At 61.6% G+C, this 57,671-nt stretch carries 57 protein-coding genes and 2 pseudogenes (1 of these 59 running past the window's edge); 51 read left to right on the top strand and 8 right to left on the bottom strand.

All coding sequences use genetic code 11. From position 1 onward, the window contains the following. From INT29_RS13350 to dapF, 11 genes are all read left to right on the top strand, one after another. Positions 1–2,473 carry the 3' portion of a DNA translocase FtsK gene (locus INT29_RS13350; protein ID WP_413463164.1) on the top strand. The gene continues 452 nt to the left of window position 1, outside the view, so the window shows 2,473 of its 2,925 coding nt (coding positions 453–2,925); its start codon lies off the left edge, out of view; its stop codon occupies positions 2,471–2,473. A gap of 99 nt (positions 2,474–2,572) precedes the next feature. Continuing rightward, positions 2,573–3,292, top strand: a complete 720-nt coding sequence (pgsA, locus tag INT29_RS13345; RefSeq protein WP_319020907.1) for a CDP-diacylglycerol--glycerol-3-phosphate 3-phosphatidyltransferase — start codon at positions 2,573–2,575, stop codon at positions 3,290–3,292. A gap of 4 nt (positions 3,293–3,296) precedes the next feature. Next, complete coding sequence (locus INT29_RS13340) at positions 3,297–3,821, top strand: CinA family protein (RefSeq protein WP_319020906.1); 525 nt, start codon at positions 3,297–3,299, stop codon at positions 3,819–3,821. Between the two features lie 196 nt (positions 3,822–4,017). Further along, a complete protein-coding gene (locus tag INT29_RS13335; protein ID WP_101571107.1) occupies positions 4,018–4,347 on the top strand; it encodes a helix-turn-helix domain-containing protein in 330 nt (109 codons plus the stop codon). Then, positions 4,347–4,574, top strand: a complete 228-nt coding sequence (locus INT29_RS13330) for a DUF3046 domain-containing protein (protein WP_193071941.1) — start codon at positions 4,347–4,349, stop codon at positions 4,572–4,574. The genes INT29_RS13335 and INT29_RS13330 overlap by 1 nt, the downstream gene beginning before the upstream one ends. Before the next feature lie 367 nt (positions 4,575–4,941). Further along, positions 4,942–6,054, top strand: a complete 1,113-nt coding sequence (gene recA, locus INT29_RS13325; protein ID WP_101571104.1) for a recombinase RecA — start codon at positions 4,942–4,944, stop codon at positions 6,052–6,054. Next, entirely contained in the window at positions 6,035–6,781 is a 747-nt protein-coding gene (locus INT29_RS13320; protein ID WP_193071940.1) for a regulatory protein RecX, read from the top strand. Before recA ends, INT29_RS13320 begins: the two co-directional genes overlap by 20 nt. Before the next feature lie 39 nt (positions 6,782–6,820). After that, positions 6,821–8,317: a tRNA (N6-isopentenyl adenosine(37)-C2)-methylthiotransferase MiaB gene (miaB, locus tag INT29_RS13315; RefSeq protein ID WP_101571100.1), complete on the top strand. Its 1,497-nt coding sequence runs from the start codon at positions 6,821–6,823 to the stop codon at positions 8,315–8,317. 1 nt (position 8,318) lies between these two features. Then, positions 8,319–8,972 carry a hypothetical protein gene (locus tag INT29_RS13310; protein WP_193071939.1) on the top strand — a complete coding sequence of 218 codons (654 nt, stop codon included), beginning with the start codon at positions 8,319–8,321 and terminating at the stop codon, positions 8,970–8,972. Between the two features lie 12 nt (positions 8,973–8,984). Next, positions 8,985–9,920: a tRNA (adenosine(37)-N6)-dimethylallyltransferase MiaA gene (gene miaA, locus INT29_RS13305; protein ID WP_193071938.1), complete on the top strand. Its 936-nt coding sequence runs from the start codon at positions 8,985–8,987 to the stop codon at positions 9,918–9,920. Between the two features lie 66 nt (positions 9,921–9,986). Next, a complete protein-coding gene (dapF, locus tag INT29_RS13300) occupies positions 9,987–10,979 on the top strand; it encodes a diaminopimelate epimerase (RefSeq protein ID WP_193071937.1) in 993 nt (330 codons plus the stop codon). Positions 10,980–11,068: 89 nt separating this feature from the next. Here the strand turns inward: dapF and INT29_RS13295 are convergent, their stop codons facing one another. After that, the gene (locus tag INT29_RS13295) at positions 11,069–11,683 is read right to left on the bottom strand and encodes a class I SAM-dependent methyltransferase (RefSeq protein ID WP_193071936.1); all 615 of its coding nucleotides are present in this window, start codon (positions 11,681–11,683) and stop codon (positions 11,069–11,071) included. Between the two features lie 110 nt (positions 11,684–11,793). Here INT29_RS13295 and hflX point away from each other — a divergent pair, with 110 nt between their 5' ends. Then, the gene (gene hflX / locus INT29_RS13290) at positions 11,794–13,269 is read left to right on the top strand and encodes a GTPase HflX (RefSeq protein ID WP_193071935.1); all 1,476 of its coding nucleotides are present in this window, start codon (positions 11,794–11,796) and stop codon (positions 13,267–13,269) included. Further along, on the top strand, positions 13,266–15,233 hold the full coding sequence (locus tag INT29_RS13285; protein ID WP_193071934.1) for an ATP-dependent DNA helicase: 1,968 nt from the start codon (positions 13,266–13,268) through the stop codon (positions 15,231–15,233). Before hflX ends, INT29_RS13285 begins: the two co-directional genes overlap by 4 nt. Positions 15,234–15,340: 107 nt before the next feature. Here INT29_RS13285 and lexA read toward each other — a convergent pair whose 3' ends face one another. Next, positions 15,341–16,096, bottom strand: a complete 756-nt coding sequence (gene lexA / locus INT29_RS13280; protein WP_101571087.1) for a transcriptional repressor LexA — start codon at positions 16,094–16,096, stop codon at positions 15,341–15,343. A gap of 234 nt (positions 16,097–16,330) precedes the next feature. On the opposite strand from lexA, the gene INT29_RS13275 reads away from it, so the two are divergent. The 7 genes from INT29_RS13275 to INT29_RS13245 all read left to right on the top strand — a co-directional run bounded on the left by INT29_RS13275 (position 16,331) and on the right by INT29_RS13245 (position 21,336). Next, the gene (locus INT29_RS13275) at positions 16,331–16,669 is read left to right on the top strand and encodes a LysM peptidoglycan-binding domain-containing protein (RefSeq protein ID WP_101571085.1); all 339 of its coding nucleotides are present in this window, start codon (positions 16,331–16,333) and stop codon (positions 16,667–16,669) included. Between the two features lie 9 nt (positions 16,670–16,678). Then, positions 16,679–17,812, top strand: coding sequence for a histidinol-phosphate transaminase (locus INT29_RS13270; RefSeq protein ID WP_193071933.1), 1,134 nt, complete (start codon positions 16,679–16,681; stop codon positions 17,810–17,812). 101 nt (positions 17,813–17,913) lie between these two features. Continuing rightward, the gene (gene hisB, locus INT29_RS13265; RefSeq protein ID WP_193071932.1) at positions 17,914–18,510 is read left to right on the top strand and encodes an imidazoleglycerol-phosphate dehydratase HisB; all 597 of its coding nucleotides are present in this window, start codon (positions 17,914–17,916) and stop codon (positions 18,508–18,510) included. Then, the gene (locus tag INT29_RS13260) at positions 18,507–19,109 is read left to right on the top strand and encodes a hypothetical protein (RefSeq protein WP_193071931.1); all 603 of its coding nucleotides are present in this window, start codon (positions 18,507–18,509) and stop codon (positions 19,107–19,109) included. Before hisB ends, INT29_RS13260 begins: the two co-directional genes overlap by 4 nt. Then, on the top strand, positions 19,106–19,735 hold the full coding sequence (gene hisH, locus INT29_RS13255; RefSeq protein ID WP_193071930.1) for an imidazole glycerol phosphate synthase subunit HisH: 630 nt from the start codon (positions 19,106–19,108) through the stop codon (positions 19,733–19,735). Before INT29_RS13260 ends, hisH begins: the two co-directional genes overlap by 4 nt. Positions 19,736–19,826: 91 nt before the next feature. Then, entirely contained in the window at positions 19,827–20,564 is a 738-nt protein-coding gene (gene priA, locus INT29_RS13250) for a bifunctional 1-(5-phosphoribosyl)-5-((5-phosphoribosylamino)methylideneamino)imidazole-4-carboxamide isomerase/phosphoribosylanthranilate isomerase PriA (protein WP_101571075.1), read from the top strand. 4 nt (positions 20,565–20,568) lie between these two features. Beyond that, positions 20,569–21,336, top strand: coding sequence for an SseB family protein (locus tag INT29_RS13245; protein ID WP_101571073.1), 768 nt, complete (start codon positions 20,569–20,571; stop codon positions 21,334–21,336). A gap of 80 nt (positions 21,337–21,416) precedes the next feature. Here the strand turns inward: INT29_RS13245 and INT29_RS13240 are convergent, their stop codons facing one another. Continuing rightward, positions 21,417–22,454 carry a hypothetical protein gene (locus INT29_RS13240; RefSeq protein WP_193071929.1) on the bottom strand — a complete coding sequence of 346 codons (1,038 nt, stop codon included), beginning with the start codon at positions 22,452–22,454 and terminating at the stop codon, positions 21,417–21,419. 174 nt (positions 22,455–22,628) lie between these two features. On the opposite strand from INT29_RS13240, the gene INT29_RS13235 reads away from it, so the two are divergent. After that, positions 22,629–23,282 carry a TetR/AcrR family transcriptional regulator gene (locus INT29_RS13235; protein WP_193071928.1) on the top strand — a complete coding sequence of 218 codons (654 nt, stop codon included), beginning with the start codon at positions 22,629–22,631 and terminating at the stop codon, positions 23,280–23,282. Between the two features lie 33 nt (positions 23,283–23,315). Here the strand turns inward: INT29_RS13235 and INT29_RS13230 are convergent, their stop codons facing one another. Continuing rightward, positions 23,316–26,714: an SNF2-related protein gene (locus tag INT29_RS13230; RefSeq protein ID WP_193071927.1), complete on the bottom strand. Its 3,399-nt coding sequence runs from the start codon at positions 26,712–26,714 to the stop codon at positions 23,316–23,318. A 148-nt stretch (positions 26,715–26,862) separates the two neighbouring features. After that, positions 26,863–27,234 carry a DUF1844 domain-containing protein gene (locus tag INT29_RS13225; protein WP_009885055.1) on the bottom strand — a complete coding sequence of 124 codons (372 nt, stop codon included), beginning with the start codon at positions 27,232–27,234 and terminating at the stop codon, positions 26,863–26,865. A gap of 271 nt (positions 27,235–27,505) precedes the next feature. Between INT29_RS13225 and infC the strand changes: the two genes are divergently transcribed. The 7 genes from infC to INT29_RS13190 all read left to right on the top strand — a co-directional run bounded on the left by infC (position 27,506) and on the right by INT29_RS13190 (position 31,808). Then, positions 27,506–28,186 carry a translation initiation factor IF-3 gene (gene infC / locus INT29_RS13220; protein ID WP_081448649.1) on the top strand — a complete coding sequence of 227 codons (681 nt, stop codon included), beginning with the start codon at positions 27,506–27,508 and terminating at the stop codon, positions 28,184–28,186. 98 nt (positions 28,187–28,284) lie between these two features. Beyond that, the gene (rpmI, locus tag INT29_RS13215) at positions 28,285–28,491 is read left to right on the top strand and encodes a 50S ribosomal protein L35 (protein WP_009885053.1); all 207 of its coding nucleotides are present in this window, start codon (positions 28,285–28,287) and stop codon (positions 28,489–28,491) included. A gap of 101 nt (positions 28,492–28,592) precedes the next feature. Further along, the gene (rplT, locus tag INT29_RS13210) at positions 28,593–28,982 is read left to right on the top strand and encodes a 50S ribosomal protein L20 (protein ID WP_009885052.1); all 390 of its coding nucleotides are present in this window, start codon (positions 28,593–28,595) and stop codon (positions 28,980–28,982) included. Positions 28,983–29,107: 125 nt separating this feature from the next. Next, positions 29,108–29,998, top strand: a complete 891-nt coding sequence (locus tag INT29_RS13205; RefSeq protein WP_193071926.1) for a TrmH family RNA methyltransferase — start codon at positions 29,108–29,110, stop codon at positions 29,996–29,998. Positions 29,999–30,513: 515 nt separating this feature from the next. Continuing rightward, positions 30,514–30,771: a hypothetical protein gene (locus INT29_RS13200; protein WP_009885049.1), complete on the top strand. Its 258-nt coding sequence runs from the start codon at positions 30,514–30,516 to the stop codon at positions 30,769–30,771. 55 nt (positions 30,772–30,826) lie between these two features. After that, entirely contained in the window at positions 30,827–31,486 is a 660-nt protein-coding gene (locus tag INT29_RS13195; protein ID WP_035279612.1) for a pentapeptide repeat-containing protein, read from the top strand. Between the two features lie 58 nt (positions 31,487–31,544). Next, a complete protein-coding gene (locus tag INT29_RS13190; RefSeq protein ID WP_096145814.1) occupies positions 31,545–31,808 on the top strand; it encodes an SdpI family protein in 264 nt (87 codons plus the stop codon). A gap of 128 nt (positions 31,809–31,936) precedes the next feature. Here INT29_RS13190 and INT29_RS13185 read toward each other — a convergent pair whose 3' ends face one another. Further along, positions 31,937–33,592 (bottom strand): acetolactate synthase large subunit, encoded by a 1,656-nt coding sequence (locus INT29_RS13185; RefSeq protein WP_193071925.1) that lies wholly within the window; start codon positions 33,590–33,592, stop codon positions 31,937–31,939. A 229-nt stretch (positions 33,593–33,821) separates the two neighbouring features. Between INT29_RS13185 and pheS the strand changes: the two genes are divergently transcribed. The 6 genes from pheS to INT29_RS13155 all read left to right on the top strand — a co-directional run bounded on the left by pheS (position 33,822) and on the right by INT29_RS13155 (position 42,758). Next, the gene (gene pheS / locus INT29_RS13180; RefSeq protein ID WP_127363095.1) at positions 33,822–34,865 is read left to right on the top strand and encodes a phenylalanine--tRNA ligase subunit alpha; all 1,044 of its coding nucleotides are present in this window, start codon (positions 33,822–33,824) and stop codon (positions 34,863–34,865) included. A 1-nt stretch (position 34,866) separates the two neighbouring features. Beyond that, positions 34,867–37,452 carry a phenylalanine--tRNA ligase subunit beta gene (pheT, locus tag INT29_RS13175; protein WP_193071924.1) on the top strand — a complete coding sequence of 862 codons (2,586 nt, stop codon included), beginning with the start codon at positions 34,867–34,869 and terminating at the stop codon, positions 37,450–37,452. A gap of 178 nt (positions 37,453–37,630) precedes the next feature. Continuing rightward, complete coding sequence (locus tag INT29_RS13170) at positions 37,631–38,512, top strand: SDR family oxidoreductase (protein WP_009884148.1); 882 nt, start codon at positions 37,631–37,633, stop codon at positions 38,510–38,512. Between the two features lies 1 nt (position 38,513). After that, positions 38,514–41,018 (top strand): aminodeoxychorismate synthase component I, encoded by a 2,505-nt coding sequence (pabB, locus tag INT29_RS13165; protein ID WP_226842021.1) that lies wholly within the window; start codon positions 38,514–38,516, stop codon positions 41,016–41,018. Further along, entirely contained in the window at positions 41,015–41,869 is an 855-nt protein-coding gene (locus tag INT29_RS13160) for an aminotransferase class IV (RefSeq protein ID WP_125178210.1), read from the top strand. The genes pabB and INT29_RS13160 overlap by 4 nt, the downstream gene beginning before the upstream one ends. Positions 41,870–41,930: 61 nt before the next feature. Then, positions 41,931–42,758 carry a hypothetical protein gene (locus tag INT29_RS13155; RefSeq protein WP_193071922.1) on the top strand — a complete coding sequence of 276 codons (828 nt, stop codon included), beginning with the start codon at positions 41,931–41,933 and terminating at the stop codon, positions 42,756–42,758. On the opposite strand, the gene INT29_RS13150 is transcribed toward INT29_RS13155, so the two are convergent. Next, positions 42,755–43,123 (bottom strand): hypothetical protein, encoded by a 369-nt coding sequence (locus tag INT29_RS13150; protein WP_096157216.1) that lies wholly within the window; start codon positions 43,121–43,123, stop codon positions 42,755–42,757. The two genes, INT29_RS13155 and INT29_RS13150, sit on opposite strands and share 4 nt — an antisense overlap. An 82-nt stretch (positions 43,124–43,205) precedes the next feature. Between INT29_RS13150 and INT29_RS13145 the strand changes: the two genes are divergently transcribed. The 12 genes and pseudogenes from INT29_RS13145 (at position 43,206) to INT29_RS13100 (ending at position 50,474) form a co-directional block, all read left to right on the top strand. Then, positions 43,206–43,448: a hypothetical protein gene (locus tag INT29_RS13145; RefSeq protein WP_164743178.1), complete on the top strand. Its 243-nt coding sequence runs from the start codon at positions 43,206–43,208 to the stop codon at positions 43,446–43,448. A 66-nt stretch (positions 43,449–43,514) separates the two neighbouring features. After that, on the top strand, positions 43,515–43,727 hold the full coding sequence (locus tag INT29_RS20180) for a hypothetical protein (RefSeq protein WP_226823944.1): 213 nt from the start codon (positions 43,515–43,517) through the stop codon (positions 43,725–43,727). Positions 43,728–43,833: 106 nt separating this feature from the next. Beyond that, positions 43,834–43,899: pseudogene (locus INT29_RS20660) on the top strand (hypothetical protein); the annotation flags it as partial. A gap of 287 nt (positions 43,900–44,186) precedes the next feature. Then, positions 44,187–44,438, top strand: a complete 252-nt coding sequence (locus tag INT29_RS20655) for a hypothetical protein (RefSeq protein ID WP_240516326.1) — start codon at positions 44,187–44,189, stop codon at positions 44,436–44,438. After that, positions 44,405–44,668, top strand: coding sequence for a hypothetical protein (locus INT29_RS13135; RefSeq protein ID WP_096157215.1), 264 nt, complete (start codon positions 44,405–44,407; stop codon positions 44,666–44,668). The genes INT29_RS20655 and INT29_RS13135 overlap by 34 nt, the downstream gene beginning before the upstream one ends. A gap of 366 nt (positions 44,669–45,034) precedes the next feature. After that, the gene (locus tag INT29_RS20775; protein ID WP_081448609.1) at positions 45,035–45,175 is read left to right on the top strand and encodes a plantazolicin family TOMM peptide; all 141 of its coding nucleotides are present in this window, start codon (positions 45,035–45,037) and stop codon (positions 45,173–45,175) included. 105 nt (positions 45,176–45,280) lie between these two features. Then, a complete protein-coding gene (locus tag INT29_RS13125) occupies positions 45,281–45,847 on the top strand; it encodes a hypothetical protein (RefSeq protein WP_009884138.1) in 567 nt (188 codons plus the stop codon). A gap of 83 nt (positions 45,848–45,930) precedes the next feature. After that, complete coding sequence (locus INT29_RS13120; RefSeq protein WP_096157214.1) at positions 45,931–46,545, top strand: class I SAM-dependent methyltransferase; 615 nt, start codon at positions 45,931–45,933, stop codon at positions 46,543–46,545. Between the two features lie 92 nt (positions 46,546–46,637). Beyond that, the gene (locus INT29_RS13115) at positions 46,638–47,258 is read left to right on the top strand and encodes a hypothetical protein (protein WP_319020905.1); all 621 of its coding nucleotides are present in this window, start codon (positions 46,638–46,640) and stop codon (positions 47,256–47,258) included. Beyond that, the gene (locus tag INT29_RS20650) at positions 47,255–48,232 is read left to right on the top strand and encodes a TOMM precursor leader peptide-binding protein (RefSeq protein ID WP_009884135.1); all 978 of its coding nucleotides are present in this window, start codon (positions 47,255–47,257) and stop codon (positions 48,230–48,232) included. Before INT29_RS13115 ends, INT29_RS20650 begins: the two co-directional genes overlap by 4 nt. Position 48,233: 1 nt before the next feature. Next, positions 48,234–49,628, top strand: a complete 1,395-nt coding sequence (locus tag INT29_RS13105) for a YcaO-like family protein (protein WP_096157212.1) — start codon at positions 48,234–48,236, stop codon at positions 49,626–49,628. Between the two features lie 195 nt (positions 49,629–49,823). After that, positions 49,824–50,474 carry a SagB/ThcOx family dehydrogenase gene (locus INT29_RS13100; protein WP_226830453.1) on the top strand — a complete coding sequence of 217 codons (651 nt, stop codon included), beginning with the start codon at positions 49,824–49,826 and terminating at the stop codon, positions 50,472–50,474. 1,148 nt (positions 50,475–51,622) lie between these two features. On the opposite strand, the gene INT29_RS13095 is transcribed toward INT29_RS13100, so the two are convergent. Further along, positions 51,623–52,315 carry an aspartate/glutamate racemase family protein gene (locus INT29_RS13095; protein ID WP_096162381.1) on the bottom strand — a complete coding sequence of 231 codons (693 nt, stop codon included), beginning with the start codon at positions 52,313–52,315 and terminating at the stop codon, positions 51,623–51,625. Between the two features lie 104 nt (positions 52,316–52,419). Here INT29_RS13095 and INT29_RS13090 point away from each other — a divergent pair, with 104 nt between their 5' ends. The 5 genes and pseudogenes from INT29_RS13090 to INT29_RS13070 form a co-directional block, all read left to right on the top strand. Next, positions 52,420–53,406 carry a LysR family transcriptional regulator gene (locus tag INT29_RS13090; protein WP_101584573.1) on the top strand — a complete coding sequence of 329 codons (987 nt, stop codon included), beginning with the start codon at positions 52,420–52,422 and terminating at the stop codon, positions 53,404–53,406. Then, positions 53,406–53,942 (top strand): TRAP transporter small permease, encoded by a 537-nt coding sequence (locus tag INT29_RS13085; protein WP_096162379.1) that lies wholly within the window; start codon positions 53,406–53,408, stop codon positions 53,940–53,942. The genes INT29_RS13090 and INT29_RS13085 overlap by 1 nt, the downstream gene beginning before the upstream one ends. A gap of 12 nt (positions 53,943–53,954) precedes the next feature. Beyond that, complete coding sequence (locus INT29_RS13080; RefSeq protein WP_101584570.1) at positions 53,955–55,547, top strand: TRAP transporter large permease; 1,593 nt, start codon at positions 53,955–53,957, stop codon at positions 55,545–55,547. A gap of 140 nt (positions 55,548–55,687) precedes the next feature. Then, positions 55,688–56,968 carry a TRAP transporter substrate-binding protein DctP gene (gene dctP / locus INT29_RS13075; RefSeq protein ID WP_127363091.1) on the top strand — a complete coding sequence of 427 codons (1,281 nt, stop codon included), beginning with the start codon at positions 55,688–55,690 and terminating at the stop codon, positions 56,966–56,968. Between the two features lie 421 nt (positions 56,969–57,389). Further along, a pseudogene (locus INT29_RS13070) lies at positions 57,390–57,620 on the top strand (ISL3 family transposase); the annotation flags it as partial. Positions 57,621–57,671 lie beyond the last annotated feature (51 nt).

The following is a 57,671-nucleotide window of genomic DNA, read 5'->3' as shown; positions in this document are numbered from 1 at the left end:
TCTGGCCCATATTGCCGCAGGCAATCCGACGTTCACCAACTCCCCAGAAGCCATGGCCAACGGGGGAGGGGCGCTCGGCTTCGTCATCTCCTCACCACTGGTCACCGCCACCACCAGTTATGTGGCGGTCCCTCTGCTCATCCTGCTCGGGCTCTTCTCCCTGCTGGTCATCACCGCGACACCGGTGCGTTCGATTCCCAAACGCCTCATGGATCTCTACCTGCGTCTGACTGGGGGAGCGCGACCCAATTCCGAGAAGCAGGACGGGCAGGAATCGACCGACCTCGTCGCCGACAACGCGCGCACCTCCACCCTCAAACCCGTCATGGGCAGCAAACGTCGGACCAAGAAAAAGAAGACCGACCTGCCCGAGGGCGGACATCCCGACGATGACACGACGACCAAGGCCTACGACAAGGCCTATATCCACGAAAACGATGTCAGCGAAGAAGAAGCTGACACCACGGTCATCGAACGGCCGCAGTTCAAACCCGGTGAACGTCGACCGACGAAGGCCGAGCGCGAAACTGCCGCACTGAAGAAGACCATCGGCATGGACGACGATGCCGCCTCGGTGACGAAGAAGGCTACCCCAGGTGACACCTCGGCGCCGGTGCCGGTGACCAACAACCCTGCACCGCCAGCCACGGAACAGCTGCCCGAACGAGTCGAGCAGCTCACTCTGGCCGGGGACGTCACCTACACCTTGCCTGCCTCCGACAATCTTCTGCCCGGCCCACCGGCAAAGGAGCGCTCCGAGGCCAACGACCGCGTCGTCGAAGCCCTGCGCGACGTACTCGAACAGTTCAAGATCGACGCACAGGTCACCGGCTTCTCACGTGGCCCCACGGTCACCCGGTACGAGGTGGAGCTGGGATCAGGCACCAAGGTCGAGAAGGTCACAGCGCTGTCCAAGAACATCGCCTACGCGGTGGCCAGCGCCGATGTCCGCATCCTCTCGCCGATCCCCGGCAAGAAGGCGATCGGCATCGAGATCCCCAACTCCGACCGTGAGAACGTGTCCCTCGGCGATGTGCTGCGATCGAAGGCCGCCCGCAAGACCGAGAACTCACTGGTCATGGGCGTGGGCAAGGATGTCGAGGGCGGATTCGTCGTTGCCGACCTCTCGAAGATGCCCCACCTGCTCGTCGCCGGTGCCACTGGTGCCGGTAAGTCGAGCTTCGTGAACTCCATGATCACCTCGATCATGATGCGTGCGACCCCCGACGAGGTGCGCATGATCCTCGTCGATCCGAAGCGCGTAGAGCTCACGATCTATGAGGGTATTCCACACCTCATCACACCGATCATCACGAACCCCAAGAAGGCCGCCGAGGCGCTCGAATGGGTTGTACGCGAAATGGACGCCCGCTACGACGACCTCGCGAACTTCGGGTTCAAACACATCAACGAATTCAACAAGGCCGTCCGGGAGGGCCGCGTCCAGGTTCCGGCCGGAAGCGAAAGGGTCCTGCAGCCCTACCCCTACCTGCTGGTCGTCGTCGACGAGCTCGCCGACCTGATGATGGTCGCGCCGCGCGACGTCGAGGCCTCGATCCAGCGCATCACCCAGCTGGCACGTGCGGCAGGCATCCACCTGGTCCTCGCCACCCAGCGACCCAGCGTCGATGTTGTCACCGGCCTGATCAAGGCCAACGTACCTTCACGGCTGGCCTTCGCCACCTCATCGCTGGCTGACTCCCGAGTAGTGCTCGATCAGCCCGGCGCGGAGAAGCTCATCGGACAGGGTGACGCACTGTTCCTGCCCATGGGTGCTGCCAAGCCGATGCGCGTCCAGGGCGCTTGGGTCAACGAGTCCGAGATCGAAAAGGTCGTCGAACACGTCAAGGGCGAACTCAAGCCGAACTACCGTGAAGACGTCGCGGTGGAGAAGCCGACGAAACAGATCGATGAGGAGATCGGCGACGATCTCGAACTGCTGCTCCAGGCGGCCGAGCAGGTTGTGACCACACAGTTCGGTTCGACCTCGATGCTGCAGCGCAAACTGCGCGTCGGCTTCGCCAAGGCCGGGCGACTCATGGACCTCATGGAATCACGTGGCATCGTCGGACCCTCCGAAGGTTCGAAGGCACGTGACGTGTTGGTCCGTCCCGAGGATCTGCCAGGCACACTGGCGATCATCAAGGGCGAGACCCCACCCGACGAGGACCCGAACCCGGCATCAGGCGGTGGCGGCGGCTCGGACGACGACGGCTCGGGCTACGGCGCGGGTCACAGCACGCAGGGTGCGAGCGGAGCGTCGGCGGCCGCAGACTACGACGAGGAGTTCGACGACTTCGGAGATTCAGGAACGAACACCTCGGGGAGGTCAACAGGTTCTGGTGCCAACGACCGTTACTCGGCGGGAGTCGGGCATGCCGACGATCTGCATATCGGCGACGTCGACCCCGAGACCGGCTTGGAAGTCGTTGAGACCAGCGGAGAGGACGCCTGGTCACTGACCGGTCGCTGACTCGCACCGCAAAGCAGAACTGAGAACGGCGTGGAGCCGACCGCTGAAACGAGCGGTCGGCTCCACGCCATTCACATGTCATTCCGATAGGGTTGCTCTGTGAATGATCGACCAGAGAACAGCGCCCCGGGACCCGCACCGGCAGAGCCCAGCCCGTGGAATGTTCCCAATGCCCTGACCGTGCTGCGGATCCTGCTCGTCCCCGTCTTCCTCGTCCTTCTCTTGGTCGATGGCGGCCAGGACATGACCATGCGGTGGTGGGCGCTGGCCGTCTTCCTGCTGGCGATGGCCACGGATAAGCTCGACGGAGATCTGGCCCGCAAATACAACCTGATCACGAACTTCGGCAAGATCGCCGACCCGATCGCTGACAAGTCCCTTATGGCGGCGGCACTCATCGGCCTCGCTGTGATCACGGAGATCCCTTGGTGGGTTCCCGTCGTCATCCTCATCCGTGAACTGGGCATCACCGTGCTGCGCTTCTTCATGATCCGCATCGCCGTCATGCCCGCGTCCAGAGGCGGCAAGATCAAGACGGTGCTGCAGACCGTCGCCATCGGGCTGTTCCTGCTGCTGCGCCCTGTGGCGCAGATCGTTCCCGAAGGCGTGACCTTCGCACTGTTGATCCTGGCCTGGCTGACCCTGGTCGCGGCCATCATCGTCACTGTTGTGACAGGAATCGACTACTGCGTCCAGGCGGCAAAACTGGCCAAGGAATCACGTGGAGGAGGCGAGACTGCTGCCGGCGGTCCCTCGGCTGACCGTCCGTCCGGGGATGGTCCCTCCTCGGCCAATCCAACCGGTCCGGACCCGAAGTGAGCCTGTGAACGAGACAGAACTCTTCGCCCGAAGCCAGCATCTCATCACCACCTGCAAACAGGTGGGACTTTCGATCGCCGGAGCAGAATCGCTGACCGGTGGTCGCTTCGTGGCCACACTCGTCGACATTCCTGGTGCCTCTGCAGTCGTCCGCGGCGGACTCATCACCTATGCCACCGACCTGAAATCGCGCCTGGCCGGAGTCGATGCCAAGCAGCTTGAGGAGACCGGCCCCGTCGACGAAGTCGTCGCAGCTCAGATGGCGGCCGGCGCAGCCAGGGAATGCGTCGCCGACATCGGGGTGGCCTGCACGGGAGTCGCCGGACCCGAACCACAGGACGACAAGCCGGTCGGTCTTGTCTACACCGCCATCGCCTTCGCCGGAAAGGCGCAGGTCAGCGAGCACCATTTCTTTGGGGACCGGGACACGATCCGCAGTCAGACGGTGGCGGCCATGGTGGCAGACCTCGACGACTTCGCCACACAGATGGCGTTCGGACCCGAAGCCGATGACGCGAACCAATTATGATTCCGGCGCCGTGGAATAAGTACAGCCTCGGCGCAGTTAACGAAGCAATGGCAATTGGACGAACATGCATCGGTACCTTCGAATGGACTGGCAAAACCATCAGGTCACACACCCAGGTTGGCGCTCGGCAACGACCGGGTTGTAAAGTTGAGTACACCATCAAGACTGTTCGCGGAGACAAGAGGAGGGACGCGCAATGCTACTGAGAGTTGAAATCGGTGACGCACTGCGCTCCGTCCGTCGGCGCCAGGGGCGGACCCTGCGCGATGTCTCTACGGGGGCCAGCGTTTCGCTGGGCTACCTCAGCGAGATCGAACGCGGACAGAAGGAAGCCTCCTCTGAGCTCCTCTCCGCGATCTGTGAAGCCCTCGACCTGCCGTTGTCGGCTCTGCTGTCATCGGTCTCCGACCGTTTCGCACTGGAGGAGGGCGTCGAAATCCCGGACACCATTCCACAGGAACTCTCCGACAAGATCCTCGGTCGCCCCGGTGGATATACCGTGCCACGACTGGCAGCCAAGCCGTAATGCGGCACACCCTCTACTGGGTTCTGATGAATGAGGAATTCGGCGAAGCTCGAGCCGCATCACTGCACACAGACCTCGCCCTGAGCAGCCTGGGCTCTCGCACCGCCGAAGAGGCATTCAGAGCAGGCGTCGAACCCCGGGACATCTGGACTGCAGTCTGTGACGCCTCGGGCGTACCTGAATCTCGTCGACTGGGCAAAGAGAAGCCGCGTTCACGTCCGTTCTAGGATCTGACTGTCCAGCGCCGTCCTTCCCACGACTGCTCCTCGCATCTGTTCATCTCAACGCTGCTTCGTGCTGACTGGCAAGGCACTCAGTCTCACCGGTACGGCAGTCAAACCGACGGGCACGGCGAAATCACTCGATCCAACCAGCATCGATCTTCAGGTCGAGTAGCGGCGGACGGTGCAAAATAGCGCGACACGCACCGACATATAGAACACTTGTTCCCATGTCGGTTATGCTGGTAATGATTCACGGGACCTGTGACCACGAGTGGCCGATTATCCACGGGGGAATTCGTTCCTCTGTTGTTATGTCAGTGCCACCTTCTAGCCTTGGTCTCAACGGATAACGAAACTTTTAGGAGAGACCATGGCTCGTACACCGAAGAACCTGCAGATCCCTACCGGCGGCGATAAATCGAAGGCGCTCGACGCCGCGCTGGGACAGATCGACCGCAACTACGGCAAGGGCGCGATCATGCGTCTGGGCGAAGGGGTCCGTGAACCCATCGCCTGCATCCCCACCGGTTCCATCGCACTCGACATCGCTCTGGGCATCGGCGGCCTGCCCCGCGGCCGCGTCGTCGAGATCTACGGCCCGGAATCTTCGGGTAAGACAACAGTGGCCCTGCACGCTGTCGCCAATGCTCAGAAGACGGGCGGAATCGCAGCATTCATCGATGCTGAGCACGCCCTAGATCCGGAATACGCGAAGAAGCTCGGCGTCGACACCGACCAGCTCCTCGTGTCCCAGCCGGACACCGGTGAGCAGGCACTCGAGATCGCCGATATGCTCATCCGCTCCGGAGCGCTCGACGTCATCGTCATCGACTCCGTCGCGGCCCTCGTGCCGAAGGCCGAGATCGAAGGCGAGATGGGCGACAGCCATGTGGGCCTCCAGGCGCGACTGATGTCGCAGGCACTGCGTAAGATCGCAGGCGCCCTGTCTCAGTCGAAGACCACCGCGATCTTCATCAACCAGCTGCGTGAGAAGGTCGGCGTCTTCTTCGGTTCACCGGAGACCACCTCTGGTGGTAAGGCACTGAAGTTCTACGCCTCCGTGCGCATCGACGTGCGACGCATCGAGACTTTGAAGGAAGGCCAGGACGCGGTCGGCAACCGCACCCGCGCCAAGATCGTCAAGAACAAGATCGCACCGCCGTTCAAGCAGGCCGAGTTCGACATCATCTATGGCCAGGGCATCTCCCGTGAGGGCAGCCTCATCGATATGGGCGTCGATAACGGCATCATCCGCAAATCCGGATCATGGTTCACCTACGACGGTGACCAGCTGGGCCAGGGCAAGGAAAACGTGCGCAACTTCCTGCGCGACAACCCAGGACTGGCCGAGGAGATCGAACTCAAGATCAAACACAAGATGGGTCTGATCAAGGTCGACGAGCCTGAAGCTGAGGCAGGAGCAGACAAGGCCGAGGGCAGCGCAGCAGAGAGCTCGAAATCGGATGACGTCGAAGTTTCCTGATCCGATCGATCGCGACAGCGATCTCGCCGAGTCACGTCCCCACGGGGGCGACTCGGCGAGATCAGATGCGCCGAGCGCGAAGCTGACGCAGCTGCGCGAAGCCATCACCGAGATCGACCAACGCCACGCCGAAGGGGAGCCCGAGTACTTCGCTGACACCGCCTCGGCGTCGGAGTCTCCGATGGGTGTGGGTGCTGCACCATCTGAGGATGTTCCCTCATTCGCCGATGCGCTGTCATTCGATGACGACGATGAGCCGCTGGACTTCGACGCCTCCTATGCGAAGGCGAAGAAGACGGCCATGAACATGCTGGCCATGCGCGATCACGCCAGCGGCGAACTGCGGGACAAACTGCTCAAGCGCGATTTCCTGCCCGAAGCAGTCGACGAACTCATTGCCAAACTGCAGAAGTCACGACTCCTCAACGACGAAGAGTTCGCACACCGTTATGTCCGAGCTCACAGGGAACGTCGAAAACTGTCCCGCACCGCGCTCAAACGAGAACTGAACAAAAAGGGCCTGCCCGCAGAGATCGTTTCCGACGCCGTCGAGGATGTGGACGGGGAAGACGACCTCGCCCGCCAGGTCGCCGAGAAGAAGGCCGCATCGACACGCGGACTCGACTACGAGATCCGTGAGCGTCGAATCCTGGGCATGCTCGCACGACGCGGATTCGCATCCTCAATCTGTATCAAGGTGACACGCGAAGTCCTCGCCGAAGACTGAGCTTCGCCGATGACAGACAACAGCTAGAATAGTTTCGCCATGACTGAACTGATTGATGCACCCACCTCCACCGAGAAATCACCGCGCAGCTACGAGGTGAAGACCTACGGCTGCCAGATGAATGTCCACGATTCCGAACGGCTGTCCGGACTTCTCGATGATGCGGGCTATGTTCCCGCAGACACCGATGACCAAGCCGACGTCATCGTCTTTAACACCTGCGCGGTCCGCGAGAACGCGGACAACCGTCTCTACGGAAACCTGGGTCAGTTGGCGCACATCAAGGAACGCAACCCTGATTTCCAGATCGCAGTCGGCGGCTGCATGGCACAGAAGGATCGGGACACGATCGTCAAGAAGGCCCCCTGGGTCGACGTCGTCTTCGGCACCCACAATATGGGATCGCTGCCGGCACTGCTCGAACGAGCACGCCACAACCAGGAAGCCCAAGTCGAGATCCTCGAGAGCCTCGACGTCTTCCCATCCACTCTGCCCAGCCGCCGCGAATCACAGCATTCCGGGTGGGTCTCGATTTCGGTCGGATGCAACAATTCCTGCACTTTCTGCATCGTCCCCAGCCTGCGCGGCAAGGAGAAGGACCGCAGACCCGGCGACATCTTGGCCGAGGTCGAAGCGCTCGTGGCCGACGGCGTCGTCGAAGTCACACTTCTGGGCCAGAACGTGAACTCCTATGGTGCCGAATTCAGGGACAAGGGAGCATTCGCGAAACTGCTGCGCGCCGTGGGCAAGGTCGAGGGCATCGAACGTGTGCGCTTCACCAGCCCGCATCCTGCCTCGTTCTCCGATGACGTCATCGAGGCCATGGCAGAGACGCCGACCGTCATGCCGCAGCTGCACATGCCGCTGCAGTCCGGCTCCGACTCGATTCTGAAATCCATGCGCCGGTCCTACCGCACCAGCAGGTTCATGCGCATCCTCGACTCCGTGCGCGAGAAGATCCCGCATGCAGCGATCACCACCGACATCATCGTCGGATTCCCAGGGGAGACCGAAGAAGACTTCCTCGGCACCATGGACATCGTCCGTCGTGCCCGCTTCTCACAGGCCTTCACCTTCCAGTACTCGATACGACCCGGCACTCCCGCCGCCACGATGGACGATCAGGTACCCAAGCACATCGTGCAGGAACGCTTCGAACGACTGACTGCGCTCCAGGACGAGATCTCCTGGGAAGAGAACAAGGTACAGGTCGGCCGCGAGATCGAAGTGCTCGTCACGACCAGACCACACGATGACTCACCACGACTCACCGGCCGCGCGGCAGATAACCGACTCGTCCACGTGGGGATCCCTGACGGAATCGATATGCCGCGTCCCGGCGACTTCGTCACCGCCACCGTGACCGAAGCCAAACCATTCTTCCTCTTGGCCGACTCCGGCTTCGCGGTACGTCCCTCCCGAGCAGGCGATGCCTATGACCGGGCACAGGCGGACAGCTGTGGAGCCCCAGCGCCGGGACAGACAAGTGCCGGATCCACGAATCTGGGCATGCCGACCATCCGCACCCGCGGCTGAGATGCCCGAATTTGCGATCATCCCGGCCGCACCGATCCTCTTAGACGGTGTGGACCTGGCAGAATCCGCGCAGATCGGACCTTTACGAACTGTCATCGAATCCATTCTGCAGACCAAGACGAAGTGGGCGCTTCCGGTGCGCGAGCTGCCTCCCGTAGCCGGCCTCGGCGGGCTGGGCATCGATCGTGGCATTGATACCCGAACGAATGAGCTGCTCGAAGGCGAGGAATGGGTTGAGACCGTGTCCGCGCTCAATCCTGCCGAGCGTGCCGCCAGTGAATCCGCGCATCCGGCCATAGCAGTGGCGCTCCTCCACGCTCATTCCTGTGGTGTTCGAATCGGCACGCTGGGCAGCACAGATGACCTGATGATTCCCATCGACCTGTCCGTCGCTGCGTCCGGAAACGCTCCACTGGCACCAGTGCCCGGCGCAGCGGAGGCAGACGCCCGTGTCGTACATGCACTCACAGCCGGTGATGTCGACGCAGTAGTCGCAGCGACGTCGGCGGGTGCTGACGTGCACGCCGACCTCGACCTCCTCGACGCTGCAACCGCACACATGCTTCTTCGCGAAGGAACCGACTATTCGTTCAGCACGGTCTTCGACGAGAACGTCCACGAGGTCCGTTCGTTGTGCGGGACCGGAACGTATTGAGATGAGCCACCCTTGAGCACGGCCGAAGAGCCCATCATCACCATCGCCGGGGCCACAGCCACAGGAAAATCGGACCTGGCACTCAACCTGGCTGAACACCTCGGCGGGGAGATCATCAATACGGATTCCATGCAGTTCTACCGAGGCATGGACATCGGCACCGCCAAACTGCCCGTCAATGAGCGCCGAGGAATCACCCACCACCTCATCGACATCCTCGACGTGCGTGAAGAAGCGAACGTACAGACCTTTCAAAGGCAGGCGCGTGAGGCCATCGCAGACATCCGCACCCGGGGGAGACGACCCATCCTCGTCGGCGGATCGGGACTGTACGTGCGAGCCGCGACCGACCGCATGGAATTCCCCGGCACCGACCCCGAGGTGCGGGCACGAATCGAATCTGAAGTCGACGCCGACCGGTGGGGCAGGCACCGGCACCTGCAGGAAGTCGACCCCGCCGCCGCGGAGAAGATCACACCAAACGACTCCCGACGCATCGTGCGTGCCCTCGAAGTCATCGAGCTGACCGGACGCCCCTTCAGCGCTCAGCTGCCCGACTACCAGGCCATCGAACCGACCCTCCACCTAGGACTGAGCGTGGAGCGGGCCACCCTGCACGAACGAATCGCTGCCCGAGTGAAAATCATGTGGGAACAAGGGTGGGTCGACGAAGTCCGCAGTCTCCTCGAGCGTGGCCTGGCCGAAGGCAGAACCGCATCGCGGGCCATCGGGTATGCACAGATCCAGCAGCACCTGAGCGGCGAACTCGACCAAGACACAGCCCAGGAGCAGACGACCATCAGAACCCGGCAATTCGCACGCAGACAGGACACCTGGTTCCGCAGGGATCCGCGCACCGTCTGGATCGACGCGACCGCCGGCGACCATGAGGCCAATGCTGCCCTCGCCCTCGAGACCATTGCAGGCACAACAGACCCCGAGAGCTGAAGTCCATTCTCCAGAACTGAAAGCCGACTGTGCCAAGTGCGGATCGCTCACCGATAGGATAAGTTCATGAGTTCCTCCCAGTCACCATTCGCCGATATCGCAGGCACCGACTTCATCAAGGGCCACGGCACGCAGAACGACTTCGTCCTCTTAGCCGACGACGACAGTTCCCTTGAGATGCATCCTGAAACGATCGCGCTCCTGGCCGATCGTCGCTCGGGTCTGGGCAGCGACGGTGTCATCCGCATCGTCCGCTCGGCAAGCAGCGGGATCCCCGGCGCTCTCGAGCAGGCCGAGGCCGGAGCCGAATGGTTCATGGACTACTACAACCACGACGGCAGCCTCTCCGAAATGTGCGGCAACGGCGTCCGCGTCTTCGCCCACGTGCTGGTGACCACTGGTCGCGTCCCAGCCGATGCCAGAGAGATCCTCGTCGGCACACGAGACGGCATCAAGACCGTCCGCACGGTCCTCAACCCTGCACTGGGCAAGCAGACCGGTGACGAGACAGCGGCCGCGGCAGGACCGAGGCTTCCCGGCTCCGCGAGCGATGCCTGGTACATGATCGACATGGGCGAATGGTCTCTGGATGACAGTGACCACGTTCTCGTAACGACCTCGGGCATCGAAGTTCCCCGCCCCGGCATGCGCGTCGAGACCGGCAACCCTCACACGGTGGTCGCACTCGCCGAGCTGGCTGAACTCGACAGCGCAGAACTGCGCGACGCACCGATCCTCGACCCGGTTCCATCTCAAGGATCGAACGTCGAATACATCGTTATGGAACCAGCACGCAGCGACGTGGCCGGGGGAGAAGGTGCCCTGCGCATGAGGGTATTCGAACGCGGTGTCGGAGAGACCCGGTCCTGCGGTACGGGAGCGTGCGCCGCAGCCATTGCCGCCCACCACTGGGCAGGACCTGCCTCTCCACTGCAGTGGCGTGTGGATGTTCCCGGCGGTCAGCTGCGCATCGGCATCACTGTGAACGAAGACGGCACCCGCGGCAACGTCACCCTCTCCGGACCGGCTGTTCTGGTCGCCAGCGGCACTATCAGCTGACATTCGCCGGCAGCTGACCTGAGCCAGATGTTGACCTCAACCAGATGTTGACCTCAGCCAGCCTGCGGCTTGTTCGGTTTGCGGTTCGATCAGTCGCGGGTGACGGTGAGGACCCGGAAACCCTTCGACGACCCGGTGCGCACGACACTGAAGCCTTGTCCCAGAGCTTCGATGAGCCACTTCTGCAGAGAATCCGCACCGAGGTTCTTCGACACGACGAGATCGGCGCGTCCGCCGGGAGCCAAGCGTGGCAGCCAAGTGGTCAGCAGCTCATGCAGAGCCTCCTTGCCAACCCTGATCGGCGGATTCGAACGGATCGCACTGAACTGCATGTCCGACGGGATCTCATCAGCGGTGACGGGACGAATCGAACTCAGGCCATGACGCTGCGCATTTTTGCGCGTGGCATCAAGGGACCGGGAATTGACGTCGAGCGCCCACACACGAACATCTACCTCGGCGTCCTTGGCACTGAGCGCTGCGTCCAAGGAAATGGGACCCCAACCGCACCCCAGATCGAGGATCTCGCCGGGCTCCGGTGTCGGGAGATGGCGTATCAGAACCGCTGTTCCCAGATCCAAACGCGTGGGGGAGAACGTCCCCGAAACTGTCTCGACCGTGACCTCGCGGCCCGCGAGATCAAGGGTCAGCTCGCGTGTTTTGGCTTCGCTGCTGGGCGATTCGGTGAAATAGTGCTCAGACACCGTTACAGTCTAGACGGCTGTGGGAGAATTGATGGACACCTCTCTGTTCTGAGAGGAAACTCTCCGCACGGCAGCAGTGCCGCGAAGAGTGGAAACGAACAAAGGAATGAATGACGTCCACTGACAAAGAGCGTCGGGACGCGATGCTCGACCGCGTTCTCGCACGAGGTGCCCAAGCCTTGGGTACCAACGAATCAAACGTCGATGACGCCTCGCAGTTCGATCTGGCTGAGAGGGCGGCACTCAAACGGGTCGCCGGCCTGTCCACCGAACTCGAAGACATCACCGAGGTCGAATACCGCCAGGTCCGCCTGGAGAAGGTCGTCCTCGCCGGACTGTGGAACACCACGCAGGCTGACGCCGAGAACTCGATCAGGGAGCTCGCGGCACTCGCAGAGACCGCTGGATCCGAGGTGCTCGACGCCATCATCCAACGCCGCGAGACCCCGGACCCTGGAACCTACCTCGGCAAGGGCAAAGCCGCCGAGCTGGCCGAGATCGTTGCCTCCGAAGGTGCTGACACCGTGATCATCGACTCCGAACTCGCACCCAGCCAACGCCGCGGACTCGAAGACGTAATCAAGGTCAAGGTCATCGACCGCGTTGCCCTCATCCTCGACATCTTCGCCCAGCATGCTAAGTCCCGCGAGGGCAAGGCCCAGGTCGAACTGGCTCAGCTCGAATACCTGCTCCCACGCCTACGCGGCTGGGGCGAGTCACTGTCGCGTCAGGCGGGTGGCCAGGTTGCCGGCGGTGCTGGAATCGGTTCCCGCGGTCCCGGTGAGACGAAGATCGAACTCGACCGCCGTCGAATCAGGGCCAGAATGTCGAAGCTGCGCCGACAGATCGAAGGGATGGCACCCTCACGGTTGACGAAGCGGAAGAACCGCGCACGCAACCACATCCCGTCGGTGGCGATCGTCGGCTACACCAACGCCGGCAAGTCCTCCCTGCTCAACCAGCTCACCGACGCCGAGGTGATGGTGCAGAATGCGCTCTTCGCCACCCTGGATCCGACTGTGCGACAGTCCCGGACCGCGGAGGGCATCACATTCACCTACACGGACACTGTCGGCTTCGTCCGAAACCTTCCACACCAGTTGGTCGAAGCATTTCGGTCGACATTGGAAGAGGCCTCCGACTCGGATCTGATCCTTCACATCGTCGATGCCTCGCACCCGGATCCGCATGGACAGATCCATGCCGTCCGGGACGTGCTCAAAGACGTCGAGACCGGAGATATCCCCGAACTCCTGGTCTTCAACAAGGCCGACCTTGCCGATGAAGCAGTGGTGACCGGACTCCACGCGGAGTACCCGGATGCCTGCTTCGTCTCCGCTGTGACCAAGGAGGGAATCGCCGAGCTCGTCGAAAGAATCGAGGCGATGCTGCCCTCGCCGAATATTGACGTCACAGTGCTCATCCCCTATGAGCGCGGCGACCTCGTGTCGAAGATCTATGCACTGGGCACGGTCGAACACGAAGAACACGGTGCCGAGGGAACCGCCATGCAGGCGAAGGTTCCGGCAGACCTGGCAGCGGAGCTCGCAGACTTCCGACGTCCGGACCTGGTCATCGGCAAGTGAGTAAGGTCGAAGATCTGCTCGAGTCCGCCGTAGGTGCCATCGGCGGCTCGCCCAGACACGGACAGACGGAGATGGCCGAGGCGGTTGCCTCGTCGGTAGACAAGGGCATCCACCTTCTGGTTCAGGCCGGAACCGGCACAGGAAAGTCGTTGGCGTACCTGGTTCCTGCGGCCGAGTACTCCAGTCGAACAGGCAAGCGCGTCATCGTGTCCACGGCCACCTTGGCTCTGCAGACACAGATCATCCACCGTGACCTGCCGCGCCTGTTCAAGTCGGTGAAGAAGACTCTCGACCCGCTGCCACGCGCGGCCCTGCTCAAAGGCCGACGCAACTATGTGTGCAAGCACAAGCTCTCCGGCGGGTATCCCGATGAGGGCGAAGGGATGCTCTTCGACCTCGGTGCCGATGCGGAGGCCGGTCGCAAGGCCAACGACCGGTCGGGTCTGGGTGAGGAGATTCAGCGGATCCGTACGTGGGAGAAGACCACTGACAGCGGGGATCGCGATGATCTTCTGCCTGGTGTCAGCGACAGGGCGTGGTCAGAGGTTTCAGTCAACGCCTTCGACTGCCTCGGCTCGAACTGTCCCCTGTACACGGAATGCTTCGCGGAGCTGGCCCGCAACAATGCCGCCGAGGCTGACATCGTCGTGACCAACCATGCCCTGTTGGCCATCGACGCCTTCGGTGAGAACACGGTGCTGCCCGAACATGATGTCATCATCATCGACGAGGCCCACGAATTGAAGGACCGGGTCACCAACGCACTGTCTGGTCAGATCAATACCAGCATGCTCGCGGCCGCCACTAGTTCCGTGCGCAAGCACACGATCGTGCAGGACGGTGTCGTCGCGCTGCTCGACTCGGCCGCCGCAGCACTCGAACGTGCCCAGAGCGGAGTCGCCGAGGGCCTGATCATGAATATGAGCGAGGCACTGTCCCTCGCGTTGGCCCAGATTCGTGACTCCACGCGACAGATCATCAATGACATCGGCGGCAAAACCGAAGAGTCCGACGCCGGTCGGCAGATGGCCAAGGCCCGGTGCCAGGAGATCTTCGAACTCGCCGAGCGCTTCTGTGCACCGGGCAAGAACGATGTCGTGTGGTTGTCGAGAAGCACCTTCCGCGAACGGGAGACCACGAACCTCGTCGTCGCGCCGCTCAGCGTTGCCGGGACCATGAGGTCAGGGATCTTCGAAGAATCGACGGTGGTGGCCACCTCGGCGACTCTGTCGCTGGGTGGTAACTTCGACGCGGTCGCAGCGTCATTGGGACTCTTCGGCCCCGACGCCCCCAAATGGGACAGCCTCGATGTCGGATCACCCTTCGACTACGGCAAGCAGAGCATCCTCTACGTCGCAGCCCACCTTCCGCGTCCGGGCCGCAGCGGCCTGAGCGAACAGGCTCTGGACGAGTTGGAGGAACTGGTCACCGCGTCCCAGGGCGGTGCACTGGGACTCTTCTCCTCACGCGCGGCCGCGAATGCCGCAGCCGAACACCTGCGGGCGAAATTGGGCTTCCCGATCCTGCTCCAAGGTGATGACGGGCTGCCGTCGCTGGTCTCTCAATTCACCGCAGATGACCAAGCCTGCCTCTTCGGCACCATGTCGCTGTGGCAGGGAGTGGACGTGCCGGGCCGGACCAATCGTCTCGTCATCATCGACCGGCTTCCGTTCCCACGCCCCGATGACCCGCTGATGCAGGCCAGGTCGAGAGATGCCGATGATCGGGGAGTCAACGGGTTCATGGCCGTCAGCGCCACTCATGCCGCACTGCGCCTGGCACAGGGCGCGGGCCGCCTCATTCGGTCGACATCGGACAGGGGAATCGTGGCTGTCCTCGACTCACGCCTGCGCTCGGCCCGCTACGGCGGCTACTTGGTGAACTCGATGCCATCGATGTGGCCGACGACCGATTCGGCACTCGTGAAGAGCAGCCTGGGACGTCTGGCCGCCACCGAGAAATGACCGGAGACTGAAACGCACTGTGCCCCCGACCGATATCGGTCGGGGGCACAGCTAGTGGAGCCTGAGCGGTTGTCAGACCGACGAGGGCAGGGGCCTGGCCGGCTGTGTCAAAGGCGGCGAATGACCGTTACGACGAGACCCATGATCTGGGCATAGGTGCCATCGATGGGTTCGTAGTCCTTGTTCTGGGGGAGCAGCCACTGGTGGCCTGCCTTGCGCTTGAGGGTCTTCACCGTTGCTTCACCGTCGAGCAACGCAGCCACGATCTGACCGTTGTCAGCCGTGTGCTGTTTGCGCACGACCACCCAGTCGTCGTGGCAGATGGCGGCTTCGATCATCGAATCACCGACAACCTTGAGCAGGAACATGTCACCGGAACCGACGACCTGAGTCGGCAGAGAGAAGACGTCATCGACTTCCTGCTCGGCCAGGATCGGACCACCGGCGGCAATGCGACCCACCACTGGAACCTGGACGGTATTGTTGGCCAGCTCTTCGTACTTAGCCCGCTCTGCCTCTTCCTCTTCGAAGGGATTGACCACTTCGATGGCACGCGGGCGCTTCGGGTCTCGGCGGACATAGCCGAGGCGTTCGAGCTGCGAGAGTTGGTGGGCCACGCTGGAGAGTGAGGCGAGTCCGGCGGCTTTGCCGATCTCGCGCATGCTCGGTGGATAGCCGTTGGTGACGACTGCACGTTCGATGGTCTCGAGGACCAGGCGCTGGCGTGGGGTCAGACGGAAGTCGCCCTCGCCAGTGGAGCCTTCCGGAATCGAGACGTCTTCGTCATCGTGGCGGGCGGCCGCGATTTCGCTGGCGACGTCCTCATTACGAGGACGGCCTCTTCCTCGTTTGTTCTGAACCATTGCTCGTTCCCCTTCGTTCTATTCTCGCTGGCCTCACCGCTTGATCCTCACGTCGAGAATTCTCGTGTCAGTGCCGCCTGAGATGGTTCTTTCAGATCAATCAACAACGCTGGTTCCCTCTCATTGTCGCATAAATGTTCGAGTTGGACTGGACATATGTTCGATTGGCATGTTGAATAGAACAGACGTTCTACCTATTACGGGTGGAATCGTACGAAGGAAAGAGGTTAAGCGATGTCTGCACAGAACCAGGAACTGCGTTTCACCACTCGTGGACGCCAGGCGATGCGCCTGCTTCGGACCATGGTGTGCGCTCTCGTCATCGTCGGCGGAGCATTCTTCGTCGCCACGCAGTCGTTCTCGGCCGCGGCCGGAGCAGAAGCCGAGAGCACCGACATCGGCATCGACGCCGACGCGGTCGTCGTCGGCGAAGGTGAGTCGCTGTGGGCTGTGGCTGTAGATCTCGGGCTCGACCGAGACACTCGCGATGTGGTGTCTGACATCGTCGACATCAACCATCTGGCCACGCCTGTGGTGCACCCGGGTCAGACCCTGGATGTGCCCCAACGCTAGACTGATGCGGTGGGAAATAACGAGTCTTTGCCAGTACGTTCGGACCTAGTCGGCCTCAAGCCCTACGGGGCTCCGCACCTTGATGTTCCGGTGCAGCTGAACGTCAACGAGAACGCCTATCCGATCCCGGACGCCGTCGTAGAGAGCATGCGCTCGGCGGTCGACGGGCACTTCGCTGGACTCAACCGCTACCCTGACCGAGAGTTCGAGGAACTGCGCGAACATCTGGTGACCTACCTGCACGGAGTCAATGACCGATCCGGTCACACGGTTGGCCTCAGCCCCAACATGATCTGGGCGGCCAACGGATCGAACGAGGTCCTCTCCCATGTCGTGCAGGCATTCGGAGGACCGGGTCGCACGGTCCTCGGATTCACTCCCAGCTACTCCATGCACCCGCTGATCACCACCGGCACCGGTGCCACCTGGCAGTCGTCAGCACGCAACGATGATTTCACCCTTGATGCTGAAACCGTCGGCGCCGAAGTTGCGGCAACCGATCCCGACATCGTCTTCCTGTGCACACCGAACAACCCGACAGGCACCTCGATCGGTCTCGACGTCATCGAAGCCGCATACGACAACTGTTCGGGCATCGTCATCGTCGATGAGGCCTACGCCGAATTCTCCAGGCCTGCACGAGCCTCGGCGATGACCCTCCTGGCCGGGCGCCCTCGTCTGGTCGTGTCCCGCACGATGAGCAAGGCATTCGCCTGTGCAGGTCTGCGCCTGGGCTACGCCATCGCGGCCCCGGAGCTCATTGACGTCATGCGCCTGGTTCGCCTGCCGTACCATCTCTCGGAAATCACCCAGGTCCTCGCCTGCACTGCGCTGGAACATGCTGATCTTCTCCTGGAGAACGTCGACCGACTCATCGACTCGCGCGATCGAATCTCGGCACATCTGAGCAACGTCGGATTCACCGTCTACCCCAGTGATTCGAACTTCGTCCTGTTCGGCAACATCTCCTCACCACATGAGCTGTGGCAGAAGCTGCTGGATCGAGGAATACTGATCCGCGACATCGGCATCACCAACCATGCTCGCGTCAATGCAGGCACCGAGGAAGAGACCGACGCTTTCCTCACAGCGGTCGACGAGATCCTGGCCGAGCCCCCCGGCATTCTGCTGACAACGGGCTGAGACGCATTCCATGGCATGCGCACACTGAGGCACACCACATCACTTAAATCAGAGGACAATGGTCCTCAGGCGGCACCCACCCTTCCTACGAAAGGCCCTTCATGAGGCAGGCACAACGCTCCCGCACGACCTCGGAATCTGCGGTCACCGTATCCATCGACCTCGACGGAACCGGCCAGTCCGATATCTCGACCAGTGTTCCCTTCTTCGACCACATGCTCACGGCGCTGTCGAAGCACTCTCTCATCGACATGGAGATCAAGGCCGAGGGCGATACACATATCGACGTTCACCACACGGTCGAGGACACTTCCATCGTGCTGGGTCAAGCGCTGAGTGAGGCGTTGGGCGACAAGACCGGCATCCGTCGCTACGGGCTTGCCGCTGTGCCACTCGACGAGGCGCTGGCTCGCTGCGTCGTCGACGTGGCCGGTCGCCCCTACTTCGTGCACGAAGGTGAGCCGGAAGGCCAGCAGTACCACCTCATCGGCGGTCACTTTACGGGATCGATGACCTCACACTCTCTGGAGTCGATTGCATTCCATGCCGGTCTCACCGTGCACCTCGACCTGCTGCGCGGCCGCGACCCGCACCACATTGCCGAAGCTGAATTCAAAGCCTTCGCCCGCGCCCTGCGTGAGGCTATCGAACTCGATGAACGCAATAACTCGGTACCCAGCACGAAGGGAGTCCTGTGAGCACCACCGTCATCGTGACTCCTTTCGGAGTCGCTGAGCAGCTGGCTGCTGCCTGCGTGCTGTCGAACATCAAGGGAACCATCGTCCCCATCGGCGACTTCACCGGAATCGTCTTGGCCGATACTGATGTTCAGGCAGGCAACGAGGCGGCCGCGGCGATCTCGAAACTCTCCGGCAAACATGAGGTCCTGCTGTTGGCCCGCAGTGAGGAACAGATCGACGCCGGACACTTCCGGCACGGAGCCCGCGAATCGGATGTGCCGGCCGGCCTGGCCCTGAAGAACCTTCCGGACGTTCTTGAGCAGCTCCTGCTCGAGATCGTGTCTGCCGACGAAGTTGAAGGCAGCATTCCCACCTCCTCCATGACTAAACTGCAGGCCAGCGCCGCCACAATGTCTCCAGGCCGGGCGGCCGTGGCTCGGACCGCGCTGCTGTGGATCGTCGTGGCGGTCCTCGCGGGGCTCATCACCGCCTTCGGAATCACCATCGGTCTGAGCGGAAACACCATGGCCTGGGTCGTCGCCGTCTTTGGTGCGATCGTCCTCGGATTCTCCCTGTGGCGCATCTACAGAGTCCTGAACAGGGGTGCCAAGCAATGAGCACGGTCGCTGTCTTAGACTATGGCGCAGGCAACGTGCGTTCGGCCGTGCGCGCTGTCGCCGCTGCTGGTGCAGAGGTCGTGCTGACTGCCGACCGCGCTGTCATCGATGCCGCAGACGGTCTGCTCGTCCCCGGGGTCGGTGCCTATTCGGCCGTGATGGCCGGGCTGAAGCGAGTCGGCGGGGTTGACCTGATCCGCTCCTGGCACGAAAATCGCCGTCCTCTGCTGGGCATCTGCGTCGGTCTCCAGGTCTTCTTCGCCGGCGGAGAAGAACACGGGCAGAAGACGGAGGGTATTGGTCTCTGGCCCGGCGCAGTGACAGCACTCGATGCCCCCATCGTGCCGCACATGGGGTGGTCACAGGTCAGCGCACCGACGAACTCAGTGATGTTCGACGGCGTTGCCGAAGAGCGTTTCTACTTCGTCCATTCCTATGCTGCGACCGAAGCGCCGGCGAACACACTGGTGACCACGGCCACTCACGGTGGCAACTTCATCGCGGCAGTCGAGGACGGCACCACCTGGGCCGCCCAGTTCCACCCCGAGAAGTCATCCGATGCGGGAGCGCGTCTGCTGCGTAACTGGGTCGGCTCCTTCCCGAACACCGGTCGCGCACGCCACTAGCATTGCCCCTACACGTCAGCTCCAGTTCCTCCAGTCATACCCGTTCCAGTTCGTCCAACTCAGTCTCCACAGCCTCTAGAGAAAGGTCACAATGACTCAAACCCCCAACAAGCTCGTCCTCCTGCCCGCCGTAGACGTCGCCGATGGCAAAGCCGTCCGTCTCGTCCAGGGTGAAGCCGGAACCGAAACGGATTACGGCTCACCCATCGACGCGGCTCATGACTTCGAAAGTCGGGGAGCCGAGTGGATACACCTCGTCGACCTCGACGCTGCATTCGGGCGGGGATCGAACTCGGATCTGCTCAACCAGGTCGTCAAAGCCGTCGGCATCAAGGTCGAACTCTCCGGAGGCATCCGCGACACCGAGAGCCTCGAACGAGCACTCGACACGGGTGCAGAGCGAGTGAACATCGGGACTGCGGCGTTGGAGAACCCGGAATGGACCGCCGACATGATCTCGCGCTTCGGTGATCAGGTCGCCATCGGGCTCGACGTCCGTGGCACCACCCTCGCCGCCCGCGGTTGGACCCAGGACGGGGGAGACCTCTACGAAGTTCTCTCGACCCTGGAGAAGGCCGGCTGCGCCCGCTACGTCGTCACCGACGTCCGTAAGGACGGCACTCTGCAGGGACCCAACGTGGAACTGCTGAAGTCGATGGCAGAGAAGACCGACAAGCCGATCGTGGCCTCTGGCGGGGTCTCCAGCCTCGACGACCTGCGCAACCTACGCGAACTGGTCCCCTTCGGTGTGGACTCGGCCATCGTGGGCAAGGCCCTGTACGCTGGAAAGTTCACTCTGGAAGAAGCACTCGAAGTCGCTGGAGGCTGAAGCAGTGATTTCGGACTCGGCTGATCGCTCCGACTCTGCCGGCCAATCCTGGTCCGGCCGTGATCTGCGGCCTAACCCGTTCTCGGGCGATTCCGGAGAAGCCGATGCCGGCCTTCTGGAAGCCCTGCATCAGGTGGGCAGGGATCCGCTGGATCCGCAGCTGCACAGCAACGTACTCTCCGTGCTGTCGGAGGCACGGCTGTATGCGCCGATCGTACCCATGGCACTCGACCAAGAGGTCGGAGAAAACGGGCTGATGGTCGACAACTCTTCGGAGATGGCCATGGTCCGGCTGCAGGCCGATGACGGCCGGGAATGCACACCCGGGTTCTGCTCAATCCCGCCATTGACGGCATGGCATTCGGACGCTCGGCCCGTCCCGATCGAAGCGGAGAGACTCGTTCTCGGCGCGATCGAGGCCGATTCGCAGCTCGTCGTCCTCGACCCTGGAGCGCCGACCTCGTTCCTGCTGCGTCGACCCGCGATGTTCGCATTCGTCCACGGACAGGGTTGGACGCCATCCTGGGCCGACGCCGAGGTGGGACGACGTCTCGCGGCCATCGCCGAGTCCTTCTCCTGGCTGACTCGCCTGTCACTGAGCCCGGGGAGCAGGCAGGTCAATGTCGGGGGACCTGAACTGGGCATCACCCTCGGCGTGGAGTCCGAGGTTTCGGAATCCGAGTTGCAGCACTTCCAGGAAACGATCGCAGCGGATGAGGAATTGGTGCAGAAGATCGACTCACTGGCCATTCGTCTGCATCTACTGAGCTAGACAGCGCTGAGTTAGACAGCGCCGAGCCAGCTAGACAGTGCTGAGCTAGCTAGACAACAGCGTGCCGGGCATGTCCGAGCTCACTGCAGCATGGCGATGACGCCGTCCTGCCAGCGGGTTGTGCCGACTTGTTCCGCGAGTTCTCCTGTCTCGATGATGTTTGGCTGATACCAGATGGGTGAAAGCTGGTGGAGTTCGAACATGGAGCGTTCGACTAGGCCCGCGACTCGTGTCGTCCAGCGGGGCAGAGCAATCGGTTTGCGCGCTGTCGTGCCCAGGTAGCTGTATGTGAACTCGGTTATGTCGGCCAGGGTCGGATTCGATGCAGGTGCTAGGAGCATCCGATGGCTGCCTGCGGTGTCGGCCTCCACTGACCTGGCCGCGCTGATCATTGCGGCGCCGAGATCGGCAATCACCGTGATGCCATGCGGCACATCGGTACGGGCCGGCACGATTGCCCTGTGGCTCTGACTGATTCTGTCCGAAATGCACATTTTGACCACAGAGGAGGCTGACTGAGCGGTTTCTCCGATCAGGTCACCGGCGATGACGCTGGCTGTGCGGGCTCCATGTGCGGATCGAGCTTCCATCAGCTGCTGTCTGATCCGGCCCTTCTCTTCCACCGGTGCAAACGGAGAGGACCCCGTCACCGGAGTGGTGAGGCCGGCGAAGGCGTAGACAGATTCGGGGAAGATGACCGGAATGCTCAGCTTCGCGCCGACATCCATGATGGTCTTTTCCAGCTGCGGTAGAACCTGCGCCCACACTCGACTGTCATAGGGAGCATGGACACAGGCGAAGATGATATCTGTACCCGCAGCGGCCTCGAGCAGCTGAGCAGGATCGGCTGCGTCTGCGCGCACACGAGCGATCTCGGCGGGAGGAGGATCGGCATGCGGAAGAGAGGCAGACTCAGGAGGTCTCAGAGCGGCAGTCGTGATTCCATCAGCTGCTGATGCCGAGGCCGGTGCGGTATCCACATTGCCTGCTGCAACCTCAGCCGTGGCAGGAGATGGGGCCGAACGGGTTGCGACCGACGTGTGAACGCCCGCTGCCGAAAGTTGGGACGCGACTTCTCTGCCGATCTGTCCGTAGCCGATGACGAGTGCTGATTTCATGATGGTGTTCCTTCGAATCGTCGAAATGTAGTGATGGTCTGAAGTCGCAAGAACCGTCGAGACTCCGATTGACGAGAGCACTGCTCTCTGAAAACAGGCTAGGCCGATGGCGATCGTAATTCAAGAGCAATGCTCACTATTGTTATCTTTGCTCTCTCGTTCTAGGCTTGTGGCATGACGAACTCGACTCCGCGCCAGCGGGCCCGGCTGGAGACTGAAGCGCAGATCACCCGGATCGGGAACCGCATGCTCGATGCCGATGGGCTCGAGGGAGTGTCGCTGCGGGCGATCGCCCGGGAGCTTGGAATCGTCTCAAGCGCCATCTATCGCTACGTGAAGAACCGTGACGAGCTGCTGACCATACTCATCCGCGATGCGTTCACTTCGATCGCGAACGAGGTGGACGACGCCCTCGAGCACGACAAGTCAGTCCTCACCGTCGGCGTGACGATGCTGGCGTGGTCGCGAACACACCCCAACCGGTGGGCGCTCATCTACGGCACGCCCATCCCGGATTACCAGGCGCCGCGGGATGAGACCGTGGTGCCGGGGACGAGGATCATGGTGTCGCTGACAAATCTGCTCGCAGAGCCTTCCGTGCAGACCTCGCGTTCTCAGTTGCCTCCGGCTCACACTTTGGACGCGCTGCGTGAAGGACTGCAAGAACTGGGTCTGGAACCCGATGATCGGGTGATCATGGCCTCTGTGACCGTCTGGTCAGCGATCGTCGGTCTCATCAATGCTCTGCGCTTTGGGCAGTTCGGTCGAGGGGTCGAGTCAGTCGAAGACGAGCTGATGCAGGGGCTCGTGTCGGCGCTCGGGCACTGACACAGCGCAAGGAGTGGGGTGAAGTGAACTAGTTCACCCGTCGAGGAGTCCGCGGATGTCCTCAACCGTGATCTTCGAGGAGAAGCCCTCACCCTCATTGACCAGGGAGTCGAAGAGCTGCGCCTTCCTTTCCTGCAATGCCAGCACCTTCTCCTCAATAGTCTTCTCAGCGACCATCCGATAGACCATGACGTTCTTCGTCTGTCCGATCCGGTGTGCGCGGTCAACTGCTTGGGCCTCGACCGCAGGGTTCCACCAGGGGTCGAGGAGGAAGACATAATCGGCCTCCGTCAGTGTCAGCCCGAATCCGCCGGCCTTGAGGCTGATCAGGAAGACAGGTGAGTCTCCGGTCCTGAAGTCCCCTATGACTGCTCCGCGGTTGCGAGTGGAACCGTCGAGGTAGCAGTAGTTGATATTGCGATGTTCAAGCTGCTCGCCGACTCGAGACAGGAACGAGGTGAATTGGCTGAAGATGATGGTGCGGTGGCCCTCGGCGACGATGTCATCGAGGTGAGAGAAGAGCGCACTGAGTTTGCTCGAGCCGATCGATTCATACTTCTCATCGATGAGATATGGATCGATGGCCAGCATCCGCAGAAGAGTCAGCGACCGGAAGATCGCGAAGCGGTTGCGATCCATATCGTTGATGAGGCCGAGAAGTTTCTTCCTCTCCTTCTGCAGGATCGTGTTGTACAGGTCCCGGTGCTTGGAGCTGAGTTCGACGCTGAGGATCTGTTCCTGCTTCGGCGGCAGGTCGGCCGCGACCAGTTCCTTGTTCCGCCGTTTCATGAACGGTCTGATCCGCCGCCGCAGCAGCGCCATGCCCTCCGGACTTTCGCCCGATTCGATGGGTAAGACGATCTCGCGACGGAACTTCTCGATGCCCGGCAGCAGTCCCGGTGAGGTGATCGAGTACAGCGACCACAGGTCGGTCAGCGAGTTCTCCATCGGTGTGCCCGTGATGGCCAGGCGGAATCGCGCCTGGATTCCCTTCGCCGCAGTGTGGACCTTGGCCGTCCGGTTCTTGACGAACTGCGCCTCGTCGAGGACGAAGGTGTCCCATTGGATCGATCGGAAGGCCTGTGCGTCGAGGCGCAGAATCGCATAGGAGGTGATGACGAGGTCGGCATCCTCGATCTCCAAGGCCAAGGCGGTCTTCCGCTTCTTCTCTGTGGCCGAGATAGTGGTGACTCGCAGACCAGGTGCGAACTTCTCGGCCTCCGCACGCCACGTCGACATCACCGATGTGGGTGCGACGACGAGAATGGGGGAGGCATTCGCCGTCGTGTTCTTGATATGAGTGAACAGGCTCAGTGCCTGCAGAGTTTTACCCAAACCCATATCGTCGGCCAGGATGCCGCCGAGTCCGCTGGACCACAGTGCGGCCAGCCAGCTGAACCCTTCCTGTTGGTAGGGCCGCAGTGTGGCCTCGATTCCCTCCGGCACGTCGAGAGACGGAATCTCGCCGAGGTGGCTGAGCGCTTCGACCGAACGTCGCCATGAGGCCGCCGCTGTGGAGTCGTCGACGAGTTCGTCGAATTCGGCCCACAGATCCATGTGATAGCGCGAGAGGCGAGGTGAGTCCGGCTGCCAATCCGCAATGACATCCGATTCAGCGAGCATGCGACGAAACTTGTCGAAGAAGGGCCCGTCGAGGGAGAAGTACGCGCCATCGGGCAGGACTATCATCTCTGCCCCCTGTGCGAGGGCGACGAACAGGTCGGCGAAGCGAACCTTCTGTCCGGCAATCATGATGTGGAAGCGAATGTCGAACCAGTCGCTGTCTTCGGCCTCGTCGGTCGACATCGACACCAACGGTGCTTCGGTGACTTCCCGATAGTCCGGGCGATCGCCGACCTCATGGACCTCGAGATGGTCGATGTCGCTCAGGGTGGGCAGGAGCTTGTCGACGAAGACAGCCGTCTGCAGACCGTCGAGGTCCACGGTGCCTGCATGACCCAACGCACTGGGGAGGGTCAGTGGGACTGGGATTGCCGCAACCGTGGAGCTGAGATTCGCGAGCACGGTGTCTTCGTGTTCAATGCTGCGGTCGCGGTCTGGTGCTAAACCTCGGCGGATCGGGAACGTATGAGTCGGGTGATGGTAGTGCCACTCCCACGTCAGATGTGCACCATGATCTCCGTAGGTGACGGTGAGCGCGAGGTCGGGAGGGACGAGCACGGGCAGGGTCACCGAATCGTCAGAGGAGATGACGGTGGTGGCATAGGCGAGCTTGGGATAGAAGCCTGTGAAGAAGTCATCCATCTGGTCCTTCGAGATGGTGACCGGTTCCCAACGACGCAGCATCTCAACGACCGCATGGTCGGTGGTCTTCTCTGCAGGTGCCAGGACGAGGGCGAGTCCTGCCGCGGTCGAGATTCCGTAGAAGCCATGATCGTCGATCGGCCCGCTGAGCCCTTGGTCGAACGGTTCTTCGTCAACGGTGATCAGGGAGCGAACCTCGAGCCCCTGTGGCGTCGCGACCACATCGCATTCCGTGGTGGCCTCGTCAGCCAGGCGGACCGTGAGCTCGCGGCGGGTGCCGACAAGTTCGATGCCCAAAGTCCTCGCCTGATCGAAGAGATGCCACAGCAAGGGTGAGGCGAACCAGTCAAGGACCACAGTGTCCTCATTGGTCACAAGGCGATTCGAGTTGATGGCAGAGAGCCCGTACAGCTGAGCGAACCATGCCGCCTGACCGCGCGCATAGGCGCGGGTGGTGGAGTTGTTGGCGATGTTGGACCAGGACACGTTGCCCTTGATCCAGTTGCGGCGTGCCCCCTCCATCAGAGGACGCAGAGTGACGACGAGGTCGGTGTAACCGGTCAGCTTCGTGCGCGTGATCGGGTGCACTTCGAAGTTCCCGAAGCGAGTGCGCCGCAGTTCGGAGATCTCGAAGCCGAGCGCAAGCCGCGTCGGTGCAGTCCCAGCCAGGGTGCCGCCGGGGCCAGAGGCCCACACCGATGCATCGACGCGGTCGGAGGAGAAACCGGAGAGGATCGACTTCCAATCCGACTCCGCACGCCGAGGTGACGACGTCCCACTGCGGGAAGCTGTTCTGCTGCGGGCAGTCTGCCAGCTGGGAGGGTCGGGGGAACTGCGTTGGTCCGGGTCGTGCAGTGCCGTCGAACCGAATGGAGCCACCTGCCGAACCGATGCCGCCATGAGCGCAGCCACCACATGTTTGCAGTCTCCGCCCACGGGGCATGTGCACTGCGAGGAGAGCACGGTGAATGATTTCGCCGTGGGACTGTGTCGCTTCAGCCGCACGATGCTGGTGTAATCCTGTGCCGCGCTGCCTGCGACGTCTGCCCGCAGAGTATTGTCCTCGGGGTCCCAACGTGCCTGCCCGACCATGCCCTTGTTGGCGTAGCTGCGTCCGCGCTCGTAGAACGTGGTGCCGAAGTAGTCCTGCAACTCCTTGGCACTCACGTACGGCAATTCTACGGGAGACATAGGACGATGGTCTCACCCGGCACTGACATGACAGAAGCGGCCCCCGACCAGTGGTCGGGAGCCGCAGCGGATATCTTGGGGCCATGGCGCACGACGAAAGAGTCGGCACGCACGGTGGGGTGTCTCAGCGAACAGGGCCTGTGTACTTCTCGCCGGGACCCTGTCCTGGCTCATCCTGAATCGCCGAGGCTTCGCGGAAGGCCAGCTGGAGGCTGCGCAGGCCGTCGCGCAGAGGGCGAGCATGGTGGTCGCCGATGACGGTGGCGGCGCCGGTGACCAGGCCGGCCAGCGCAGTGATGAGCTTGCGTGCCTCGTCCAGGTCCTGCAGCTCTGCTGCGGGAGCCTCGGGGGAGTCTTCGGCCAGTCCGCATTTGACGGCGGCAGCGGACATCAAGTGCACGGCTGCTGATGTGATGACCTCGATGGCTGGTACTTCGGCGATGTCACGCGTGACATCGGCAACCGCCTCGGCGGGTACAGAATTTTCAGAACTCATGGGACTAGCCTGACATATGAACGACGCGTCGATTGCACGTTCGGCCTCGATGTGCGAAGAGTCATGAAGCGTAGTACACTAAGTCGTGGTGCGAAGCGGGGTCTGACTCCCACCTTGATCGCGTAGAGCGATCGGGTCCAATGATCTGATGATCGACAGTCCAGGTGCAAGCCTGAGGCAGAAGATTTCAGATCGAGGTGTATTCACTTGAAGTGCTGCGGTTTCAATACCGTGCTCTGATGTGTGTGCAGGCTCCCTTGGCATGTGGTCAATGGGAGCCTTTTCTATTGCCACGACATCATTTGAGCTAAAAAGGAGTGAACACATCAGCGAGACGCGCATCAATGACCGGATTCGGGTTCCCGAGGTCCGGTTGGTCGGACCCAACGGTGAACAGGTCGGTATCGTTGCCATTCGCAAGGCACTCGACCTCGCTCGCGAGGCAGATCTCGACTTGGTCGAGGTTGCACCGCAGGCGAAGCCTCCCGTCGCCAAACTCATGGACTACGGGAAATTCAAATACGAATCTGCTCAGAAGGCCAGAGAAGCCCGCAAGAACCAGGCGAACACTGCGCTGAAAGAGATCCGCTTCCGTCTCAAGATCGATGAACACGACTACGAGACGAAGAAGGGGCATGTGACCCGCTTCCTGTCCGGTGGCGACAAGGTCAAAGTCATGATCATGTTCCGCGGTCGTGAACAGTCTCGCCCCGAAATGGGCATCAAGCTGCTCAACCGCCTGGCCGAAGATGTGTCGGAACTGGGCACCGTCGAATCCTCACCACGGGTCGACGGACGCAACATGGTGATGGTCATTGCCCCACATAAGTCAAAGTCCGACGCCAAGGCCGAGGCCCGCAAGGCATCATCTGATGCCAAGGGCAACGTCGCCGAGGTGAAGTCCCGACGCGATCGCGTCGCTGCAGAGAAACAAGCAGCGCCCGACGCGTGAGAAGTAAGTACCGATTCGCTGGAGCCTGAACGGTTTCAGCGTGTGAAGTAGTTGCCGGTGGTCGCCACCGACAACGAAATGCAAAGGAGAACGGCTCGATGCCGAAGCAGAAGACGAACAGCAGCGCCAAGAAGCGCATGCGTGTGACGGGTACTGGCAAGATCATGCGTGAAGGCGTGAACAACCAGCACAAGTTCGAGGGCAAGTCCTCGGCCCGTAAGCGTCGCGTTGCCGAGGACCAGGTCCTCACCGGCGGAGATCGCGCCAAAGCCCGCAAGCTTCTGGGCAAGCTCAAGGGCAGGTGAGACCCTCTCGGGTCTCCATCCCGGGCAGCCACTGATGTGGTTCCCACAGCTTGAACCAGACTCCGGCACCGCCGGCAGAACCAATTTTGAAGGAGTAACACGTGGCACGTGTTAAGAGAGCGGTCAACGCTCACAAGAAGCGCCGGGTCATCCTTGACCGGGCAAGCGGCTACCGTGGACAGCGCTCGCGCCTGTACCGCAAGGCCAAAGAACAGGTCATCCACTCGCTGGTCTACAGCTACCGTGACCGTCGCGCCCGCAAGGGTGACTTCCGTCGCCTGTGGATCCAGCGCATCAACGCCGGTGCTCGCGCCAACGGCATGACGTACAACCGTTTCATCCAGGGCCTCAAGGCCGCTGGCGTCGAGGTTGACCGCCGTATGCTCGCCGAGCTCGCCGTCAACGATTCAGCCACCTTCGCGCACCTGATCAAGGTTGCCAAGGAAGCTCTTCCGGCTGACGTCAACGCAGCGAAGACCGCCGCAGCCTGAGCTGCCGGTCCTCATACTCTCAACGGCCCCGAACTTACTTGGTTCGGGGCCGTTGATTTTGTCCCAGAACTTTTCCCTCCGATAGCCAGTAGTCCCTCCAGCAAGAATGCGGGTCAGCGAATTCCATGAAACTTCCAGACGCCATCTCCTCACCGAATTCGAAACGGGTCAAGAACGCGGTCAAGCTGCTCAAGCGCCACAGCCGCAAGACGATGGGCCAGTTCCTCGTCGAGGGACCCCAAGCCGTGCGTGAGGCTCTGGAACGGCATGCAGAGCTGGGCCTTCCCGGCCAGGCGCCCGGCGTTCCGGACTGGGTGGGCTCGAACGCTGATCCGCGCGGCGGGGTCATCGAACTCTTCATCACGGAAGAAGCCGCCGAGGCGCATCCGGAGTTCGTCGAGACCGTCAAGGACTGCGACATCCGCTGGAACATCATCACCGACGAGGTGCTCACCGAGCTGTCCGCAACCGTGAACTCACAGGGCGTCGTCGCCGTCTGCGAACGCATCGACGTCGACCTGACTTCGGTCATTGACAAGGAAGCGCAGCTCATCGTCGTCCTCTCCCAGGTCCGCGACCCCGGTAATGCCGGCACGATCATCCGTCTCGCCGATGCCGCAGGGGCCGATGCTGTGGTCCTCACCTCGTCAAGCGTCGACATCTACAACGACAAGACCGTCCGCTCCACAGCCGGTTCCCTGTTCCATGTTCCCGTGGTCACCGGGGTCGGACTCGCCGAGGTGACCGAACTGGCTCGTGCCCGCGGCCTGCAGATACTCGCCGCCGATGCCAACGACCAGTCTCACGACATCCACCATCCCTGGGATAGCGGACTCGACCTGACCGCCCGCACCACCTGGGTCTTCGGCAACGAAGCCTGGGGGATGAGGACAGAAGACCTCGAACTCTGTGACTCCTCGGCGGCTGTTCCGATCTACGGTAAAGCTGAGAGCCTCAACCTGGCGACTGCTGCCAGCGTGTGCATCTACGAGAGTGCTCGCAACCAGCGGATGTGAGTCGCAGGCCTAGCGTTCAACGAATTCTGCTGCCGAACGTGATTCGACTGCGTCCGGCTTGAACCGAGCAAGTGTTCCAGATCAGAGCGACGTCTGCTAGCGTTGAAAGCAAGGTATCTGTCTATTAATGCGTGAGGCGCAGGACGGAGCGAAGCAATGCCTGGCACGAAAATTTGGCCGCAGTCGCTGTCGGAACTGCAAGCGAGGTGCGCGCGGGATGTGCTGAACTCTGTCCTGGTATGCATCGCGATCGCCGCACTGTTCTGGGCCATCAACTTCGGTACCAGCTCTTCGCCCTCGGTCCCGCGCCTGCTCGTCACTGCGACGATGCCAGCTATGATTTTCGGGGACCTTATTCGTTACTTCCGTGCAAAGAGGCGTTTCGACTTCGTACAGCCGTTGCCTGCTGGGGCGTCGCCGGCTTAAGCTCTCTCAGGTGGAAGTCGCTGCAGCAGTTGCGTCGTCTAACTGCCTGCGGTTATTCCACCTATTGACAACGGGGAGAAGTAGGGTTTATGACCACACAGCAACACGAAGGATTCTTCTCGAAGACTGAGTGGAAATTCGTTGGCTTTTTTGCACTCGCGTTCGTTCTCACTCCGGTGTTCTACGGCCTGCCGTTGTTGAGCCCGCTGTTCGCTCTGTCGACCAGTCTCAGGCGCGAGCGGCGAAAAATGATGTGGCTCTGGATCGTTGCATCGATCCTGGTGCTGATGTCAATCGCCCCGTTCATTCTTAAGGCGGCTGGGCTGAGTAACTTCGTCGTCGAATAGTCGACGCAGTGACGACAATAGGGACGTGTCCTACCCAGCCGATACGGTGGACACCATGACGACTGAAGCTCCACGCGCACCGAAGATCACGCTGACGAACTTGACGCCCGGCTACCTCGGCGACATTGGTCCGGAGGAGTTCCTCGAGGGCATGGAGTTGAAGGACCTTGACCTCGCCGAGGTGGATTCCACCCAGGCCACGTACCTGGACTCATCTTTGTCCCGGGTGAACTTCGGTGACGCCGAGTCTCCCGTGAACCTCACCGGTGCACGGTTCTCCGGCAGCAGAATCGAGGACTGCCGGGCCGACACCTGGACTATGCCGCGGGGGAGTCTCGTCCACACCGAGATCTCGGGCACTCGGATCGGTGCAGGGGTGGTTCATGACAGCGTGTGGGAGAAGGTCGTTCTCAGCAACTGTCGGATCTCCTACCTCAACCTGCGCGGAGCCAAACTCACCGACGTCGAATTCCGCGACTGCGTCATCGACGAGATCGACCTCGACCGGGCCAAAGTCAACAGGGTGTCATTTCCCGGTTCGAGCGTCGGAGTGCTGCAGTGCGAGAGCGCGACTTTGGGCAATGTGGATCTGCGGGGTCTGCAGCCGCATAAGATCTCGGGTGTCCACTCGCTGCGGGGTGCCACCATCGATGAGATGCAGATGATGCTCTTCGCCGAACTCTTCGCCAGCGAACTCGGCATCACGGTCGAATGACCGCCGCCGAGGTTGGTGCAGCTGGTCAGGCGAGTCAGGAACGAGAGGAGCAGCGCTGATGTTCTACGCGCCCATGGCGGGTTACCTGATCGTGGCAGCGGTCAGCGTCGTACTGATCGTCGCTGTGCGCAAAAAGGCGATCGGCAGGAACTCTGCGATAGGAATACGCACGCGGCACACGCTGGCCTCCGATGCCGCATGGGAGGCAGGCCAACGAGCAGGCGTGCCCTACCTCTTTGGCATGGCCGTCATCAGTATCGGCCACGCCGTGGCACTGCTGTGCGTTCAGTTCTCAAGGCCACGACGGCCGGCCACATACTGACCGTGCTCGGGTGGGTTCTCATCCTCGTCTGCGCTGTACTCGCCGTCAGAGCGGCAAATGCTGCATCGAGATCAGTCGGCCCGTGAGGCCAATCTGACCGTTCGCCCACCCGGGCCGTTCGCCCAGCCCTACTGCGCGTCCAGCGCCGCAGCCTCCCGCTGACCCAGTTCGTCGATGAGCACTCGCTCGTTCTCCGAATAGTCCACGGGTACGACCACGAGGTGGACTCCGCCGGCGGCAAAGGCGGACTCGAGGACGTCATGCATGTCGTCGACATTTTCCAGCCGATGCCCGGTGGCCCCGTAGGACTCGGCATAGGCGACGAACTCCGGATTGCCGAACGTCAGGCCGTGGTCGGGCATGCCGTCCACGGCCTGCTTCCACCGAATCATGCCGTAGGAGCTGTCTTCGAGGACGAGCACCACGAGGTCAAGGCCGAGGCGAACAGCGGTCTCCATCTCCTGGCTGTTCATCATGAACCCACCGTCACCGACAACGGCCATGACCCGGCGATCCGGGTAGGTCAGCTTCGCAGCCATGGCAGACGGCAGACCGGCACCCATGGTGGCCAACGCATTGTCGAGGAGGAGAGTGTTGGCCCGGGTGGTGCGGTAGTTGCGGGCGAACCAGATCTTGTACATGCCGTTGTCCAACGCCACGATCCCGTCGACGGGCATGACCTCGCGTACCTCGGCGACGATGCGCTGCGGAATGAACCGGTCATCGGTCGAACGCTCTTCGATCTTCTCCAGAATCCCTGCCCGCATCGGCAACAGTGCCCCGGCATTGGGCACATGACCGACGAGTTCCACAGCGAGTCGATCGAGGCTGGGGCCCAAGTCACCGATGGTCTCGACCTGCGGGAAGTAGACCTGCTCGACGACGGCTGCCCGGTAGCCGACGTGGACGACGGTCGGCCCGTTCTCGTCCATCGTGAACGGCGGCTTCTCGGTCGTATCGTGGCCGATGGTGACGATGACATCGGCCTTCTCGATCGCATCATGGACATAGTCGCGGCTGGTCAGGGCCGCGGTGCCCATGTACAGGCCGGACGAGCCGGACACGGATCCCTTGCCCATCTGAGTGGTGAAATAGGGGATGCGCACCCGGGAGACGAACCGTGAGAGCGCCTCGCTGCAGTCCGAGCGCGAGGCATCGGCGCCGAGCATGAGCAGCGGCCGCTTGGCATTCCGGATCACCTGGGCTGCGGCATCGACGGCGTCATCGCTGGCAGTCGCCCGTCCATTCGTGTGCGGTTGGATCAGGTCTGCATGCTCGACAGGCATGGCGGCAATGTCCTCGGGAAGCTCCAGGTGGACCGGGCCCGGCCGTTCGGACCGGGCGACGCGGAAGGCCTCCCTGATCATGGTGGGGACCATGTTCGCCGAGGTGATCTGTCGGCTGTCCTTCGTCAGCGGCTTCATCGTCGCCACAGTATTCACGATCTGGAAGCGCGCCTGCTCGGCCGTGCGGATCCCCTTCTGTCCGGTGATCATGATCACCGGCATCCCGCCGAGGTGGGCGTAGGCCGCACCGGTCGCTAGGTTAAGTGCGCCGGGACCGAGCGTGGTCAGACACACTCCTGGCTTGCCTGTCAGACGCCCATAGGTTGCGGCCATGAAGGCGGCAGCCTGTTCGTGGCGGGTGAGGACGAATTCGATCGAGGACTGGCGCAGAGAATCGATGAAGTCGATGTTCTCCTCACCGGGGATGCCGAAGATGCGTTCGACTCCCTCGTTCTCCAGGGCCTTGACCATGACATCGGAAGCTCGCTGAGTCGTCATGTTTCGACACTACATCTTTTGGAGTGGGGCCTCGATGACTCAGCTCACAGATGTGGGCACGGACCGGGATCCGGTGGAGCCGCCTCGGCGAGGGTGGGAGCCACAGGGGTGCCAGGACACGATCCGGACGAGTGGTCGAGCACGGAATCACAGGCGATAGACTTGAGCGCAGCAGACAAACGGCATTGAAGTACGCAGAAGATGCAGATAACGCAGATGAAGGACATTGATGACTGACCAGCTCGACCCATTGGACGAGTCGGCCGTGAATGCGGCCGTTGACGCGGCACTGAGGGCATTCGCGGACGCACGCACGCTCGACGATCTCAAGGCCGCGAAGATCGAGTTCACGGGCGACAAGGCCCCGCTGGCGCTGGCCAACCGAGCCATCGGCGGACTCGACAAGGCCGATAAGGCCGCCGCCGGCAAGATCGTCGGCAAGTCCCGAGGTCAGGTCAAGAAGGCCCTCGACGCCCGTCAGGCCGAACTCGAAGCCGAGCGCGACGCAGCCGTGCTCATCGAAGAGTCCATCGACGTCACGCTGCCCACAGACCGCAACCGCCTCGGCGCTCGCCATCCGCTCTCCCTCATCCAGGAACAGGCCGCCGACTACTTCATCGGCCTCGGCTGGGAAGTTGCCGAAGGCCCCGAGATCGAATCGGAGTGGCTCAACTTCGATTCCCTCAACTTCGGACCCGACCATCCTGCTCGCCAGATGCAGGACACGTTCTTCGTCGACCCTCCTGAGGCCGGCCTCGTCCTGCGCACCCACACCTCACCGGTTCAGTCCCGCTCACTCCTGCAGCGCGGTGTCCCGCTCTACATCGTGTGCCCGGGCAAGACCTTCCGCACGGACGAGCTCGATGCCACCCATACCCCGGTCTTCCACCAGATCGAGGGCATCGCCATCGACAAGGGCCTGACCATGGCCAACCTGCAGGGCACCCTCGACGGCTTCGCCCGCGAGATGTTCGGCCCGGAGTCGAAGACCCGCCTGCGCCCCAGCTTCTTCCCGTTCACCGAACCGAGCGCGGAAATGGACTTCTGGTTCCCCAACAAGGTCGGCGGGCCCGGCTGGATCGAATGGGGCGGCTGCGGCATGGTCCACCCCAATGTGCTCAAGGCCGCGGGCATCGACCCTGAGGTCTACCAGGGCTTCGCCTTCGGTATGGGCATCGAGCGCACCCTGATGCTGCGCGAAGGAATCAACGATATGCATGACATGGTCGAGGGCGATGTGCGCTTCTCGGCACGTTTCGGAATGAAGGCTTGATATGCGCGTCCCACTGAACTGGCTGGCCGACTACGTCGATCTCCCGGCCGATACGGATCCCCATGCCCTCGCGGCGGAATTCGCCTCGATCGGACTCGAGGAAGAGGACTTCTTCGGCCCCGAGATCACCGGGCCCCTCGTCGTCGGTCGCGTGCTCGAACTCGTCAAGGAAGAGCACTCGAACGGCAAGACCATCAACTGGTGTCGCGTCGATGTCGGGCCTGAGCACAACGAGGACCTCGACGATCCTAAGGATCCGCAGCCCGGTGAAGAGCGCCCGAGCCGCGGCATCATCTGCGGAGCCCACAACTTCGTCGTGGGTGACCTCATCGTCGCCTGCCTGCCCGGAGCCGTCCTGCCCGGCGACTTCCAGATCGCGGCGCGCAAGACCTATGGCCACAAGTCCGATGGCATGATCTGCTCGGCCAAGGAGCTCGGCCTCGGCGAGGACCACGACGGCATCATCGTCCTGACCGACCTGGGCCTGAGCGGTGAGCCCGGCGACGATGCGATCGCACTCCTGGGCCTCGACCAGGTCACCCTCGACGTCAACGTCACCCCCGATCGCGGCTACCAGCTGTCCATGCGCGGCATCGCCCGCGAGTACGCGCAGATGAAGGGCCAGTCCTTCACCGACATCGGAGCCGCCGAGGCGGCCCCCACCAACGCTGCCACCGACGATGGTTTCCCGGTGTCGATCGAGGACTCCAACCCGATCAACGAGGTGGCCGGCTGTGACCAGTTCACCGCCGTTCAGGTCACCGGCCTGGACCCGCAGGCGCGGACTCCGTTCTGGATGCAGCGTCGCCTGCAGCAGGCGGGCATGCGCCCGATCAGCTTGACCGTGGACGTGACGAACTACGTCATGCTCGAACTCGGGCAGCCGCTGCACGCTTATGACACCGCGCTGCTCGGCGACGAGATCGTCGTCCGGCGTGCCACCGCCGGTGAGAAGTTCACGACGCTTGATGATGTCGAGCGCAAGCTTGACCCCGAGGACCTGCTCATCACCGACCGTGGTGCCGGTGCCAGCGGCAAGGGCGGGAAGATCATCGGCCTGGCCGGAGTCATGGGCGGCGCCGACGTCGAGGTCAACGATCAGACGACCGACATCGTCATCGAGGCCGCTCACTTCGACCCGATCTCCATCGCCCGCACCTCGCGTCGCCACAAGCTGTCCTCGGAGGCCTCGCGTCGTTTCGAACGCGGCGTCGACCCGAAGCTCGGACCCGTGGCCGCACGTCGCTGCGCGGACCTGCTCGTCGAACTCGGCGGCGGAACGCTCAGCCCGGCGACCACGCAGGTCGGGCAAGCTCCCGAGCCGACTGTCATCGAACTCCCGGTCGAGCGCGTCGCCTCGCTCGTCGGAGTCCAGTACACAACCGCCGAGGTGACCGGACTGCTCGAAGGCATCGGCGCGACCATCGATGTCATCGGCAAGGACCGTCTGGCCGTGACCGTGCCCAGTTGGCGCACGGACATCACCGACGCTGTCGACCTCATCGAGGAAGTCGCCCGTACCGGCGGCTACGACCGCATCCCATCCATCCAGCCTGCCGCCAGGGCAGGCAAGGGACTGACGGTGGCGCAGAAGACGCGTCGCCGGATCTCGAACCTGTTGGCTGCCGACGGGTTTACCGAGGTGCTGTCGTACCCGTTCACGAACGACAAGCGGGACGATCAGCTGCGGCTCGAGGCCGATGACGTGCGTCGCAAGCACGTGCGCCTGGCCAACCCGATGTCCGAAGACCTGCCGCTCATGCGCACCAACCTGCTCTCGACGCTGGTCGACCTCGTGGTTCGCAACCAGGGCCGCGGAGCGAAGGACGTTGCGCTGTTCGAGGCGGGACTGGTGTCCACCTCGGCAGGTCTTCCTGAGGGTCCCGGGCCGCGTCACCTGCCCGGATATCACCCCACCGAGGCGGAACTCGATAAGATCTACGCCTCGGTGCCTCATCAGCCCTACCACTACGCGGGCATCATCTCCGGAAACGCCGAGATGCCCGGAGTCTGGGGCAAGGGCCGCAAGGCCGAGGCCACCGACGTCATCGACACCGTGCGCCGGATCGTTGCGGTCAATGGCCTCGAGGTCACCGTCGAAGCCGACCAGATCGCCCCGTGGCATCCGGGCCGTGCGGCGAAGTTTGTCCTCGCCGACGGTCAGGTGCTCGGTCATGCAGGTGAGCTGCACCCGAAGGTGTGCGAGAACCTTGGCCTGCCGGCACGGACGGTCGGATTCGAGATCGATCTTGACGCATTGCTGGCTCAGGAGGATCTGCGTGCCTGGGACGGTGCGCTGTCGACCTATCCGGTGTCGCGTCAGGATGTGGCGCTCATCGTCGATGCGGAACTGCCAACGCAGACTTTGGCCGCGACGTTGCGCGAAGGTGCGGGGGAGGAGCTCGAACTGCTCGAGACTTTTGACCTTTACACCGGGGACCAGCTGCCCGAGGGCAAGAAGTCGCTGGCGTTCCGCCTGACCTTCCGCGCCCCAGATCGCACGCTCAAGGCCGATGAGGCCTCGGCGATGCGTGAGGCGGCAACGAAGTTGGCCGCCGAACGTCACGGCGCCGAAGTCCGCAGCTGAGAACAGTGCGTAACAGTGCCCGGTCGACCGCTAGAGTGGTTCGACCGGGCTCTGTCGTATCTGCTCAGCGCATCGCGGCAGAGCGCACAAGAATGACCGAACACGCGGCCGTGAGCACTTGTCGTTCACATCACGACACCTGACTACCCGCACCAGATCACTACCGAGGAGTTCTGACATGTCCGAGAAGCTGCCTTACGGAACGAACCTGCCCACCGGCGACACCGCATCTGAAGCGACTGCGGTCCCGTCCGAGACGATCGCGCTCATCACCGGCGGCGCCCGCGGAATCGGACGCCACCTGTCGGAGGCGTTCGCGAAAGCCGGGTATGACGTGATCGTCACGGCCACCTCGGCGGAGAAGGCGGAAGCTGCGGCTGAAGAGATCGCTGAGGCGACCGGGGGAGCGGTGACCGGTGTCGGTCTGCGCACTGATGACATCACGGTGGTGAACCAGCTGCGTGACTCTGTCGCTAAACTCGAGAAATCGACGGGGAAGCGTCTGCAGGTGCTCATCAATAATGCCGGGCGCATCGAGTCGACCGAGGGGCCACTGTGGGATGCCGATCCGGAGAGCCTCAAGGGCGTCGTCGACGCGAACGTCACCGGGGTTGCGCTCATGATTAACGTCTTTGCACCCGTATTGATGGCGGGCGCCCAGGCGACCGGCCGTCCCAGCCGCATCATCGACCTCAACTCGGGATCGGGGGCGAAGGGCACGCCGGCGTATGCAGTGTACTCGGCGTCGAAGGCGTCACTGTTCCGTATTGCTGATTCGGTCGTTCACTTCGGCCACGACAAGGGTTTGCGAATCTTCGAGATGGCCCCCGGCGTCGTCGAGACGACCATGACGAAGTCGATGCCTGTCCACGATTTCCGTCAGGGCGACGACTGGACCTCACCCGAGAAGGTCACGGATCTCGCCGTGGCTCTGGCGTCGGGAACGCTGGATGCGTTCACCGGGCGGTATGTTCGCGCCGGTGCGGATTCAGAAGAGTCGTTGCTCGCCGAGGCGGATGGCGGACTGTCGGATGCGAACCGTCGGATGGTGCTTGGCTGAGATGGTTCCGGACGGGCCGTCGGGAGCGACGCGGCCGCTGCGGACTCTGCTCATCGACAATGCCGATTCGTTCACGCTCAATCTCTTTCATCTCCTCGCCGAAGTGAACGGGTGTGCTCCGACGCTCGTGCCCAATGACTGGGCCGAGTTCGAGATCAGCGTGCTCGAGGAGTTCGACAATGTCGTTATCTCGCCTGGGCCAGGAACACCGGAGAGGCCGGCCGATTTCGGAATCTGCGCCGAAGTCATCAAGCACTCGCCGATTCCTGTCCTTGGCGTATGTCTTGGTCACCAAGGGATCGCGCATGTGCACGGGGGAGTTGTGGCACATGCGCCGGAACCTCGGCACGGCCGGGTCTCCGCAATTCGCCATACGGGGACTGGACTGTTCGCCCGCATCCCGTTGCCGTTCTCCGCGGTGCGCTATCACTCGCTTGCGGTGACTGAACTGCCTTCTTGCCTGGAGGCGACCGCATGGTCTGAAGACGGGGTTGTCCAGGCACTGCGGCATCGGAGCAAACCGCAGTGGGGAGTTCAGTTCCACCCGGAATCGATCGCCTCGGACGAGGCTCGGACACTGCTGCAGAACTTCGCTGAGCTGACACTCGAATGGCACGGTTCGACACGGAGTGAGCCGAAAGACGGCGACCACGCCAGCCGGGAAGCTAAGAAGTCCGCGGAGTTTGGCCGGGACGGCCTTGACGCTCTTCGGCCCGACGTCCCCGCAGGGACGCGCACAGCCTTATCGCAGGCTCGGGCAAGCACCGACTTCCCTGGCCCACGGCGCCGATACGTCCTCGACACCGACGAACTGACGCACTCGATCCCCGACGACCGTCTTTTCACCGAACTCTTCGGCAGCGAGCCCGAGGCCGTGTGGCTCGACGGGAATCTGCCCATCAACTCCTCCTCACGGTTCTCGATCATGGGCGCGCCGACAGGACCACTGAGCAAAATCGCGACCGCATCAGTGCCGGACGGAACAGTCACGGTCCAAAAGAGCGGAGCGGTCCGCTCTGGCATCGGATCCCGCCAAAAACCGGACGAACAGGCCGTCGTCATCGAAACCTCTGGCCTCTTCGACTGGCTCGAAGCCGAGCTCGCCAGCACGGAGGTCGAACTCTCCGGAACCAGGGCCGCGTTCACTACGATCAGCGAGGGCAGCCCTGATCTGCCGTTCGAGTTCCGGCTTGGATGGGTCGGCTACCTCGGCTACGAACTCAAAGCTGAGGTCGGCTCTCCGAACCGGCACGAATCTGACCCGCCTGACGCTGTCATGATGTTCCTCGACCGTGCTCTCGTCATCGACCATCACACCGACCGCATTTACCTCCTGGCGCTGCGTGGACCCGGCGACCCCGATGCCTTCGATGCGACAAAACAATGGTTTGACCAGACCCGAGCACGGATCGCATCGATCCCCACCGACGAACCCAGCGATTCCGATCAACGGAGAGCCGCCTCGGCGAAGGAAGACAGCACAACCCAAACTGAACGACATAACCCAACTCTGTCGGCTCGCCACAGTCAGCACGAATACCTCGACCTCATCGATCAGGTGCAGCAGAAGATTACCGACGGCGAGACGTACGAGGTGTGCCTGACGAACATTCTCGAAGGCACCGCCAACCCGCACGAAACTCCGCTGGATATGTATCTGCGGCTGCGCGAAGACAATCCGACGCCGTTCGGGGCGTTCATCCGCACGCGTGAAGCGGCGATTCTCAGCACGTCGCCGGAGCGGTTTCTGCGTATCGGTGCCGACGGTCGGGTCGAGTCGAAGCCGATCAAGGGCACTCGCCCCAGGGGAGCGAACCCGGACGAGGACGAAGCGATCAAGGCGGAGCTGGCCGCCTCGGTGAAGGATCGATCGGAGAATCTCATGATCGTCGATCTCGTGCGGCACGATCTCGGGCGCACGGCCGAGCTGGGATCCGTGCAGGTGGACACGCTGTTCGGGATCGAGTCGTATGCCACGGTGCATCAGATGGTCTCGACGGTGAGCTCGCGGTTGGCCGAGGCCGCCAGCCCGGTGGCGTGTGTACGGGCGGCGTTCCCGCCGGGGTCGATGACCGGGGCGCCCAAGTTGCGGACGATGGCGCTCATCGATGAGCTCGAGGCCGGAGCGCGTGGAGTGTACAGCGGCGCGGTCGGGTACTTTTCGTTGGATGGTGCCGTTGATCTCAGCGTCCTCATCCGCACGCTCGTGGTCCGTGACGAGGCGCTGCGGTATGGGGTCGGTGGAGCGATCGTCGCGCTGTCCGATTCCGACGAGGAGTATGCCGAGACCGTGGTGAAGGCAGCGCCGATATTGAGGTTGCTCGGCGGGGCTGAGTTCCCCGGGCGGGACGAAGCTCATGGTGAGGATCCGGTATCCGGTGGGTTGGTTGGCGCGGATGTGTCTGAGCGAACTGACACCGTCAACCTCCACACCACGATCCCCGCCGAGATGGCCCGACCGGCCGATTCCTTCGCGGCCGAGCACTCGGATGGAGTTGAACAATGAATGTGTGGCTGTGGAATCAGCGGGATCGCCGATTCGAAGAGCCGACGGAGGACATCAGCTCCTGGACGCTGGTGGCGGCTGACTCATGGTTCGTGGAGGACAGTCGGATGCGAGCGTTCGATCGCCACCAGGCCCGGTTCGCTCGCGCGGCTACCGAGGTGACAGTCGGTGAAGCGGTTACCGGTGACTTCTGGGCAGCGGTGCTAGAGAAGATACCGGCAACGGGGGAGTGGTTCCCTCGCGTCGACGTGCTCGAGGCTCCGTCTGGGTCTGAGCGGGAGTTGGCATTCCGTTTGCGGCCGGCTCCGAAGCGGACACGGGAACTGCGGGTACTCGTCCCGCCGTTTTCTGATCCTCGCGCCACTCCGGACTGCAAAGGCCCGGACATCGCGCTGCTTGAGGGTGTGAGGGCGGATGCCCGTGAACAGTATGGCTGTGACGAGGTGCTTCTCCTCAGCGCCGACGGGCATGTCATCGAAGGTGCGACGACGAGCTTGCTGTGGTGGGACGTCGACACATTGTGCGCACCGGATCCGGAGTTGGGCGCGCTATCTGGAGTGACCTCGGCGGTGATTCTCGAGGAGGCTCGCGCTCGGTCGATTCCAGTCGAATTTCGTCGGGTGCGGCCCGAGGAGCTCTTCGGGCACGAGGTGTGGCTGGTCAATGCGCTGCACGGTATTCGGCAAGTGAAAGAGTTCGTCGACAAGCGTGACGTTCACGACAGAGTGGTTCTCGGTGAAGAGGCTCCGCTAGTTCAAACGGCGCCTGACGACGGAAACGGTGAGAAAGCGGAGCGACTTCGACTTTGGCGTGAGTGGCTGGAAGCAGTTAGTGTTCCTCCCGGCATGTGAATACTGACAAGTCTGTCTGTGGTTAAGTCTGACAGACTTGTTTGCTTCTTAAGGGAGTTCTGTGACCGAAAGTTCACGGGTTGTCGCAACCACCAGCTACTCCGGTAGCGCGTTCGAACGTGAGTATTCGGTCACGGCGAAACATACTCCTTGGAAGACGACAGTCACGGCGGTCTCTATCGACGATGTCGAGTATCCGATCGGCAGACGGACCACATCAGACGGTGAGGATGCACCCGAAGTGGAGATCCGTGCTTCCGGGTGGTTGATGGCCCGGCTCAAAGTGCGTCGGCGCAGTGCCGACGGATCGATGGAGGCTCAAGAAGAGGTCTATGTGACCAGTGCCGTCGCCGGAAGTGCCGGTGAGGTCGAGGTGCGGAAGGACCTCGATGTTGTGCCGTTGCTGCCCGAGGACGGGAGTCGTTCAGAAGCGCGGGAGCGTCGACGGGCGGCACATCCGGAGAGATACGCCCTGGTCTCAGGGCTGACGATGCTGATCCGCTTGTTGCTTCCGCTGTTAGGCCTGGGCACCTTGTTCGCTTGGCTGTTCGACCCGATCATGCGGTGGATGACAGAAATCGTGTTGCCGTTGTTCGAGCCGTTTACTCAATGGCTGCAAGCAGTTTTCGCCCCGGTGGGCCAGTTCCTCGAGTGGCTGTTCAATCTGCTGTTCGGGTGGATCCCGGACATATCCCTGGGAGTCCCAGACTGGGTGACGACCACGTTCCGCATTGGGATGCTTGTCCTGCTCGCCTATTTCGCCAGTCGCAGCAACCTCAAGCGCCGCCAGAAGAAACTCGAAGAATCGCAGGCGGACAGCACCGGCGAGACAGCACCCGAGAGCGAAGGCGAACAGCGCCAGGATGATCGCCAGCGACAGCAGTCCTAAATCATTCTTTCCACTGCCTTGAGGGTCGCCGCTACGACGAGTAGGCAGATCCCCAGTGACAGGAGTCCGATCCACCACCATTTCAAGTTGCTGAATCTTCCGAGCAGAGTAGTCGCAATAGCACCCACGCTGAACCATGCGATGATGGCCGGGACTCCGAAGAGCAATGCCATGAATTGGATGTTGTCCTGTGGTGTGAGAACGCAGCCGAAACCTAACCCCGCGCATTGGCCGTCCGGAAGCGAATCAGGAGCCAGCAACCACTCATTGAAGAGTCCAATCGCCGCCAGGAGCCACGCTCCGACGATGACCAAGAACGCCTTCCAAGTATCGCTGCCGAGATTCGGGTGCCGTGGATTCGTCATGCATCGACTGTAGAGGGGTGACAACCGACTTCGTTGCTCTCTGCCTCCGATGTTTACGGAGGGTTCACGTACTCACGCCTTTGTGAGTGCAGTCTCCTCCGCCATCATCCACTCCACGATCGCCGCCACATGTGAATCGACCGAGTCGATGGCCGGCAGGGGAGAGGTCTCTGGTGGGACCACGAGACCGATCTCCGTACATGAGTGCGTGACTGCCTCGACGCCGCACCAGCTTTACCACAACGCAGGCACCTTGTCCGGCGATGCGGAGATGCCCGGAGGCTGGGGCAATAGCAGCAAGGCCGAATCCTCGGGCGCTGTCTGACACCTTCCGCCAGATCGCTGAGACCAACAGACTCGATTTCACCGTCGAGACCGATCAGATCGCCACATGCGAACCGGAGTCGGGCTGCGCACCGATGACATCGCCGTGGTGAAAGCGCTGCGGGAGTCCGTGGCTGCGGTGGAGGCGGAGACGGGCAGGCGCCCGCAGGTGCTCATCAACAATGCTGGGCGGATCGAGTCGACGGAGGTGGCGTTGTGGGACGCTGACCCTGAGAGCATCAAGGGTGTCGTCGAAGCGAATGTGGTCGGGGTTGCGTAGTTGATCAACGTGTTCGCTCCGGTGCTGATGGCAGGCAGGCGCCGAGGGCTGCCGTCCTAGCCGGATCATCGAACTCACCTTGGGTCAGGGCACGCCGGCGCAGGCAGTGTATTCGGCGTCGAAGGCGGCATTGTTCCGAATCGCCTATTCGATTGTTCGTTTTGGTCACGACAAGGGACTGCGGATTTTCGAGGTGGCTCCCGGTGTCGTCGAGACAGCGATGACGAAGTCGATGCCCGTCCACGTTTTCCGGCAAGGCGATGACTGGACCTCACCTGAGCCGGTTACAGGTCTTGCGTTGTCGTTGGGGCCCGCCCGCACCCTCGACAATGCCCCGGATGGCAATGAAGCGATCGAGCAGGTGTGGGAGCAGACGCCGGCGGTGACCTGCCACAACGAATTGGATCCCGGTACGTTCAATGCCACCGACGCCAGCGTCTGCTGCGCAAGCGTCTGGAAGTGCATGGCACCCAGCATCTGCCGCCGGTGCCCGGCACCGATAATCAGCCGAACGAGTTCTGCGACAGGTTTGTCCACTACCGTCCCGAAATGGCTCGGGGAGCCTATCTGGACGAGTACGACAGCCACGCCGAAGCTGTCGAGGCCGCAGATCGGACGTTCACCCCTGAGAGCATCTCACCGTCGGCTCAGGTCGAGGGCAAAGCGGCACTGGGCGATTGGATCTCGCACACTCTGGTGATGTCGCGGTGACCGGCGACGGCGAGGGATCGCGCACGACCGGCATGTGCTCTGTCGGGCAGGGTCTCGGTTCGTCCGGCCTCGGCGGTGTCGGCTTCGAGCAGCGCGGCACCGTTGGAATCGAAACAGAACTGGCAGCTGGTCGGCTTGATGGGGCGCAGTTGCGCTACTCGGACGGTCGCACCATGTGGCCGGAGACCGATTTCCGAGTCGGGGACGATGGCTCATTTGTGTGGGAGTAATGAAGCGGATTCAGCGATGAGGTTCGAGGTGCTGGCCCTTAGCGAAAATCACCGCCGAACCTGAGAGTTTACTCAACAACCAATTTCGTTGAAGGATAAATCTAATTCTCCTCAAATTGCGGATTCCATTGCGGAATTTGCGGCCTTTCGGGCAATTTGCCTTCCTAGATGCTATTGATGATCGACTTGACCCGAACGCCTGAATCGAACACAATCTTAACCACGAATGAATGACCTCGACGCGTCTTGTGGTTTTTCAATATTCAATAATTGCAATCCACTTTGAAGCCTGACAGTTTGTTTCACGTGCGAAGCGCACACTGGTGCGGAAGTTCCGTACTGGAATCAAGGAAGAAGGAGAAGCAAATGTCCACGCTAATTAGCAAGTTGCCTCCAGCGGTTTCGACTGACTCTTCGAAGATCGTGTCTGAGGTTCAGGCGTTCGAGCCCACGGCCGCACGCTGCTCCTGCACGACCCTCCCGTGCTGCTGCTGCTCGGGCGGATGATTCCGTAAGAAGTTGCTGGGCATCCGGCGCTGATTCAGGTCGGGTGCCCAGCAGTTTCACACGGCCAACTAGGCTCGAAAATCTACGCACCTGGAGGCGTGAAGCGTGCTTCTCATTGCCATTGCGACTGCCGAAATTCTGTTCTGGGTACTACTGGTGGCCGGCCTGCTGGTGCGATATGCGCTCAAGGCGCCACGCATCGGAGCGGGATTGCTCCTAGCCACTCCGGTTGTCGACTTAGCCCTATTGATTCTCACCTATATCGACCTCAGTACGGGACGATCATCGAACTTCCTACATGGTCTTTCTGCCATCTACATTGGCTACTCAATCGCGTTGGGGCCGACGATCATCAAATCTCTCGATAAGAAGATCGCCAAGCGGTTCGGTCGGCCCGTTAATGCAGATGCTGACGAGTCCGCGCACCAGACTGCCTTGTCTACCTGGCGGCGCACCTGTCTTGCATCACTGATTAGCCTCATCCTTCTCGGTCTCGGCATAATCGTTGCTGGCATACAAGGGTCGTTTTGGCTGATCTATTGGGCGATTGTTGCGGTGTTCATTCCTGCAATGTGGTGGTTCATCGGGCCGCGACGAGCGAAGAAGGCCGAGGCCCGGAGACGAGCGGGTGATCCCTCCTTCCGCGCCGGGAACCCTGCGGTGGCGGACTAGTTGTGGGTAATACATCTGATCTGAGGCCGGAGGTTGACTCTTCTCGAGAACGCGCCCGCTGTTGGTATCAACAGCCTGACCTTGTGCCGATTGCCCGAGCGCACGACGCGAAAGTCGAACCGCTCTATTCCGCCTTTGTCGCCGACAAGATCGCAGACCTCGGCCTCGACACTCCTGACATCATCGACATCGGCTGCGGAGAGGGCATCCTCGCAACGCTTATCGACGATTTCAACAGCTATATCGGGATTGATCCAGACGGCTCCGACTTGCATACCAATACAGTCAAGAGCCCCGACAACGTGCAGTTCGTTCGAGCAAGCGTCGAGGGTATCCCCTCAACTGTGCATTGTGCAGACGTCATCGTTTCATCTCTCAATGTTGCACTCTGGGACGACCCGGCTCGCCGTTGCGCTGAACTGCGCGGACGACTCCGCCCCAGCGGGCATCTGCTCATCGTCGACCTCATGCGCGTCGGCCCTCGCCTCATGCGTTCAGCCGATGAAAAGTTGAGCCAGTTCCTCATTGACCAGCACAACGTTTCACTTACGCGCGAAGATGTCGACGCCATTTGCCGAACTTCGCTTCCGGGCGCTGACGTATCAATATTCGAAGACAAAAGCGATGCGATCGTTCCGTCAGACGGCGCCACCTCGAACTACGGCAACCTGTTCCTTATCCACTACCGGAAGGCATAAACGTGACAGTCACCTACATCGGGTCTCGACAACACATCGCTGAGCTCGTCGGCGATTTCGGCGGAGCCAAATCCGTCGCAGTGGTCGACGCAGTGACGCTCAACCGGGAAGAGTTGAGGGAACAGTTAGGCGCTGCAGCAAGCTCAGATGCTCGATTGCTGATCCGCCCAGAGCGAGTCGCCGAAAGTATCTCTGAATGGGCCGCGGACTACATTTCGTGGCAGGACGACATTGAATCCACGTTGTCGGAGTTCGGTGGAGCCCAGGTACTCAATCTCCCCCGATCCGCCGAAGACTGGGACGATGACATAGACCAGACTATTGAGTACAGGGCCTTCTGCCTCGTTGAACCGGCCAAACAGATCAGCCTCATCAGCCGGCGTCAGCGCAACGAACTGGTGCAAGCTGCGCTCCAGTCCACTTCTTCAGGAAGTCCTGTTCGTTCAAGCGGGGTGCCTTCGACCGTCCCTGCGAAATCGGTCATCGAAGCCCTGAAATCTGAACTCGGCCAGGACACCGCCTCGGAGGGCGTGAAACCCGTTGATCTCTATGACGTCATGGTTGCTTCGGGAATGGCCCCCGACCTGAGCGAACGCGTGATCGCCGCTCAGCAACTCGTCGTGTCGAAAGAGCCAGGCGACGAATCCAATTGCGCGGAAGCCATCGAAGACCTCCGAACCTATGTCAACGCCAAAAAAGAAATGAGGCAATGATAGTGACTGAATCTCAGATCTATCAGGTCAATCCAGACCTTCGGGTCTCCCGCAACAGCGATCGCGTCGTTATCGAAGCCGCGGCGAACACCTACAGTCTGTCCGATGACGCTCTTTGGCCCTTCATCTCAGAAGTGATGTCAACAAACGAAGAGTTGACCGCTCCGAATTCGAGTGACGACCTTGCAGAAAGTGACATCGACAGGCTCCAATCAGCGTTTGAGATCCTTGCTGAGTCCGAAATTCTCGTGTCGTCCGAGCGCACCCGTTGGCCGGACACAATCGTGTCGCTGGCGAATCGCAGTGGTGGTCTCGTCACTTTCGAAGACATCGCCGAGCGGCTGAAGACGGCCTCTGTGACCATCGTCGACAGAAGCGGTTCGTCTGTTGTGGAACACCTGAAATCGCTATTAAAACTGTACCCGATTGCGGAACCCCAGGTCGTTGCTGAGCTGCCGACCGACGCATTGGCAGACTTAATGCTCGTCGTTGCTTCCGACGAGCATGATCCGATCCTCGATGCCGCAAACTCAATGGCGCTTGATTCCGAGATTCGGGTTTGGGCACCGGTCACACCTGCTCGCGGCGGTCGATTCCGGGTCGGCCCCTGGTTCTACCCGAACCAGTCTGCCTGCTACAAGTGCCTGCGCCTGCGCGCCGGCAGTACCATCCGCGAACCTGTACTTGCTGATATCGAGAGGAACGGTCAGTCCGCCCCTTCTCGACAAGACCGCTTCGACAGTCAGCCTGCAATGACTTCCATGATGGTGTCGATATTGGCGGACGCCATGCTGACCCATCTCGCGCTCGACGGAGCTCAAGGGCAGGCACCTGTCGGCGGTTTCGTCGATGTGACGTACGGGCTAGAGGGCTTTGAAATGTCGAACCACCGCGTATTGCGAGTCCCGCGCTGTCCAGAGTGCTCTCCAACGTCTGGAACGGGATACCCGCAGATCTGGTATCACGAGGAGTGAAATGACTACCCATACCGAGACACGACGCACTTCACTGACCGAACTACCGTCGGGCAACCGCTGGGCCACGCTGAAAGATGGGCTGCAGCGGGCACGCTTACTGGTATCGGATCGCGTCGGAATAGTCAGCCGAGTCTTTGAAAAGGTTCACGATATTGACGATTCGTACTGCTACGCCATCGGTTCCGAGACTGCTGACGGCGAGCACCTGATCGGTTCGTCGAACAATAAATTCAACGGTGGTGGCGCCATCTCGGAGGTCGGCACATACCTTGCTGCAGTTGGTGAGTGTGTCGAGCGATATAGCGGAGCGTGGGTTCCCTGGGACAGACTGCGAAAGGCCAGCTACGCGACTTTGAGTCAGGAAAAGACGCCCGGTGTCCATCCTGATCTGTGGACGCCATTTCATCCGCGTCAGTTCGACGACCCGAATTTCGACTACAGTCCGTTCACCGGTGACGTGGAGATGCATTGGTCGCCATTGGAAGACCTCGCCTCTGGGAAAGAAGTGTGGGTGCCTTCTCAGATGCTGTATCTGTATCCGACTGATCCACATCACGAACGATCTGCAGTGGGATATGCGACCAGCAACGGCCTGGCATTCCATTCGACCCCGGCAGAGGCGATCCTCGGCGGACTCTACGAATTGATCGAACGTGACGCATTCATGATTACGTGGCATTCGAAGCTCTCAATGCCTCTTATCGACATCGACTCCCACTCTGAGCTGTCGAAGTTCATGGGTCGTTACGTTGCGCCATCAGGGGTAGACGTTCATTTGGTCGACCTATCACAAATATCCAACATCCCGTCCGTGCTGGCAGTGGCAATCAACCGCCACACAGAGCATGCTCCCGTCGCGTTGGGCGCGGCGGCCGGCCCCAGTCTGCTTGCTGCCGCTAAAGACGCCGCAATCGAGTGCTTACAGACGCGAAATTGGGTTAAGGCTGAGCAGCGGGACGGAAACGCACTCGATCCGGACACACACGACCTTGCAGATGAGATTCGCTCCTTCGACGACCACATCAGGTTCTATGCGAATTCCAAAGCCCTCGACCGAGTGAACTTCCTCATTTCGTCAGAAGAGCGAACTGATGTCTCAACTGGCCCGGACTTCGCTGGCGACACGCCGAACGAAGAGATTCGTCTCCTCGTTTCAGCACTGAACGCACAAGGTATTGACGCGTTCGCTGCAGATCTGACCAGCCCCGATGTGATGGAAGCACGTGGGGCAGTGTTCAAGGTATTTAGCCCGCAGATGCAGATGCTCGATGTCGGATTCCACCGGCGCTTCCTCGGGTGTGAACGCCTGCGCACACGCGCACGTGAACTCGGGTTCCGATCTGCCGATATGAGTTACGAAGACTTCAATCCACTTCCCCATCCGTTTCCCTGAGGAAGGACTCCCTTGACATCAGCAGCCGAAGCAAGCCACAGCGCTAATCTCCGAGAGATCGTCTACAACACGGGCGTGCCGGAAGCTTTCGACCCCAGCGAAGACTACTTCGAAGCATCGAAGCTCACCAGGGATGGGTTGGCCTGGGAAACTCCCGGAATTCCTCCCCTTTTGCAGTCTCCGGAACTGCAGAAGATGAGCCAGCGTGCCTCGAGGCGTTACAGCTCTAGACCTTTCACAGATCTCGGTGAGGCCGAAGAGCTTCCAAATAGATTGGACTCTCTCCTTCGCACCCGACGCTCTTGTCCGCAGTTCGGTGGTGGAAAACTGTCGTTGACCTCGATTCATCAGATTCTCCATCACTCGTACGGCGCCTATCCTTTCGACCATGGGCATCAGTCACGCAGAAACGTCCCGTCTGGTGGCGCACTCTACCCACTCGATCTGTATCTTGTGTCCCGCAATGTCGATTCGCTGAAAGCTGGTTCGCTTCACCATTTCGACCCGTACCGCCACGGAATCGCGCATATACGTGACGGCGTAGATCTAGACGCCTTGGGAGAAGCACTTCTGCTGCCTGAGGTTGCTCAGGATGCGTCGGCGTTCATCATCATCAGCGCGACGTTCTGGCGTAGCCGGTTCAAATACGCCCAACGAGCACTTCGCTTCTGCCTCATGGAATCCGGACATGTGGCTCAGAACCTCGTCACGGTGGCGACGAGCATCGACGTCCAATCCCGAGTGTTCGGCGGGTTCATGGACAACGAGATCAACGAAATCCTTCCCGACCACAACGGGGTTGACGACGCCGCCCTATACGTTGTGCTTTTAGGCGCTGAGAATTGAGCTCACTGTCAAAACTCTTACATGTGGGTTGGACTCTCAAGGGGCCGGATCTGTTGAGTCACGCGCGAATGCGCCAACCGAGCGTGTTCCGACCTTCTGCAAGCTGGTATCACGACTACCCAACTGCAATCATCGCGTGCCTGTCACTATCAGAAGATCCTGCGCGGGAACGACGCTCTAAACTCGCTGACCGGCACTGCCTTATCGGGCTAGGAGCCGGTATGGCATGGCACATCCTCAGCGTCTTCGCTCTGGCCCGCAGGGTTCCCCGCTATCGGCTCCCGCCGCATTCTCGATCAGAGGTACGTGATCTCATTGCCGTTGCCGCTGCCGAAGAGGTGATCTGGCGGAAAGACGGAGACCTTTGGGAAACGCTTCTTTTCAGCGTCGGATTCGGATGCACACATCTGAAAATAGGGTCGGTTGCAGGAAGTGTCCACATGGGAGTGTTCTGTCTTGTCTCCAGATGGCTCGAGTCACGTTATGGGCTGACAGCATCGGTATTGTTTCACAGCGCCTATAATCTTGCCCACGCCTGCGACCTCGGCAGGAAAACTCAGTGATCGCATGATCAGTCCCAGCTCACTGAGCAGACCGAAGCGCGGTTGCGTTCTGAGCTCATAAAGCCACATACATTGAGGGCATGAGCGTATTTCCGAAGTTCAATCGCAACTTCAATCGCATCCCCAAAGGTGGCGAGTTCGCCGAGTATGAGCGCGGTGAGCTTGCATGAGGCCCGGTGCTCGGCGATGCAGAGGTCATATTATCGGACGTCTGTGAGGCCTCTGGCGCCAGCGGACGGCCATGATCAAGTGCTAGCAGGCCAGCATCCGGTCGACGGGGGTGCCCCTATGTTTTGAATCAAGGGTTAGCGACCAGATCTTGCAAGAACATTTGCTCAGGGTCAAATGGCCGGGGCGATCGGTCCGGGAACCATCTCCCGGACTTATCAGGAACCTCACTACGATTCGGTTCAGGCAGCAGTGGCCACCACGGATGCGTGAAAGTAGGCACCATCTCGCATAATGACAGCTGATGAGGTTGACAATGAATGTGTATGAATTGCCTTCACCTTATCTGAAGATTGAGGATGGAGTATCGCCTGATTGGCAGTGAGCGGCTTGTTGGGAGGACACTGAAGGTGGACTTCACTCCGCCATCATCCACTCAACAATCGCCGCCACATGCGCATCGACTGAGTCGATGGCTGGCAGGGGAGCGGTCTCCGGTGGGACCAACAGGCCGATCTCCGTGCATGACAGCGCCACCGCGTCAGCGCCGCGGGCCTTGAGGTCGTTCATGATCTCGACGTAGCGTGCCCGCGAAGCATCCGTGAAGACTCCCTGCGTGAGTTCGTCGAAAATGATCTGATCGACCTCGAAGCACGTCTCCTCATCGGGAACGAGCGTCCGGATTCCCTGCTCCTCGAGTCGTCCCGTGTAGAAGTCATCGAGCATCGTCCACTTCGTGCCCAGAACCGCCAGCGTCGAATAGTCCTGACGCTTCGCCACTGTCGCGATCGAATCGACGATATGGATGAGCGGCACATCGACCGCCGCCTCAATGGCCGGAGCGCACTTATGCATGAGGTTTGTGGCGATCGCGACCGCCTCGGCGCCGCCATCGACCAGGCGCTGCGCCGTCGCCACGAGCGACGCGTCGTTGCCTGCCCAATCCTCGGCGACCTGCATCTCACGAATATCGGCGAAGTCCGTCGAATCAAGGAGGATCCGTGCGGAATGATGTCCGCCGAGCTGACCAGCCACCGCTTCATTGATCTTCGTGTAGTACTCAATGCTCGAATGCCAACTCATTCCACCCAGCAGACCGATCCTGCGCATCTTCCACTCCTTGTCATCACGAAACCAGCTACATGATCCAGTCTGACCCGATACCAACGCGCTCGGTAGACCCAGTTCCCTCTGCTCTGACATAAGCTGTACTTATGTCTTCCGTGTTCGAACACGCTCTCACTCTCGGCGAACCCAAACGTCTTCTCATCTTCGGTGCCATCGCCGAAGCCGGCAGCATCGGCGCCGCCGCTCGCACACTCGGCTGGTCCCAACCAGCCCTGTCCCAGCACATGACCGCTCTCGAAAAGGACCTCGGTGTCACGCTCTTCGACCGCACACCCCGCGGCATTCGGCTGACCACCGCCGGCCAACTCGCCCGCATCCGCTCAGGCGAAGTAGCCGCCTCGGTGACGGGACTGCGCAGCGACCTCGCCAAAGCCTTCGGCCTCGGTGGACGCAATGTCCGGCTGGCCGGGTTCCCCAGCTTCGTCATCGGCCTCCTGGCTGCAGCCCTCGGTCGACTCGAAGCGAACGCCGGCAGTGGAACAGACTCGCCACTGCACCACTCCTATGAAGTGTCCGAGGCCGAACCGCCGGAAGCGCTGCGCCTACTCGACGACGGCGCCATCGACATCGCCTTCCTCTTCCACCACGAAGACGAAACACCACCTGAACTGCCCGGACGTACGACCGTCGACCTCGGCGCCGACCACCTCGACCTCCTCGTCCCCGAACGCTGGAACCGCGCCGGACAGATCCAACACCTCAACGACGTCGCCGACCTACCTTGGATTATGGGCTGCGTGCGCTGCCGCTCCACCGCCGAACGACTCTGCCGGCACGCCGGCTTCGAACCCCGCACCCGCCACATCACCGACAACCCCGGCGCCATCCAATCACTCGTCTCCAACGGACTCGGCGTCGCCCTCCTGCCCCGCAGCGCCCGTCGTTACTCGAAGGTGGCCGGCATCGACCCCATCGCCCTTCAAGAAGCCGGCGCCCGACGAGTGACCGCGATGATGCCCGACAGCCTGGCCGCCGCTTCCGAGATCGACGACCTCCTCGACGCACTCCGCGCAGTCGAAGTCACACCGAACTCCGGCGCCGAACCCGCGCCAGAGAGCTACAGTGACTCGTGATGTTCACTTTCAACAGAGTCCTCGACCGGTGGCTGACGGTCACCACGGCCGCCGCCGTCATCGTCATGATGCTCCACATCGTCACCCACGCCCTCGCGCGGTCCCTCTTCGACGCCCCGATCTACGGCACCAACGAAATCGTCGAATACTGGTACCTACCGATCGTGGCTCTGCTCGGCATCCCCGCCGCCCAGCTGCAGAAGGAACACATCACCGTGACCATGGCCATCGAACGGGCGAGGCCCGCCACGGCCGCGGTGTTCACGATCTTCGCGTGCATCCTCGGCGCGCTCGTCTGTCTCGCCTTCGCTTGGTTCGGCCTCACCAGAGCGCTGGAGTACATGGCGATCGGGCAGACCGCCGACGTCTCCGACGTCATCACCTGGCCGGTGTACTTCCTCGTGCCCATCGTGTTCGTGCTGCTGGCCGTGCTCTACATCCTCGACGCCGTCGTCATCGCCCTCACGAGACAGCCCGACCCGGACATGGTCACCGGCGCACCCGCCGAACACGACCTCGAGACCCGGACCTACTGAGACGCCCGAGTAATGAACCCGAACACCGACACCACCGGCCCGACCCCACGCCCGGACGATCCAAACGCAGCCACCCCGAGCACCGCCGCCCCCACCACGCGCACCCTGTTCCCGAAGGACTCCCGCCGTCGCCAAGGCCCCGGTGCCCTCGCCCTGACCATCGGGTTCGGCCTAGTCGCCGTCTGCCTCATCGGTCTCTTCACCAGCCCGTCCGCGGCGATCGGCGGAGCTTGGTGCATCGGGATGATGCTCGTCCTCCTCTTCCTCTCCGTGCCCGTAGCCATCGCCTTGTCCGTGCCCTCGATCATCGGCGTCTACGCCGTGTCCGGGATCCCGGCGACGATGAACATCCTGGCGACCGCCCCGTTCAGCGCGGTCTCTGACTGGTCGATGAGCGTGCTGCCGATGTTCATCTTCATGGGCATGCTGCTCACCCAATCGGGACTGTCCGGCAAGGTCTACCGGGTCGCCGACCACTGGTTCTCCTGGCTGCCCGGCGGCATCGGCATCGGCACCACCTTCGCCGGTGCCGGGCTGTCGGCCGTCACCGGTTCGACCATCGGCATGACCTACGCGCTCGGACGCGCAGGCATTCCCGAAATGCTCAAGGCCGGGTACGACAAACGCATGGCCGTGGGCACGATCATGGTCGCCGGCATGACCGGCAACCTCATCCCGCCCTCGATCCTCATGGTCATCTACGCCGGCATCGCCTCCGTGCCCGTCGGCCCCGCCCTCATGGCCGGTGCCCTGCCCGGAATCGTGCTCGCCGTCTGCTTTGCTGCCTTCATCTTCGCCGTCGGCGTCTTCGTCCCGAGACTCGTCGGCCGCGGCCAAGCAGCAACCGATACCACCAACCCCACAACCCCAGAACGCCCCACGACAACCTGGCGCGACCGGTTCACCTCCCTTGCGAGCGTGTGGGGTTTCGCGATCATCCTCATCGTCCTCTTCGGCGGCATGTTCTCCGGCATCTTCACCCCCACCGAGGCCGGAGCCGCCGCCGCACTCTGCTCACTCCTGCTGTGCCTATGGGAGAAACGCAAGGACCATCCGTGGCGAAATGTCGCGGACTCGGCCATGGCCACGGTGTCGGCCACCTCGGCGATCTTCTTCATCATGATCGGCGCGACGATACTCACCAGCCTGCTGGCCATCACGGGACTCGCGCCCATCCTCACCGGATTCATCACCGGTCTCGGCCTGTCGACGGTGGGATTCCTGCTCGTGCTCATCGTCCTCTACATCATCATGGGCATGTTCTTCGACACCATGTCGATGATGCTGCTGACCATCCCGATCCTCCTGCCCACGCTCGAGACGATGGGAGTCAGCCCGCTGTGGTTCGGGGTCTTCGTCGTCCTCCTCGGCGAATTCGGCATGATCACCCCGCCGGTCGGCATCATCCCCTACATCGTCAACAGCATCATCAAGGATCCGGGCGTCAACCTCGGCCACCACATCACCTTGCGTGACATCTTCATCTCCCTGCTGTGGTTCCTCCCCGTCGCCGTTATCTTCCTCGTCCTCATGATCGCCGTGCCCGGGATGACCGAATGGCTGCCCGACCTCATCGAACGCACCAGCGGAGGAATGTCGGGCTGAGCCTCGCCGAGGTGGTCCCACCGTGCCGTCGACCGCGCCGTTGCGTGGCTTCGGCACAGTGTGAGGGGAGTCATGGTGAGGGTGGACTCATTCGGATCTATGATCGAAGGGAACTCACAGCCGCCGTTCAAAGGAGTCCCATGAATCGTATCCTCTCGGCGGCAATCCGCCCCACGAAGACCGCAGCAATGTTCGCGTCGCTGGCGTTGCTCGCCGGATGTGCCGGATCCGTCGGCGGCAGCGGTACGGACTCGGACACCGCGGGAGGCGAGGGTTTCGCTGATGACGCTGCGCAGGGCGAGATCGATGAGGCACTGGCCGACCTCGATCCGGTGACGTTGAAGTTCCAGCCGTCGTCGATGTCGGAGAAGTCGATCCTCGCGCCGAACGGGCTCGATGTGAAGAAGGCGATCGAGGAACGCTCGGGCGGGAAGATCACCGTCGACATCGTGTGGGGTCAGGCGATCGCCAGCTATGCCGACGTCGACGATGCCCTGGCCGACGGACGCGTCGACCTCGCCTTCACCCTGCCCTCCTACACCCCGGCCGAATACCCGGCCTTCGACGCACTTGGAACAGCCATGTCGACGTTGCCGTCATCGCCGGTGGCCAGTGATCTGGCGGCGAATGCGGCAGGTGTTCAGGCGGCGTGGGAGACGCCGGAAGTCCTTGCCGAGTTCGAGGACAAGGACCTCGTTCCGCTCATCCCGATGCTCGCCGCCGGTGGGTATTCCACAATGTGCTCGAAGCCGATGACGTCACTCGATGACTGGAAGGGCAAGCAGCTGCGCGTCGGTTCGGCAGCTGCAGGCAAGCAGGTCACCGATCTGGGTGCCACCCCTGTTTCGCTGTCCTTCCCCGAGACTTATGAGGCGCTGCAGCGTGGCACGGCCGATTGCGACCTCGGGCAGCTTGCCCCGAACGTCGAGGCCGGCACGTTCGAAGTCGCTCCGAATATCGGAGTCGCCTCCGATGCGGGAATCGCCCGTTCTGCCGGTGCGATCACCGCCGGGAAGAAGTATTCGGAGCTGCCGGTGGCCTATCAGCAGATCGTCTTCGACTCGATGTCGACGACATTTTCCACCATGATGGAGGTCGTCATCGGTGCCAAGGCGATGGCCGTCGAACAGGCGAAGGCCAACGACGGATCGGTTGAGCCCTTCGACGATGATGTGCAGAAGCAGATGGCGAAGTATGCCAAGACCCTGTCGGAGAAGACCGCGAAGACGGCTGGAGTTCCAGATGCCCCATCGACGCTGAATACTGCGGCAAACGATTGGCAGAAGAGCGTTTCCGAACTCGGCCTTGACGACAAGGGCGACTTCGCCGACCTCGACGAGTGGTACCCGAAGGACGTTTCCTACGACAAGCTCGGCGACGAGCTCTTCGACAACGTTATGGCTGAGCACCGGCCGAAGTGAGTAGGGGACTGATGCGGGGCTTGATGGCATGAACCGCAGCTGAGGGAGGCTGATCCCACAAGAATCAAGGACGTTGTCTGTCCTCGGTATCGCTCTTATGGTCAATGCCTTTCCCCCTGTGCTCATCACCGACGCCGAGGTGACCGGCTGTCCCAGCCACATCATCGATTTCCTGACTGGAACAAGTTCAGTGTCTCACTGCAGGATCAAGATTTTCGACGTTGCTAACGAGTTCGCCGGTTTGCGGCGGGACATCTGGCAGGAATATGAGCTCGTGTCCCGAACTCGCGTAGCGGTTGCGAAGCGGTGATGAGCTTATCCGACTCGTCGTAGTCGAGAATGTAGGTCGGTGACGCCCAAATAGGGCGAGTCGCCACACAGACAGAGGTCGAGGCCTTCCCCGGATGGAAGTTCTCACATAATCCAGACGAAATACCTCGACGTAGCCAGGCCTAAATTCTCCACCCCTGACCTCACGATATTCTACCGACTCGACACCCTCTATCTGTCCTGCATCGGCCAACACATCACCGCGACCAAAGCAGTCCTGGAGTGCCGACCGAATTCTATTGATAATTGGTGCCGGCAGTGTGGTGGCTATTGTGAGGTTCGGTACTCTGTTCTGCGTGGTCTGGCACATGAGCCGTTCGGAATTTTTCAAGTCAAGCGGTACCAGGGTGAGTGAGGCAGTGGTTAGGCTGCC

This window comes from Brevibacterium sp. FME37 (assembly GCF_014897485.1).
Lineage (GTDB): Bacteria > Actinomycetota > Actinomycetes > Actinomycetales > Brevibacteriaceae > Brevibacterium.
This window is presented reverse-complemented; position numbering and strand designations above follow the sequence as displayed.

Excerpts from the sequence above, each read along its gene's own strand:
- pheS (WP_127363095.1), top strand. The coding sequence starts at position 33,822 with ATGACTGACCAGCTCGACCCATTGGACGAGTCGGCCGTGAATGCGGCC.
- priA (WP_101571075.1), top strand. The coding sequence starts at position 19,827 with ATGACTCAAACCCCCAACAAGCTCGTCCTCCTGCCCGCCGTAGACGTC.
- INT29_RS13310 (WP_193071939.1), top strand. The coding sequence starts at position 8,319 with ATGCCCGAATTTGCGATCATCCCGGCCGCACCGATCCTCTTAGACGGT.
- INT29_RS13205 (WP_193071926.1), top strand. The coding sequence starts at position 29,108 with ATGAAACTTCCAGACGCCATCTCCTCACCGAATTCGAAACGGGTCAAG.
- INT29_RS13160 (WP_125178210.1), top strand. The coding sequence starts at position 41,015 with ATGAATGTGTGGCTGTGGAATCAGCGGGATCGCCGATTCGAAGAGCCG.
- hisH (WP_193071930.1), top strand. The coding sequence starts at position 19,106 with ATGAGCACGGTCGCTGTCTTAGACTATGGCGCAGGCAACGTGCGTTCG.
- INT29_RS13200 (WP_009885049.1), top strand. The coding sequence starts at position 30,514 with ATGACCACACAGCAACACGAAGGATTCTTCTCGAAGACTGAGTGGAAA.
- hisB (WP_193071932.1), top strand. The coding sequence starts at position 17,914 with ATGAGGCAGGCACAACGCTCCCGCACGACCTCGGAATCTGCGGTCACC.
- INT29_RS13185 (WP_193071925.1), bottom strand. The coding sequence starts at position 33,592 with ATGACGACTCAGCGAGCTTCCGATGTCATGGTCAAGGCCCTGGAGAAC.
- INT29_RS13335 (WP_101571107.1), top strand. The coding sequence starts at position 4,018 with ATGCTACTGAGAGTTGAAATCGGTGACGCACTGCGCTCCGTCCGTCGG.
- INT29_RS13085 (WP_096162379.1), top strand. The coding sequence starts at position 53,406 with ATGTTCACTTTCAACAGAGTCCTCGACCGGTGGCTGACGGTCACCACG.
- recA (WP_101571104.1), top strand. The coding sequence starts at position 4,942 with ATGGCTCGTACACCGAAGAACCTGCAGATCCCTACCGGCGGCGATAAA.
- INT29_RS13225 (WP_009885055.1), bottom strand. The coding sequence starts at position 27,234 with ATGAGTTCTGAAAATTCTGTACCCGCCGAGGCGGTTGCCGATGTCACG.
- INT29_RS13150 (WP_096157216.1), bottom strand. The coding sequence starts at position 43,123 with ATGACGAATCCACGGCACCCGAATCTCGGCAGCGATACTTGGAAGGCG.
- infC (WP_081448649.1), top strand. The coding sequence starts at position 27,506 with ATGGGAGCCTTTTCTATTGCCACGACATCATTTGAGCTAAAAAGGAGT.
- INT29_RS13170 (WP_009884148.1), top strand. The coding sequence starts at position 37,631 with ATGTCCGAGAAGCTGCCTTACGGAACGAACCTGCCCACCGGCGACACC.
- hflX (WP_193071935.1), top strand. The coding sequence starts at position 11,794 with ATGACGTCCACTGACAAAGAGCGTCGGGACGCGATGCTCGACCGCGTT.
- INT29_RS13195 (WP_035279612.1), top strand. The coding sequence starts at position 30,827 with ATGACGACTGAAGCTCCACGCGCACCGAAGATCACGCTGACGAACTTG.
- INT29_RS13080 (WP_101584570.1), top strand. The coding sequence starts at position 53,955 with ATGAACCCGAACACCGACACCACCGGCCCGACCCCACGCCCGGACGAT.
- INT29_RS13240 (WP_193071929.1), bottom strand. The coding sequence starts at position 22,454 with ATGAAATCAGCACTCGTCATCGGCTACGGACAGATCGGCAGAGAAGTC.
- INT29_RS13190 (WP_096145814.1), top strand. The coding sequence starts at position 31,545 with ATGTTCTACGCGCCCATGGCGGGTTACCTGATCGTGGCAGCGGTCAGC.
- lexA (WP_101571087.1), bottom strand. The coding sequence starts at position 16,096 with ATGGTTCAGAACAAACGAGGAAGAGGCCGTCCTCGTAATGAGGACGTC.
- INT29_RS13105 (WP_096157212.1), top strand. The coding sequence starts at position 48,234 with ATGACTACCCATACCGAGACACGACGCACTTCACTGACCGAACTACCG.
- INT29_RS13275 (WP_101571085.1), top strand. The coding sequence starts at position 16,331 with ATGTCTGCACAGAACCAGGAACTGCGTTTCACCACTCGTGGACGCCAG.
- pheT (WP_193071924.1), top strand. The coding sequence starts at position 34,867 with ATGCGCGTCCCACTGAACTGGCTGGCCGACTACGTCGATCTCCCGGCC.
- INT29_RS13095 (WP_096162381.1), bottom strand. The coding sequence starts at position 52,315 with ATGCGCAGGATCGGTCTGCTGGGTGGAATGAGTTGGCATTCGAGCATT.
- INT29_RS13320 (WP_193071940.1), top strand. The coding sequence starts at position 6,035 with ATGACGTCGAAGTTTCCTGATCCGATCGATCGCGACAGCGATCTCGCC.
- dctP (WP_127363091.1), top strand. The coding sequence starts at position 55,688 with ATGAATCGTATCCTCTCGGCGGCAATCCGCCCCACGAAGACCGCAGCA.
- INT29_RS20180 (WP_226823944.1), top strand. The coding sequence starts at position 43,515 with ATGCGAACCGGAGTCGGGCTGCGCACCGATGACATCGCCGTGGTGAAA.
- dapF (WP_193071937.1), top strand. The coding sequence starts at position 9,987 with ATGAGTTCCTCCCAGTCACCATTCGCCGATATCGCAGGCACCGACTTC.
- INT29_RS13100 (WP_226830453.1), top strand. The coding sequence starts at position 49,824 with ATGAGCCAGCGTGCCTCGAGGCGTTACAGCTCTAGACCTTTCACAGAT.
- INT29_RS20775 (WP_081448609.1), top strand. The coding sequence starts at position 45,035 with ATGTCCACGCTAATTAGCAAGTTGCCTCCAGCGGTTTCGACTGACTCT.
- INT29_RS13235 (WP_193071928.1), top strand. The coding sequence starts at position 22,629 with ATGACGAACTCGACTCCGCGCCAGCGGGCCCGGCTGGAGACTGAAGCG.
- INT29_RS13090 (WP_101584573.1), top strand. The coding sequence starts at position 52,420 with ATGTCTTCCGTGTTCGAACACGCTCTCACTCTCGGCGAACCCAAACGT.
- INT29_RS20650 (WP_009884135.1), top strand. The coding sequence starts at position 47,255 with ATGATAGTGACTGAATCTCAGATCTATCAGGTCAATCCAGACCTTCGG.
- miaB (WP_101571100.1), top strand. The coding sequence starts at position 6,821 with ATGACTGAACTGATTGATGCACCCACCTCCACCGAGAAATCACCGCGC.
- pabB (WP_226842021.1), top strand. The coding sequence starts at position 38,514 with ATGGTTCCGGACGGGCCGTCGGGAGCGACGCGGCCGCTGCGGACTCTG.
- INT29_RS13330 (WP_193071941.1), top strand. The coding sequence starts at position 4,347 with ATGCGGCACACCCTCTACTGGGTTCTGATGAATGAGGAATTCGGCGAA.
- rpmI (WP_009885053.1), top strand. The coding sequence starts at position 28,285 with ATGCCGAAGCAGAAGACGAACAGCAGCGCCAAGAAGCGCATGCGTGTG.